The sequence below is a fragment of the Chryseobacterium balustinum genome (assembly GCF_900168205.1).
GTDB lineage: Bacteria > Bacteroidota > Bacteroidia > Flavobacteriales > Weeksellaceae > Chryseobacterium > Chryseobacterium balustinum.
Genome location: NZ_FUZE01000015.1, coordinates 57,672 through 104,622 on the forward strand (window position 1 = coordinate 57,672; position 46,951 = coordinate 104,622).

Below are 46,951 nucleotides of genomic sequence, written 5' to 3' on the forward strand. Positions count from 1 at the left end.
AACCCCGATTTTTAAATCAGGGTATCAATTTATAAATATTCAATAAGAAATCTATTGTAAATTTTCGAGATATTTTTTTCCTCTTTTAGACTCTACAAATGCACTGCGCATTTTTATGGTTCTATCTTCACGATTTGAGCCTGACCAACTTTTAAGATAACGCACGCTATTGATAAATTCGTCTGAAATTCCGAACTGTAGGCAAATAAGCATTGAACCCATTTCGGCAATTAATTCTTCAAAAGAATAACTTTCCTTATCATCATGCCCCTTCAGATTTCTGTCGAGTCTTCCCTCGTGCCCTGTCCAATGTAATATTTCATGAAACAACGTACTGTAATATTTAGAAGCCGAAATAAAATATTGCTTTTTAGGAAGCAATACAAAATCAGATCCAGGAGAATAGAAAGCAATTTCGTTGATAGAATAACGCAAATTTAGATTTCCGTTTTTTATAATATTATAAACAAATTTTTCAGAATTTTCTATTTCTAAAATGTCAGATTCTTTAGCGTTTTGTACTGATAAACTGACATTAATTTCATCTAAATTTTCAATCTGTTCTGAATTAAAAACAACATAATTTCTAACACATGGAATCTTAACAATTTTCTTTTTCTCTTCTTTACTCATTTTTGCTGCTACTTCATTTTTCACAGTTTTACCACTTTCTTTATCTTTAAAAATGTAAGTAAAAAATTCAATTAAACATCCTTTTGAACCTTTCTTTAATCTTCCTCCAGCTTTCGCAATACTGTTAAAAGTTGCATATCTTGCTGATGAAAATTTTTTCACCATCGTGTCTAGATATAGCGCCAAAACATTGTAGCCTTGGTAATGTGTTCCCGTAAATAAATTGGAAGGATACACCGTTCTCAAGTCGCTGTACATTTCCCAATCACCAGCATTAACTTTGTCTAAATCTTGCAAGATTCTTTCAATAAACTGATCTGATTTTTTTTCGTTTTTTTTACTTAAAACTGCCGTATTTTCTGTAATTGTTTGCATAACTATTTTGTATGATTTAATATGAAATTGAATATTGTGAAGTTTGATTTTTATAAATGACCTTCGTCTAGAAAAGAGTAATAATGCTCTGAAGTAAGAATGATATGATCGAGTACAGAAAAATCTAAAACCTTTGCAGCTTCTTTAATTTTATCCGTCATTTTGATGTCTTGAGTTGACGGTTTTAGATTTCCAGACGGATGATTGTGACAAACAACTATTGCGCTTGCATTACATAATAATGCTCCCTGCATCACAATTCTTACATCTACTAGTGTAGAATTGATTCCGCATTCTGATACTTTTTTAATTCCTAAAACTTTATTTTTTTGGTCTAAATAAAGTGCGTAAAAACTTTCTTTATAGTCAATTTGTTCAGTGTCAAAATGAGCCCTAAAAACTTCTGATACTTCGTAAGAATTAGAAACTATTCTTTCTGCGTTTCCTTTTCTTGAATAGCTTAATTTGATTTCGTTTACAATATTAAAATTCATCTTTTTTGCTCCGAGTACGGCGGAGGCTTGCTTTTCCCGTACTTAAAAATTTAAAACTTGTGATTTGCAGATTGAAGGAAATTTTGATTTTTCTATAAATCCTTATTCTTTTGAAGAATAGAAGACTAATGGAAGTTTTAAATTTCAATGAACTGCTTTTGCATTTTGTGAGGTTTCTGACTTTTCTATGCGGATTATACTATTGAGGAAAAGCACAAAAAAACTGAAATCAAATCCTTGAAATCAGCTGTAAGATGAATATTGATGAAGCCTGAAATATATTTGTGGTGGGTTTGGAAAATCTCATTTTTCGGATTCCCAAATAGATTTTTTGTGAAGTGGTTGACGCAATAAATTTGCTATAGAAAATCAGAGAAAACCCGACAAGATGAAGAAGTGTTGAAATATAAAATACCATACTTTATTCTCAAACTACGGTAATCCGTATATTATATCAATTACGTTCCTTTACTTTTACAAAATGAAGGAACTCCATATGTTAATTAATATTCTGGATAATTTACCTAATAATAATTTGAGAAGAAATTATTTAGAATCCATCAGAAAGGATCCTAATATCGGGAGACATGATCTATTAAGATTAGCTTGTAATGTTCTGCAGGAAAGTGATTTTATAGAATCGAAGTATAAAGTGAGTTTTGTAGACTCTTTAAAAGACATATTTAAAAAGCAATTTAAAACTACCCTCAGAGGTTCAGTAGAATGAGGTTTATTAGCCAGCAGAAGCTAAAGCCATAAATTTTCATATCTTTACGGTAAACCATGTAAACTTGTCGCCACTGATGCCCGCCAATAGAAGGTCCAGAAAAATTCGACACAAATTGATCTAAAAAACTAATGAAGCAACAAATTTTAAGAATTATAAACGGTTATAATTTCGAACAAAAAGAGGGAAGATTTATTGAAACTAAAATATGGAATGATATTTTTACCTACAATTCCTTAAAATCAAATTCAATTGCGAAAAATAAATCTGCGACGCAAGTACATGATTTAAACTTAAATGAAGAAATTCTTTTATTAATACAAAATGGGATAACTGAAAAAGATTCTGTCATAATTACAGAATCTTTTATTTCGTACGCTGAGAATAATTTGTTTTCTAAGAATTTACTGGTGAAGATTTTATGGTCCGAAATTATCACTATTCAATTTATAAATCATTCCTTGGTATTTTCTAAGAAGAATGGCGAAATAATAAATTTTGACATTGTTAAATTTTTTGCAAAAAATAAAGAAAAGGCAAGTTTACTTGTAGAATTGATACAAAGAATTTTACGCATAACTAGTGGAGAAAAGGAAACTATTGTAAAAATTAATAATACCCCGGTAGATTTACAAAAACATAAAAAGATAATTTTAGCTGTAGCTGGTATTTTAATTTTATCGATAGGTGGTATAAGCCTAAATTTCTACAGTAAATCAAAAGATCAAAGTAAAGATTTGTCCGCACAGCAGCCCCAAGAGATAACAGAAGCAAAACCTAAAATAGAATATGACACAATCTGGAGTGAGGTTGAGAAAAATGACTATGAAAAGTTAACTACCTTCAAATCTGTAAATGTTTTCAATGAGCCTTACGAAATTACAATGAAGGAACCTGAGGCTTGGGGACTTTTAAAAGGTGCTGACAGAATTATTATTCCAATTGAAATACCTTCTAATACAAAATATTGGATTTACAGAATAAATCTTACAAATGCACGGATAGAAAGTGGTGAAGCAAAACTGGTAAATGATGTTGATTCCCAACTAAAAACTTTCACAATTTTAGGAGCAGACACAAAAGAGGAAACTATTGTAGAATCTTCATTAACAAGAGAACTATTAAACTCTCTAACCGCACCCACTAAAGAGAAGCCCTTTACTAATGTATATTTTATAGATAATAAGAAAGATGCACAAAATTTTCAAGATTTAAAATCTTTCAATTATGACATAAATAATTCCATTAAAAATACTCACTCAAGAAATGGATTGATCAAATTTAATAAATCTCAATACGTCTACCTCGCTCTCGAAAATGATGGGTTTGAAGATGACATCTATGTAAACTTGGAGGTGGTGGCTTTGATTGAAAATACAAGATATTTTAAGCTTTCTGCGAAATGATATTCAAAGAGAAAGCACCGTTAAGGCTAAAATGTCAAAACTTATACTATATATTTAAACTATAAATATGAAATATTATTACTTAATCGACTCTCTAAGTGATGAACAGCAAACTGGAATTTATGGGCGTAGAATGCCTACAGAACAAGAAAAAAAAGATTTGACTGTTAAAGATTTTCTTTCAATTTTTGATTTCAGTGATAACAATGATTCAAAAAAATCTTGGCAAAAAGTATTACTGTATTCTAATGTATACACGGCTGGTGTTGATTTAATTAGGAGAGGATACAGTAATTATAAAAGCCTTTCAAATTACAAACCTTTATTTCTTGCTACTCCAACAGATAAAAAAGTTATAATAATACCTAATCAGCTACTAGAAGATAATTATAGAATTGGTGAAGATCAATCTATTATTCATGGAGCGTTTAGTCGATTTAACAATCAAGATGACGCATTTAAGACCTTAATGTCATCGAACATTAATTCCACACTAATTATTGCAGAAAAAAATTCTATTGATAAGAGACATTATGGGGGTGAAAAGGCAAGTTTTAGTAATGGTCTCTACTGTGAACATCCAAAAGACAAGAATATATTATTACCTCTCGAAAAATCAAAAGAAGTAATCGAAGATTTAATATTAGAAGAGATAATTAGTGCCTATGAAGCCCTAGGTGCAAAAAGAATCGAAATTAACGATGTTCTAGATTTTGAGTCTGAAGCAAACGCAGGTGGAATATTTAAAGGAATTAAGTTTAGCATTAATGGAAATCAAAAATATAAAAAGGAACATGTTAGGACTGAAGCTTATGGATCTGGAGTATTTGATCCAGAAAGAGCTTTAAGAAACAAAAAATTCATTTATGATTTATCAAATATAATGACCACTATTAATGCCAGAATTCATGGTAATCAAACGCAAAAAACATTTAAAGAAAAAATTGACTTATCCGGAGGTATTAATGCTGAAGTTTTAAAGATGTTCAACGCTAGTGCTAAAATAAATTATAGCCGTTTATGGCAGTTTGATGTTGAGTTTTATGACAAAAATGAGATGGAAAAATAATTAGCAATAGAATGCATACTTGCTCTGATTTATAAACTGAAAAATAAATCAATAATTCTTCATTCTCAATGAAAATAGCAACCTGGAACTTACAACGACTTGACAAAAGAACGAACAATCTTATACTTGAAAAATTAGTTGAAATTGATGCGGATATTTTGATTTTAACTGAAACAAACACTGCCATTCAGCTAGACAATTACAATTGTATTTCCACGGAGCTTTTGCCCACTGACTTTGATGGTATAAAATATAAAGGTGGAGAAATCAGGGTAAGTATTTTAACAAAGTATAATATTGCAGCTCGACACGATACGTTCGATAAATTCACTACCGTTTGTACAGACTTAGAAACACCATTTGGTTTGCTTACAATTTACGGATCAATAATTGGAGTATTCGGAAATCGCCAGCCCCGTTTTGACAGCGATTTGAATGGACAACTCTCTGACTTTGAAATTTTGTTTCCTAACAGACAAATTTGCTTTGCCGGTGATCTAAATACAACTTTTTCGGGACGACCGTGGCCCAGTAAAAAAGCTCGTGAAATACTTATTGATGCTTTTGACAGGTTTGAACTCATTAATACAACGGCTGACATTGTGGACACAGTTGATCATATTGTTCTGAGTGATGAACTTTTAATCAACAAAAAATTAGAAATAGAAATATGGAATACACAAAAAAAATTAAGTGACCATGTTGGGCATATGATAACGCTCACATAAATTCTACAAAAGAAAATAATATAAAAACTGTGGATGACCGTAATTGTGAACATTTTTAAGAATTCAATTTAGCTTTTGTAATATTACACGAAAAATAAGCTAAATTTTTGCATAAACGGAAATGCAAAGTGAGCACTTAGTGTGGTATAGAATGACGGAAAACCATCCAAAATGTTAGTTTATAATTGACGTGATTTTCTCATAATTGAAAACGGTGGCAACATAGAAACTATATTTATTATGATTATAAAAGAACTACAAGTTCGATTTCTTTCTTCCCAGCAAAAATGGTCCCTTTCCTCAAACCATTACCAGAAAAATCATCTTTAATGATTCTTTTTTGAAAAAAATACCCCTTTTGGAGTATTTCGGCTACTAACAAAATAATCTATTTTTAAGGTCTAAAATTTTAAGCTTAAATTGTAAGAAGCATCATAATCTCATCAGCTAACTTTAAAATCCAATCCTTTCTAAAATTAATGCAAAAAAACATTCTAAAAACAAGAATTCAAAGCATGAAGAAAAAACTTATTAAACATTTCAATATTTAAATCTAATGGACAAAATTTATAATTCCTTATACATTCAATTATTATTGCTTAACTCGAATAGCATGAGAAGATTTACAATAGTTTTATTACTGATTATCCTTTTTAGCACCAATTTATGTGCACAGGATCTTTCCGGCTATATCGAATCTCAGGTGACAAAGGTGGATACTATAACAACTGTAAATCCTGATAAAAAAGTAGGATATACAAAATGGTATGCTCTTAATAACAATGTTCTGAAGCCACTTATACCGTACCGATATGATTGGGCAGAACTATTTTCTCAAGGTCGAGCAACAGTTAAGAATAACGGTAAATACGGTGTTATAGACCACAGTGGAAATGCAGTTGTACCAGAAAAATATGACTTTATCTCTGATTATTCTGAAGGTTTTGCAGTTGTTTTAGACAAAGGTAAGTACGGGCTAATTGACAGCAATGGCAAATTAGTGGTCCCCATCGAATATGATTTTATCAACAGACTCATCAGTAAAAAGAACACGATGTCTGCAGTTAAAAATGGTAAGTGGGGTCTTATTACTATCCAGAATAAAGTCCTTGTCCCTTTTAATTTTTCTTACAGCAGGGTCGATGAAAACGGTTCATTCTTGGGAGTGGACGAAAACATTAAATTTCACAATTTCAGTCCGGTGGGTACACCACTCGTCCTTGAAGGGATGAAAACCTTTACAGAAATAGCTCCGGGAATTTATGAAGTAAAAAACTCAGAAGGACTGACCGGTATTCTGAATGAAAAAATGGAAATACTTCTTCCATTTGAAAAACAATCGCTTGAAAAACTCTCCGCTAAAAGCACGATGGTTGTCGTACGTCAAAAGAGGCTTTCCGGCCTTTATAATTATGCTCTTAAAAAGTTTATACTTCCTATACAAAGTCTTTCGATATATGATAATGACGATTCAACCATTTTTACGGCAACTGAAAAACGAAGTACTGACAACGAAAACGGCATTTATCGTTTTTACGATGCAAAAGGCAACCAGCTTTTTAACCGTACTTTTCAGGATGCCTCTACTTTCGACAGTGAGATTCTTGGTATTGCCAAGGTAAAATACGATGACCGATGGCAATTTATCGACACTAGCGGAAAACCATTACTTCCACAAGGAACCTATAATGAAAATGACATAACTGTTGAACACAGAGGAGAAGGTATCATATCTGCAAAAACTGAAAATGGTTATGGAGTGATCAATTCAAAAGGAAAAACACTGATTCCATTTGAGTATTACTCAAGTCTTAACGGAAATCCATTCGGATTTTGGCATAGCTCAACCTATTATATCATCAGAAAAGATGAGAAAGTTGCTTTAATTACAAAGGATGGAAAGATGGAAATTCCATTTGGAAAATACGAAGATATTAAACTTGAACACACTGAACCTATAAAGGGCGCTTACTTTCAATATGCATTTTTGAAAAAAAGTAATGGAAAATGGGGCGCAATAGATCTTGCCACAAAAGAGGAAGTGCTGCCGTTTGAATATGATCTCGGTTCAGCTCAATTGGATTCATCAAAATCCAATTCGGAATATGTATTGTATATAAGGGGAGTTAAAAAAGGAAATTCATTGGATGGTCTTTATATAGTCAAAGACAAAAAACTATTCCTATCTAAAGATTTTGATTATATACGCTATTATGCAGGGATAGAAGGTTTCCATATCGCAAAAAATTGTGGGATGATGTGCCCATCAAATGGAATAGCAGATAAAAATGGGAAAGCTGTTACTGATTTATCCTACAAGGAAGTATTGGATCAACCGGACTGTTTTTTTGTGCAGCGTGATAAAAAAGTTGGTTTTCTTGACGGTAACGGCAAAGAAGTTATTCCTGTAACATTTGACGTCCTCACAGACGCCAATGGAAGTGAACTACTTAGTTTTTACCATAATGGCTATTCCTCTTTAAAAAAAGGTAACAGAAATCATCTTGTCGCAAAGGGAGGTAAAATCATAAACACTGACAAACTAAAATTGCCGGCAGATGCTACTTTTGACATGGCCGAATTTGGTAAATTAAAGGTGCTTGCAGGTTATACAGAAGGTACATTAAAATTCATTGTCAATGAAATATTATATGAAGCAGGTGCTAACCTCACGATGATGGCGGAACGAATTTCATCTCCAAAAAAAATTGATTATGCGTCTTTCACTTTTCATGACGGATTGATCGCTGCCAAAAAAGATGGATTATACGGATATCTTGATTATGATGGAAAAGAAGTTATACCATTTATTTACGAGATGGCAAGTGAATTCACTTATTATGGTTATGCCTATGTAAAAAAGAGTGACGATGTTTTTTTAATTGACAGATATGGCAACCGTATGCCAATGCTGGATTTGCAGGCTGGTATTTTTAACGAAAATGAACGGAAGAAAAATAAATAAAAGCCATTGCATTACCCATTTTTCTATCATTAAACATGAAATCCCAAAATAATACTATGTTGAATAACACATTCAGCTCGCTTTTTTATAGGTATTGTTACTCCTAAAAAACATTCTAACTATTTATAAGAGACTTTGAGTAGTCTCTTTTTTTGATGGATTATTTGAAATATCCTCTGTTTATTAAAATTAGGGAAACATGCAATACCTAAAAAAAATTCAGCGACCATGTAGGACATATGGTTATTTGAGATAATTGAACGAAAAACAATAGTTTTCGAATGTTAAACTCCGACAAACTAGAAAATGAGATAATGTCTCCGTCCGAGATTAGAAAAAAATATTTTGCTAGGAATGAATAATTTTGGTAAATAGTAAAAAAAATTGAACAAATATAATAAACAGAATCAATAATTATTTGGCAGAATTTCGGTATTTTAGTAGTAGATATGGTATGAAATTTTCACCTTATGACATATATTAGTTAACTGCAATACTAAAAACTAAATCATGGACAGAAAAGGCTTTCTTAAAAACAGTTTGCTTGTTACGGGTGCAATAATGTTACCCAACGCAGTTTTGGCTTTTGAAGAAAATTCTATTATTAAGCAAAAGCATCTTAATAAATTTGTTTCGAAACCGAACTTAAAACGCTACAAGGTTTCAGAAATGGGAACTAAGTTTTTTGAAACAGAATTAAGCATTGTAAAATCTAACAAAAATTTTAATCTGCATAGAAAATTTTTTGTATCCGAAAACATTGCCGGTATTGCTACACCTACCCTATTAGATACAATAAGTAACGAGAATTTGGTATTTATACCAGAACTCTACAAAGACAAAAAACACAATGGTTACATCGTAAAAGTTTGTGAAAATGGTCTGTGCGAAGAAACCAAAATATTTACCCACGAAAACCAAGGTTATTATGCTTTTTGGGGCAAAAAATATTTAGGTAACCCTACTTTGTATCATTATAATGTGGAAACATTTCATCTAATGCGCGTGCATCAAGAGAACGGACAATGGATTAACCACAGAGTAATTCCTATTTACCCTGATGAAATGGCAACAATATACAATCATCAGTTACAACAGGTAAAGGAAGGTCAGCTTGCTCAACAGTTTGGTCATGAATTTGAAATACACAAGGACGGATTTTACCAATTCTTAGCTTTAAAAAATGATTGGGAACAGCGCATTATAACCAATGAAAAAGAGGAATATGAAAAAAAGAACCCAGCAAGAATAATTTTATCTACAGATAAATTTACAATAATCGCTGATAAAACATCCGAATTTAGTTATACCAATCCTTTTGTACCCATTTATTGCAAGGGCGATGATTTGAGCTACGCTATCACAAAACCCACTATAATCTATGAAGAAGTACCAGGAACAAAAATTGAAATAGAAAATATGCCGGCTTACAAAACACAGGATGATTTAGGAGACTGCAGAGCGTTTAGTTTAGCTGCTATTTTACAGCAATATGTAAATACGAAATGGAAGAGTGATATTCCTGACCCTAAAAATCCACCTTTTGATAGTGCTATTTCTTATTTTGGTTTATTGGCTTACACTAATCAAGTTCCAAATATTGATTACACGTTTGAACCAAATCAAGATAACGCAAGAAGTATGAGAGATATTATTGACAGTCTTTCAAAGAACGGTAATCGTTTAATTTTAGAAAATTGCAAGCATTTTGAAAATTTAGTGAAAAGTTTTAGTTCTACCGGACAAACAGGTTTGAATAAGAGAGATGAATTTTTCAACTATTCAAGAACTATCTTCGAACGATTTAGGAATAAGGATGAAAAAAACGTGCAAAATCTTTCTGAACAAATTGGAAAACTTAATGATTATGTAAAACTAGAATTTAATCAACCCACTTTAAAAAAAGCGCTCACAAAAAATAGTTTTAATGAATTTCTTTATACACTAATTTTTAGTGAATGCAAAAAAGAAAACTTTCCTTCAGGATTCAGAGCTGCTGCATTTCCCTTGGATTCAATGGATGTCACTACTAGTGAAATAAAAAATCAAATTTTAAAAGGGTTACATCTTAATAAACCCGTACTATTACCAGCTCTGTGTGTATCAGAGGACAAAAATGATGAATGTAAAATGCCACATTCAATTGTTATTTCTGGATATAAAAAAGTTAAAAGAGAAATAGCTACAATAGAAGTATTTAAAATACATAATTCTTGGGGGGCTGACTGGCAACAAAAAAATAATGACGGTTGGATGGATGCAGATGCAATTTGTAAGAATATTAGCAAAATAAAATCAAAAGATGGTAGCTATTATAGAATTGCTTCATCAAGTGTAATGTGGCTAGATTAACATTGGCACAAAGTAAATAAAAGCTGTAGAAAACTGGATATTGTCTCCGTATCATAATAAATAGCTAATATCATCATATTGAAATAAAAAGGATTTCGACATACTCATTATAAATAAAATGGTAATGACAAAAATTTTATTTTACGTTTTATAATACTTATAATCAGTGTATTGAATTAATATACAAAATATAATCTATTTATACAATATATTATTTTATATATTTTATAATTAAAGCTAAAAATTATTTGTTTGAAGGTAATATATATAATCACGGAGTGTCTAAGACGGAGACATTACCCTTTTTTTCAAAAACTGTGACTTTTAACATCCACGGAGACATTATCCTGTTTTCGTCAGAAAATTTAGATAAAAGTTTAAAATCTAAATAACTGACTATAAGCAACATAAATATTTAATTTCCCCTCTATTTTACTAACATTTATTATTTTTTTTATAAAATTAAATAATTGTAATAGATTTAGTATAATTAAGGGTTGCCAAATTTAAAAGCGTAATCCTTTTATTTAAAGCAGTTTGCAGCGTTTTAAATCGATAATTTACGGAGACATTATCCTTTATTACGGAGACATTATCCAAAAAGGCGGAGACATTATCTTGAATTACGGAGACAATATCCCGGCTTGAGGAAACATTATCCATTTATACGGAGACAATATCCTAAATCGTTTCTATCAGTGCAAAAACCGTTTTAATGTAAGCCTCTCCCTTCACTTCTACATCTATCTTACGTTTTAAATGTTTAGATAATTCCTGATATCCTCTCACTTCATATAATTTTCTCATGATACGTACCTGCTGATCATCAAGTGCACGTTGTCTTCTTAGATATTTTAATGCTCTATCTATCTGTAATTCGTCTAGTGTAGGGAATTTCTGGTCTATTCCTACTGAATTTTGAGTATCGTAAATAACAAAATGATAATGTCCTTCTTTGTAAGAATAATTAAAGCTGATATCATTAAAATTATCTAGATCTGCCTTTACACGAACAAGAAAATCCCTTTCAAATCGGTAGTTTCCTTCATATTTGGTTACCGGAAGAGAAAGCTCTTTCAAAAGTTGAGTATATTCCTTGATAACCCCACCATTCTTGTTAAACTTCACCAACCACATTAAAAACCTCAAAGTATTGCTGGTTGATGTGTTGAACGATAAATCTTTTTTGATGGAGTAATACTGGCTCATATTAAGCATGTGCTGCATTACAGCCTTATCCATCTTGAAGAATATTTGTTTCTTGTTCCAACTCGGTTCAAGGATGAATGGAACAGCCTTGTATCCGTTAATGGTTTCATCTTTCAGACGAAGCCAATTAATATTCGTCATATTTACCAACGCTTCCTGGATAGCAGAGTTTTTCATTTTTCGCTGTGGGTTGATGTCGGCAATAGAAACAGCAAAGTCTACAACGCCCTGGTGTGCCCAGCCTTCGAAATAATCATCAAAAGTCAATTGCTTATCTGTAGCAGTATTGAGAGAAAATTTTGGAGTAATAAACATCGCCTGATCGTCCTTCACTGCAGAAAGAATCATTGTGATGATGCGTTGCTCAATGATAGACGTTTCCTGAGAAATGAGTACTTCTCTGAAATCGTTAGAAATCAAAACCTTTTTACGCTGTTTTGAAGTTAATGTTTCTCGTTTTATTGGTGACTGACCATCTTTTTTACTCATTTGAAAGGCTTTTTTGTTGAATGAGATCTTCGTTGAAATCCTTATTGAAAGGCTGATGAATACGCACAAACTCGTCAAGCTTCCAAATCTTTAAAAGCAAACCTACGAAAAATTGAATGGAATCTTTCGTGTTGCCAATAATGAAGATAAATTTTGTGCTGTTTTGGGATAATGTCTCCGTGAAGTAAGTCATTTCCAAATCTTTATCCTTAAAATTTGTGGGGACTTCATCTAATCTACGGAAAAACTGTTTTAAAATATTAAAGTTTTTTTGTTCTACGGAGACAATATCCAAAATTATAGTCTCTGTTGTCTTTCTTACGTGCTGAATTTCCTTTATAAACGCTGCAACAATATTCAAGTTAAAATATACTCCAGAAACATCACTGTCATTGCCTAGAACAAGCCTAATAAAGGCATTGTTGGTAAAATACTTTTCAATATTCTGAGCTTTGCTAAAACTGAGTTCTCCATTCGATGAGCAATACTGTGTATTCTCTGGATTAAATATTTGAGCGTAACTCATCGCATCAAAAATACTTTCAAAAATGGATAATGTCTCCGTGATTGCGGGTTTTTCAGAAAATGTAAATCCAATGGAGTTTTTTGAATTAGTATCAAACCATTTTTTATTAAAATAATCTCCCTTCCCTGTAAACACCCTGTGGATGCCTACTACTTCGTTTTTAATGTCTTTCACGAAGTATGACAAACTGATAGTATTATCTTTTTTGTAGGTAAATAAAGTACTTTGAAAAACTCCGGAAAGAAAAATATTCTTGTGTAGCTTTCGATAGTGCTCCAGATACTCTAAATGCAGGTTGATTTTTGGGATAATGTCTCCGTTAATCTCATACTGAATAGGTTCGATATCTTCTGAAGCATGAGCAAAATATGTTTTTGAACTACTTATTTTACTCTCAATATCACCCATGCACAAAAATGAGCGTAATTCTTTGTTGATTTCAAGAGCCGAAGCGGAAGTATTATTGAGTATTCTCTTTTTAATAAACTGGATAATGTCTCCGCTATCTTGGTTCATGATTGAATAGTACATCTTCACTCCCGACTTTTCATGTCTGAAAAAACGGATAATGTCTCCGTGCTGATTATTACTTTCAAGAACATAAGCTTTTTTATATTTATCAAAACTGTACAGGCTACCCATTTTGAACAGAAAATACTGTTCAATATCCACTTCCCTCTTTATTCTGTCCCAGTCTAACGTGTAATTCATTTAGAATCTGATTTCGATTTTCTTCCTCTTAGTTTTTCGTCTTCTCTTATGTAATCAGGTCTTGATTGGATTTTGTCTCCGTACTTCTTTTTTAATTTTTGAATACTCTCTTCCAGAAGATCCCAGTCTTTGTAGTACAAATCGCCGCTTACAACCTTGTTGTAAGTAACGTCTTTTATAAAATCGAAATATTCTCCAGGAATATAAACAGTAGTTGTAGTTTCATAAACTTCATCAGAATTACGTTTTCTTCCTCCTTTCTTATTTTTCTCCTGTTCGCGGATCAATTCTGGTCTAGGAATAATATTTTTGTGTGAAGGAATAATTAAATCCATTGCTTCCACAAAAGCTTCAGATTGGTTATAAAAAATCAATCTTTCTTCTGTAGCCTTGTAGAACACCAAATCTTTCAAAAACTCCAGAGAATCAGCCTTTAAAAAGATTGTGAAAGATCTTTTAGTTTGATTAACAGTAATTTGTTTTGCGTAAGATGTTTTGCTAGCCTGAGAAGCTGCAAGTGCTGCTTTTGCTTCTAAAATTTCCTTTTTTACAGGTCTTTTCTTTTCAACTGGTTTCTTTGTTTCAGCTACAACTTCCTTTTCTGCAATTAAAGTTTTCTTTACCTCTTCTTTTACAATCTCCTTCGCCTCAACTATCTCAGGTTTATTTTCAATTTCTTCTTTCTTTTCTTCTGCAACAACGGAGACAATATCCTCTTTTTCATCTTCTACAGGCTTTAACTCCTCCTCTTTTTGCTTTAAAGTTTTAAAGTTTTTAAACAGATTCGCTTTCATACATCTTTATTTTAGATTTAATCTCTTTTACTAAATTCTTATAATCTTCCGCAGCTCTACTGCTAGAATTCACTTGAAAAATATTTTTCCCTTCCTGCTTTGCTTTCTCAATATTCATATCCTGTCGAATATATGTTTTAAAGAAATAGTCTTTCGCTTCCTCTTCTTGCTTAATCATTTCGCTGTACTTTCTAAAGTTTACCGTATTTGTAAGCACTTTGTTAAAGAAAAATCCTAAAAACTCAAGCTTAGGATTGTGCTTTTCCTTTATATTCATAAATGCCGGAAGCAAATTATCAATACCCGCAAAGGAATACTGCTCAGCTTCAATCGGAGACATTACGTAATCAGACGCACACAAAGCCATTTCACCTAATGTCAACTTTTTCATCAAAGGACGAGGTGGACAATCAATAAGAACATGGTCGAAAGGCATTTGCTCTAACAAGTTATTCAAATTTGTTTTCAGCGTATCTCTGCTGTAGTTTTCTTCTTCCTCCAGCAATGCATCTCCGGCAAGAATGTAAACATTAGAACTTCCATGATGCTTCAATCTAAATTCTCCTGTATTGTCTAGGAAATTTTTTACCGTATACGGATAGTCGTCCTCGATACCGTAACCCATCGAAAGGTTTTTTTGACTATCAAAGTCAATCAAAAGAACATTCACTCCTTTTTTCTTAGACAATGCAGCTCCTACGTGAATTGCGGTAGTAGTCTTCCCTACTCCTCCTTTTTGTGTAATAATTGAAATAATCGACATAAACAAATAGTATAGATATTTCAAATTTACACATTAATACAATCATACACAATAAATAAAACAACAAATTATATTAAATAATATATTGCATATATTCATATATTTATTTATATTGTATACTTTAATATTTGTTTACTTAAAATATTTTAACGCTTATTCTTTTACTACGATAACCGCTTGAAAATTATATATCTTAAAATATAAACAATAAATTAAATTTATAAAATATATTATTTCTTACATTTTTAATATTTGATTATTTTAAGTTTTAAATTTTCATGAATTATAAAATATACATAATTTATTCATTTTAAACAATATATTAATTTGTTTATTTATTATATTAAACTATTTTTTTATTTTTTATTGTCTCTTAAAAATAAATTATTATTTTTGCGCCATAGTTAACATCAACAATTGCTATTCTTGTAGCAACCCGTAACGCTGATTAAGTCTGAGTTTCTTCAAACTGCTATTCAAAAAAACTAAAAACCCGAAATGTTTCTTAAGGAACATTAAACTATTATTTAGTCTCACCAAACTAAAGAAATATTAGTATGATTATTGGCACCAACCAAGAGAGAGATATTGCAATTGATATCTTATGTAAATCTTTTTACAACATTTTAGTTCCGAATTCAATCAACTTTGTTGTTAATGAAAATGGAAACCGTTACAAAAAACTCAAAGCTCTGATGACTTACCAAGTTGATTTAAGTCTTCTGTATGGTAGCATTTTTTTTAGCGATGACAAAAAGGGAGTAGTCTTATATCTAGACAATCCACCACAAAGTTTGAAAAGATTCTATCTAGAACTAAAATTAATTTTCAAATGCATCGGTATAAAAAACATTTTCAAGGTTTTAAATCGTGAAAATCTTATTAAAAAAAATCATCCTCAACACACCTATATTCATCTTTGGCTGATGGGAGTTCTTCCTGAAATGCAAGGAAAAGGTATTGGATCGAAGCTAATCTCAGATTCGATGCAAGAGTTCAAAGATGATTTTGTCTTTGTAGAAACTACAACACCGGAAAATTTAGAGTTTTATCAGAAAAACGGATTTACTATTTTCCACGAAACACACCAACTCGACTATCCATTATATTTTTTGAAAAATGTTTAATACAGAAATTTACATCTCAACTTTCATTTACATCGTTCTGTTTGCTATTTTACTATTTATAGGCACCATAAATATCATTCAGAATTGGAAAAAAACAGACCGCACTTATTATTCGAAATACATAGGATTATGGGCTTCAGGATTAGTGTACAATTTAGTTGAAGGCTTACTTCCTGATCCTAATTTTTCAATCGGCATCATGCCTCAAAACATTATCGCATGGACAGTCGGAATATTGGTAGCCTATCACTTTCTTGTATTCTTAAAAACCGAATACAATGTAGAGCTGCATAGGAAAAACATTCCGCTCAACACTATAGGAATGGTTTCTCTGCTTTTATTCGTTTTACTCTTTATTTTACCATACACCATAACGAAGTCGATCGATCAGTCGAGGGTATTTTTCTTGTCCTTCTTTTTAACAGCTCTTTCTGTAGCAAATCTTTTCTTTGTCAATCAACTTTACAAAAGATTAAAAGAGCAGGAAAACATCTATTTAAAAGCTCATTCATTCCATGGAATCTTTGGGTTTTTAGGACTTTTCTCCTTGCCGTTTACAATCTTGATATTTGGAGACAACCAATTCGTCGAACAAAGTTTTTTCTCACTCGGGATTTTTGCAGTATCAATAGATTATTTTCTATATCCTAAAAGAAAAGAGGAATTCAAAAAGGTAATTTCTTTTGATAACCTCACCAACAGAGAAGCTGAAATTTTAAAAATGATGCTGGAAAATCCAGAATTGAAATACGCTCAAATCAGTGACCAGTTAAATATATCTGAAAAAACTCTTTCAACACATCTTTCCAATATTTACAAGAAAACTGATTTGAACAGTAAAAAAGATATTGAGGAATTAAGTGAATGTTTCCGAAAGTCGGTAGTTGCCTAAACTAACGGTGAAATTCACATTTGAAAATCAAATTCAATTACAAAATAAGCAAAACAAATATTGATTGATTTTCAACACATTGTAAAATCTAAGGGTTACCACTTAGCAATATAAGTCCCTATTTAAGTATCCAATTATGTTTGTTTTTCTCTTGACCGCAATATGTTTGCAGCAAAGAAAAACAAATGCAAATTACTGACTTTAGCTTACGAAACTGGATGATTATGATTACCTGTATTGGTATTCTATCATCTTTCGTTTACGTGATATTGAAGTTAAAATCTTATATTGTAATTGCATTTTCGGCTCTAATCTATTTATCATCTCTAGCTTTCATTTATTTAAAAATTGAAAGCTTGCAATTTATTTTCCTTTATCAATTCTCTCCAAGCTTTTTAATAGGTTTAACTATCTTCTTATTACTAAAGCCAGCTCAAAAAGACCCTATTTGGGATATTGAATTTAGAACCAATAAAGGCACAAAAATACTCCGAGGCGTCCAGAGAGGCATTGCAATTTTTGGAGCTGCAGGTTCAGGAAAAACGATTTCGGTTATCTACAATCTTATTCAACACTTTGCCAGAGAGAAATTCTCTGGAATCATCTATGATTTTAAGGATGGTGAACTAACCGAGTTAGCAATACCTGCTTTCGGAAATCAACTTAGAATTGTAGCAGTACATCAACCCGAAATAGGTTATCGAGTTAACCCTATAGATCCAAAATTTCTAAACGGGGAAAAGGATGTCAACGAAATCGTTACGGTCATCATGGATAATCTTATCAGCAGTGGTGTAGGGAAGGGTGATGACTTTTTCAAAGACAGTGCATCTTCTCTTTTATCGAGTGTAATTCTAAAATTTTCATTTACACATCCTGAATACTGTACATTACCTCACATCATTAGCTTTATTTTAGGAATTGATTTTAGTATTAAATCTGGAACAACAGCGTTAACTGGTGAAGAAACTGAAAATAAGTTCGGGAAACTGCATCATTTTTTAACAGATAACGAACGAGTTGCACTTCAAGGTTCGCCATTTATCATGGGGCTTTCATCGGAAAGACAGACGGCTTCAGTAATCTCAACTTTGGCCAATGCTCTTAGAAAAATATCTTTTCCAGAAGCTTTTTGGGCTTTGAGTGGTAATGAAATATCATTCGATATCAATTCAGAAGAAAATCACAGTGTCATATCGATCATTAATGAACCCAAATCAAGTCGTTTTTTAAGTCCTATCAATGCAACAATCATCCACGCTGTCACCAAGCAGATGATGGTAAGAGGTAGAAAACCGTCATTTCTATTGCTGGATGAAGCACCAACGATTAAACTTTTAAATATGGCTCAAATTCCAGCCACTATGCGGAGTTTTGGAGTTGCGGTGGTGTATTGCGCTCAAGATATTGTGCAGGGAACCGTGCAATACGGCAGAGATGGATTCAAAGAAATCATTGCCAACCTTTCTACGCAATTTTTTGGTAAGTCTAATGACCCGGACACATCAAAATTCTACGAATCTTTCTTTGAATTAATCAAACAGAAAACAAAATCTGTTTCTACTAAAGGTGCTATGAGCTTATTCAGCACAGGAGAAACAAGTACAACCATCGGAGAAAAAGAAGTTTCAAAATTCCGCGCGAGTAAATTCAATTCATTGAAAGTAGGAGAGTTCGCTTTTCTATCGGATGGAAATACTGACATCGTAAAAATAAAAACTCCGAAAATCGAAAAAGGTAAAATACCGATACGGAAGAAAATAACCCAGGAAATGCTTGAGAGAAATTTCAACCAAATCATTCAAGAAGCAAAATTATTAATTGATTAAATACAATGAAAAAACCATCACAACAATTTACAACGAAAGCTTTAGTTAGCTTACTATTACTTCAAAATCTTAGTGTAAATGCACAAAGCATTAATTTAAAAGGTCCTGCCCAAAATTTAGCGAATGAATTGAAAGGCGTATTCCCATACATTGCTGTCTGCATTTTTATTGTAGTCATTCTTTCTAATCTAGGGAATTTTGCAAGTCAAAATGGTGATTGGAAAAAAGGTCTTACCAATATTGTGATTTTCGCTGCAGTTCTGGGAGCAATTGTAGGTCTAGTTTCTTACGTAGGAAATCTTCAGGTGTAATGGAAGGAACAAGAAAAAATTTAAAAGGCTACAGACAAAAACCAAGTATCTACGGACTAAATACAGTAGGTTTCATTATTTCAGCTACCATCACAGTCTTATCATTACTTTCTTTTTTGAATGGAATTTCTGTTCAGAAAATCATTGTGATTGCAGCAATCATTGGCTGTACTTACCTCATTTCATTTCTTCTTTCCTCCAACGAATCTATTAACGAATGGCTTTTTGATGAAAAGCTACCCAAAGAATTCAGCGATGACAAATAAGTTATTTTTATATGCAAACGAAAACAAAGTTGTTGGAACCAACGGTGTATTTGCAATGGGTTTCGAACTGGAACTTATTGAAAAATATGCAATGGGTGAAGAAGATTACGAAGCTGTAGATCAACTTTGGAATCGTGCGCTAAAAGATATGCCTCAAGGTTCAATCTTTCTAAAGCAGGATGTTTTTACTGAACAAAACTTGAATACAGGCTCCTACAAAGAAGAAAATTATCTACAGAAAGCTACAAAAGAATATTTTAATGACAAACCATTTCTCAGCCATCAATGCTTTGTGTTTTTCGTTCTTCCACCAGGAAATATTTTAAACACAAATATCACGAATCCTTTTAAACGATTGAATAGAAAGGTGTTTGAAAGTTTTGATGACAGAATTAATCAGTTTGTTACGACTGTGGAACAAATTGTAAATTTCTTAAATACAGGTAAAATTAATGCTGGAAAAGCTTTTAAACTGATTTCCTTCTCTGAAAATGAAATGCTTCAGCATTACGATTTCTATTTTAATAATTTTCAGGCTGAATATACTTCAGACCGCATTCTGAAAGACGATTACTTACAAATTGGAAACAAAAAACTATCCGTTTTGAGTACGAAAGATGAAGAGAAAATGCCGGAATCTTTTAAAGATTTATATGTAGACAAGAACTTTTCAACACCCAAGTTTAAGTTTTTTCAAAACATAGGTGATCTCTTTGGTTTTGAACTAAATTTTGATCACGTCTACAATCAAATTATTTGTTTTGAAGATAATCAGAAAGAACTTTCTAAACTTAGAAATCGCTTAGACTTACTGAAAAAATCTTCTTCTTTTGATCCCAATAATAAAGCTAATGCTAAAAAGTTAACTATTCTCACTGATCAAATTGCAGATGATATAGATTCTGAGAGAATCATCAAAGGGCATTTTAATATTATTTTTTCTGCGGAAAATGAAGTGGACTTGAAAGCCAGACGAAATTTAATTATTGAAAAGTTTAAAAGTGTTGATATTAAGCCTAGACAGCCTATCGGGAATTTTCTAAACTCAATTTTCACAAATTCTTTTTACCTGTTTGCACACTGTCTGTCTGAAAAACAATTGTTTTATGGAAATCTAAGCACTGCAACTTTATTCCTCAACAATTGTTCTCATTACAAAAATGATGAGAAGGGAATTCTTTTCAATTCTAGAATAGGAAATGTTCCTGTGTTAGTAGATCAATGGGATGAAGAAAAAAGATATATGAATGCAAGAAATTTTATGATTTTCGCTCCTACAGGTGGCGGAAAATCATTTACAGCAAATCATATTCTTCGTCATGCTTTTGAAGAAAACGCCAGAATTGTCATTATTGATTTGGGTGAATCTTATCGCAAATTTTCCGCTTTGTACCCTAAAGAAAGTGTTTTTGTGAGATACAAAGAAGGTGAATCTATCGGTATAAATCCATTCGATTTACAAGGCGACACTCTCAGCTCTCAAAAAACATTCGAGCTTGCAGAAATCGTCTTAACCCATTACAAAAGAGATTCTACGGCATCTGAAAATGAAAAAACAGCTTTGCGAAAAATTATTGAGGCTTATTACAGATCTGGGATTGAAAATGCAAGTCTTTTAAATTTCGTAGCTGCGGTGAGAGATACCAAAAATCATATTTTAAATGATCTCAACATTCAAACAGATTTTTTTAACATCGAAGAGTTTCTATTTGCCATGAGCGAGTTTGAAAAAGGAGGTATTTACGACTTTCTCTATAAAACTGAAGACAATTCTGACTTACAGAGAATCAAAGATAAAAAACTCATTGTTTTTGAGCTGGATGAAGTTAAAGACAATCAACTCCTGCTTTCAATTATGCTTCAATTGGTCTCATCCGTAATTCAGGAAACTATTTGGAAAGATAAAAGTACGAAAGGCTACATCTTATTTGATGAAGTTGCAAAGCAATTTAAATTTAAAGGAGTCTTTGAAAAAATTGAATATTTCTACCAAGCCGGACGAAAACAGAATGCTTCAATCGGTATTATCCTTCAATCTATTTCACAACTTCCTGATGAAGGAGAAAAAGGACAGATTGCCAAAACTATTATCGAAAACACGCAAGTTGTTTATGTCCTAAACGCTAAAGATTACAGAGCATTGCAAACCAGATTTGGGATGAGCGAGCACGCTTATCATCAAATGAGTTCTCTGAGTTCAAAATTTGAAGGCAACGAAAAATACTCTGAAGTTTTCATCATGCGCGGAAACCATCACCAGGTTTACCGATTGGAAGTTCCTGAAAAAGTTTTCTGGGCTTATCAAACCGAAGGTGCAAAAAATGAAGAGCTGATGAAGATCTATTCAGCAACTCAGAATATGGAAACTGCAATTAATCAATACATACAATCACAAAATTAAAATTATGAAGAAATTACTTTGCGTATTTGCACTTACTACAAGTCTTTTCGCTTACAGTCAGCTCGCCGTTACCGACGCAACAGCGAATTATACCATGTCTCAGCAATTGGCAAGCTCTGCTAAACAGTTGAAAGAACTACAAGGAACTTACAAGGTCATGAAATCTGGTTATGAAAAATACCAAAAATTGAACGGTTATGTTCAGCAAATGGGACATCTACAGAATATTATCGCCAAACAAAATGAAGCCATCAAAAACGCTAAAAAGATTGTTGAAATAGCTAAAATCAAGAATTTTGATGTAAATGGAGTTACCAGAAGTTTGCAACAAATTTCAGGCTCTGTCAAAACCGTTCAGGCTCTTTTGAAGGAAGGCGTTTTTAAAATGGATGACAGCCAAAGAATCAATTTGCTAGAAAAAGAAACCGAAAAAGTTTCTTCAGCAAATACCGCAATCAAAATCAAACTAGTAAAAATGAGTTACTGATGGATTATTCTTGGTTAACAGATTTAAACAATCTTATTTCATCCAACAGTTTATTTTCTTACACCATCATCGGGGCAAAATCTTTAGCAATGGTTCTTTTGCTATTTAAGATATTTGGAAACTTTCTACAAACCGCAGAAAACCCCGAAATGCCCAAAATAGGAGGGATTATCAGCATTATTGGATACGGATTACTAATCGTTGGAAGTGACTGGGTAGTCAATGTTATCGAAACTATTTTCGCAAATATTGACATTAGCGTTGCAGAACAAAAACCACTGTATGACGACAGTGTAAAAAGATATTTGTTGCAGCTCGATCAGTTGGCGGATGATATGGGACCAATGGATAAAATGTCCTATTACACATCATTAATGCCTTTGTATTTAACTACAGGTTTAATGACTTTCACACAGGAAATATTAGCAGTTTTGGACATAGGTGTAGTCGGAATGTATCTAATACAGAGAGTCTTTCTGTTGCAACTTTTCAAATTTATTTTTCCGTTTGCGATTGCTTTGTCCACAACAAAAGGTTTTGAAGAAATGTTTTCTCGTTGGATAAAAATCTATATCGGTCTATTTGTTTTAGGGATTGCCTACATGGCTATAATCAAATTTACATCAATTATTTACGGATTTATTCAGGATAAAATAGGATTAGATTTTCATACGATAAACTACGACACAGATTTACGTCGTCTGTTTGCTTACACCATTGGAGCTTCACTTATTGCATTTATGGTAAAGCTGGGTCTTTTTGCCCTGGTTACAAAAGAAGTAAGAGGATATTTTAATTAAAAATTTATGACAGAAAAAAATATTGCAGTGGGAAAAAACATCTACACTGACCTCAATAAAAATCGAAGGGCTGTATGGGGAATCCTCATCATAGCAGTTGTTTCAATAATTTCCTTCACCTACTTTTCTCTCGTTGTGTACAGTGACAGTACCAGTAAAATTTATACCATCAATAACCGTGGAGATTTAATACCACTATCGCTAGTTGACGAGCAGAGAGATAAAATAAAAGTGGTTCAGTCTAATGCTGAATATTTTGCCAAACAACTTTACGAACTGGATCAATACAATCTGAAAGATAAAAAAGAAAAACTGCTGTGGCTTATCGACAAACAGCCAACTGCAATCATAAAAGACAAAGAAAGGAAAAATTACTATTCAAATTTTTTAAGTATTAATGGTCTTATTCAAAAAGTTGAAATCGTCCCGGACTCATGGGAGATTACTCAGGTTGAAGATAATCCCTTGGTGAATTTCTCAGTGATTATTAAGAGAATAAATGGCAACAACGAAGAGTTTTTTAAAGCTGATATTAAATTGAGAATGACAAAAGTTCATATCAATTATCCATATAATCCTTTCGGTTATTTGATTATGAATTTCGAAGAATCATTAAGCAGAATAGAAAAACCTTCCGATGAAGAACAGCAAAGCCTCGACAGTCTAAAAATTAATCAACCAAAACCTTCCGTACAGTAATGGAAAAATTAAAACAAATCTGGAAAAGTCAGTCCGAAGATCAACGAAGGAAAATTATTGCGTACACTATTGTTGGATTTTTAGGCTTGGGAATGTTCTCAGCAGTTTACCTGATGAAAAGCGATGATACTGTTCAAAAAGTAGATGAACTTTCAAATCCTGACGCAAAAGCCGGTAAAAACTACAACAGCAGACTAGAAGCCAATCAAATGGACCGCAAGGATTCTAGCAATATCAATATGGCAATCGATGAAATTTTTGGGACAACAAAACCAGAACCAGTGACTGAAGAAAAAGATGAGATCAATTCCGAACTTTATTATGAACCAGACTATTCGTCACCTCAAAGTTCTCAAAGTAATTATTCAGGATCTGGAAGTGGAGGAGGAGCTTCAACACGCAGAAGTTATTATTCAGAATATGAGAAAAACAATGATTCTGAATTTTATGAAGAACCCAAAAATACTTTAAATATTTCTAAGGCAGAAAAACGAGAAACAAACAAAATTTTCAGCGCAAAAAATAATACTGGAGTAGAAGAATTAAGTGAAAACATTTACAAAGAAGAAGAGGTCTCTAACATTCAACAAGAGAGAAAAACCGGACAGATAAAAGCAAGATTGCTGTCTCAAGGCTTCATTAATACAGGAAAATCTATTTCTTTTGTTTTACTTGAAAAAGCAGAAATTAATAAAATAACTGCAAAAAAAGGTCAGATTATCACTGGCGTTGCTCAGGAACAAAATAACCGGTTGTTGGTGAAATTTTCCACCATAAAAATAGAAGGCAAAATTATTCCTGTAGACATGCAGCTTTACGGCTCAGATGGAATGGAAGGTCTTCCCATTTCAGGAATAGAGCAACAATCAACAAGCAGAACATCTTCCATCATCAGCAGTACAATTGGAAGCATTCCTGTAGTCGGTGGTATTGCAAACGATGCTATTCAAAATAACAGCAGCAACCGAAAATCAAACATCAAGTTATCTCCAAACATTTCATGCATCATTTTATATAAAATTTAATATGAAGAAAATCTTAATTATTGCTTTCCTATCAACGATAAGCAAAGCGTATTCACAAACAGAAGCCATTTCAGATTCCCTAGCAGTAGAAACTGTAAGCGCTTCATCAACTGAAAAACATATTGCTATTTCAGAAAAAATTTTGAAGAAAAAAGGCTGGATCAATAACCGAAATTCATTCTACACCAGAGGAATTCTTGGTTTTATTAAAGGAATTTATTCTGGTGACAAAAAAATTTTTGTTTTAACGGAATTTAGAAATAATACAAACATTAATTATGATATAGAAAGTATCTCATTTCTGTCTAATCCTTTGAAAAACAGTGTAAAAAAAATTGAAGCAGACGAAAAAATCTATGTCCCCATTTATCAAACAGAAGCTGAAGTCATCAATAAAAAATCGACTACGAGAATTGTATTTGCTTTTGAAAAATTTACGATTTCAGATGACAAGAACATCATTTTAATAATGAATGAATTAGAAGGCGAAAGAACAATTTCACTTGAAATAAAGCCACAATACATTTCAAAAGCTGAATTTATAAACTAACAAAATGAAAAAAATATTCACAACAACATTATTAGTTTTTGGGATTTTAGCCTTTTCTCAAGGCAGAAGAGCTAATCAGAATTCTTTACAGGCTTCTTACGGAATAATGCCTGATGTTGATAATACGGAGCAAAACTCATTTATGTTTAAAGCCGGTTACTCAAAAGTGATTGGTAAACAAAATTTCTTAGGAAAGACTGAAATATTTTATCAAAAATATGGAGTAGGATATATTGATTCGCAAACCTTGCCCTACCAAAAAATAGGAATATCAGCTCAGGCAGGATGGTCACTAGAAAACTTGTCCCCATTTTTCGTGAATTTTTATCTAGGTGGTTTCGGCGCTCACGAAACAATTAACGGAGGGGAAAACAAGGAAACGCTTTACCAGTCTGAAATCCCTGAGAAGACAAAAGGAATAACCTACGGAATCGCCGGAGGTTTGGAAGCAGAAATAATTGTATACAAAAACATAAGCCTAACGGTCGATTACAATCAATACTATGACTTAAAATCTAAATTTTCAGAAACGAGCTATGGACTATTTGGAGGTTTAAAAATCTATTTAAATTAAAGATGATGAGAGAAAATGAAAAAAAATATGTCAGTTTCATTTGGGTCTCATGTCTCGGATTACTTTCTTCAATTCTGTGGGCAGTTCTGGGGTTCCTCGCTTACGTTTTGTTTACATCAACCATCCTTACCGAAAAAAAAGAAGTTTTGGATTTCTTGCAAAATAGAAGCGTCACCAATACTTTTCTAGGATTAGGATTACTTTTTATCCTTTCTCTAGGCGCAACCTCATTGTTTATTAAAAAAATCAAAAATATTGAAATATGAAAAAAATAGTTCTAATTTTCTGTACGCTGTTCTTCTTAATTAATTGTCAAAATGATCGTGAAATGGAAGAAGCAAACTCTTCTCAGTTTGGATTCACCATTGATCGTGATGAAAATTTTATTGAAAAATCAGTTGGGGAAGTCAATCAACTGAAGTTTAATGTCAATCCAAAATATGATTTTAATGCTTTAGAAACATCATTCAAATTCACCACAAACTTGGAAGGAATACTGAAACTTAATGGGGAAACATTGACTGCCAATCAGAAATACACTTTTAGCTCAAAAGATAATATTTTTGAATACGTGGGTAATGTGTCGGGAAATCATCAACTCAAATTTACAATTGAAAATACCAAAGGTTATACTCAGGAAGAAAATTTTGAACTGAAATATTCCATTTCTGAATTTGCGCTATCATACACAGGTGGAACAGCAAATATCTACCAAGGAGATGAAACAGTTTATACTCACAAAATAGTGCCTACTAACGGAAGTTCACCAGGTTATCAGGTTAGATTCGATTCTTATGATGGAGATATTTTTTATAACGGAGTTGCAGCACAACTTGACCAGTTTTATCCTATTAATAATATCAATAATTTCTCAATTGCTTTAAAAACAAGTACACCGGGGCAAGGAAAATTGTCTTATACCATCAAAAATGCTACAGTTTCAAAACCCTATGAAATTCAGCAGACAGTCACCGCTAGAGAAATTGTAATTGAATCTATGAATTTAAATGCAACCAGCGTATTACAAAATGCAAACCTAAATTTGATTGGTGTCATTAAAAAAACACCGGTAACAAATAATACAACGGTAAAATATAAGACATGGGTAAGTTCGTCCTCCAACAACAATTCATCGGGATTACAAAACACTCAAAATGCATACATCCCTTATTCTTTAGGCGCAAACGGACTTTTCAACTATAATTTTAATGCTTTAGAAGAAGGTAGCTACACTTATAATATTCAGGCACAAGATGAATACGGAAATGAAAGTGCAGTGAAATCCTTCAACATTACTGTCGCACCCAATATAAAATTCATTGGAGCTGTGAATATGGTTCTCGATGCAAGATATAAAATTCAATTTTTGAGTGATGTAAAAACGTATATCAAAGATTTCAAAAGATCTTTTCATGTACAAACAGGAGGAAATTTAACGGTCACAAAAGTTGAGTATGCTTTAAGCTTTACTCATATTGGACAAAACTTCTATTATAATTTTTCAGAAAACGTAACGAATGGAACAAATTCATATGAAGTAACCGACGAAAACTTCGGAATTAGCTTAATCAATATGGGATTTTACAGCAGCAGTATGGTTACAAATCCTTTCTTAACAAACGTAAACTGCATTGTAAAAGCTACGGCATCAGATGGTAGTACGGTAGAAAAAACAATCAGTCCAACCTTCACGGTAGCAATTGGGCTTACTTAAAATAACTATTTGTGATTAGTTTGGTAACGAAGGCTTGGAATTTTTTCTAAGCCTTTGTTTTGTGATAAGATTTATTATGCGGCCGCTTGATATTTGCTCTAAACACCCAAGGTGCAATAGCTTTACTATCTTGCCATAATCCTCTCTTTTGATCGCATGCGGATTTTTGAGCTTCACCAAGACTATTATCATTAGAATACTGAAAATACCACCATCCTAAACCTGCTTTAATAATTTCTCTAGAAAGATACTTTCCCTTAATATAAACTTTTGCAATAGTCCTTCCATATCTGTCGATATCAGTTTCTACAAAAAATATTTCTTTATTAAAAACTAAATCTGCTGTAAACTGCTTAGCATTTTTACCAAATGGCTGCCCTTTCTCGGGACAGTCAACTTCAGCCAGTCTTATGGTTTTTATAATATTTCCAGCTAATAAAACAACAATGGTATCACCATCTTTTATTCCAACCACTCTAGCTTTAGTTTGTGCAATTAGTGAAATGCAAGAAAAAAATAATATAATTAATACAATCTTCTTCATAAAATCCTCTTACATACTGACGCTTTACTTCTAAAGTATTTAAATTACCTTTTTACTTTTTAAAATCGCTCCAAGCTGAAATTGTGTTTTTGCGCCGTATTGTTTTCGTATGGCTGTTAATCTTTTTTCGATCGTACTTATACTGACGTTTATTGCTTTTTCTTTTTGCAGATAAAGTGCTATTTCATTTATTTGCAAGCCTTTATCCAAACATTTCAAAATTTCTAAATCACGATTTTCCACAATTTTATTTTATTGAATAAAAGTATGAATTAAATATTAATGAATTTTACGGTAACCCGCAGTATTTATAATTACATAGTTATTATATTTGATGAAATTAATTCCATGAAAAAAACATTATTAGTTACAGCTGTACTTTTCAGCATTTTTTTTCTTGCCCAAAATTCAAAATTCGTGGGCAACTATTCCACAAAATCTTTAACGGAAATCCAGAAAACGGTTCCTCAGAACGAAAAACATGAATTCTACAAGCAGTATTTCAAAGCAAAAGTGTTTGAAGAAATGAAAGATACTTTTAATTATAAGAGTTATTCTGACCTTGTATTAAGAAAGTTTACAGATTCAATTTTTGCCTTTTATGATGGTGAAACAGTGATTAATAATGACAATGTAATTTATGCACCGAGTATAACTTTGGAGAAACATTTAGAATCTCACAAAAAATACATGGCAAAAGATCCTGAAGAAATGGATAAGTTTCTAGATAGTTTAGGTATTACAAATTTCAAGGATAAAAAAATGAAAGAGCTTTATGAATCTCAAAAGTTACAGATGAAATCTCTTTTACCTAAAGTTGAAAAATCACCCGAGGAATTGAAAAAAGAATACGAAGAAATGATAGCTTTAGAAAAAGAACAGTTTGAAAATGATCCGTCTACAAGTATCGGCTTCAGAAAGATGATTGAAAAACTAGATCAATACTTTGGCCATCAAGATAATGATGATTTTGGATTTTTATTACAGAAAAATCTAAGTCCAAGTTTTGGTTACAATTTATATTTTCCTTATCCTTCGAATGAAGCAAGAGAGGGGTCAGCTTTTGAAAGTGTACCTGGAGAAATACTTACTTATGCAACCGAAACGGGTACCGCAGGTGGTAGAAGTTTTAATAGTTTTATAATTAAGGGGAATAATATTGATCCCATTAGTCCATACCCTACAGACACAAAATTTGACAAGAAATTATCGAAATACGTAGAATCAGGCTGGAGATTTGAGCCGAGATCTGGGTATGGTATAGAAAAGAATGAACTTGGAGAGTATATCATTTCTACAAGTATTTACACTAATGAGGATTATAACACTGCTCCTTCAATGAGCATCGAATATAAAACTAAAGATTTTAAAAGTTTTACGCCTTTAAGAATCGCTAAGAATGATAGTGAGAATCTTGTTTGGAAGGAGATAAGATAAAAAAATGCATAATTTTTAATTTACAAACCCCTGCCGTAAATCGGCAGGGTTGTATTTTACATTTGTAGCACAAAATAGAAATTAACTTAAAATCTCAAATTATGTCAAAATTTTTTTGCAAATGGTGCGGAGCCAAATATTCAAGCGTTTCTTCTTTAACCTCTCTATCTTGCTCAAAAAATCCTGAAGGAAAGAAACACGCACTTTACGAGGGTTCTGAAAAAGCTCAATATACTTGTAAATGCTGTGGAAGCAAATACTCAAGTTTATCGAGTTTAACATCTCTTTCTTGTTCCAAAAGTCCTACAAAGAAACATCAGCCTGCATTATAGATGATGAATTTCACAGCAATAGATTTCGAAACCGCGCAAGGATACCGCCACACGATTTGTCAGGTTGGGCTCGTGCGAGTAGAAGATGGAGTAGTCACCAATGAAGTTAACCTTCTCGTTCAGCCTCCGGATAATTACTATTGGCCTAGGTTTAGTGAGATTCATGGAATCACACCGTTGATGACAAGAAATTCTGCGACTTTCAATCAAATCTGGCATCAGATTGAACCGTTTATTAAAGGACAAACCGTTGTGGCTCACAATGGTTTGTCTTTCGATTTCCCTGTACTGCAGAAGACACTGGAGTATTACGGGATGAATGCTCCAGCGTACGATAAACATTGTACCTATAGAATCTTTAAACAAAATCTGGCTTCACTGTGCGGTCAGTATAATATTTCACTAAATCATCACGATGCTCTGAGCGATGCAAAAGCTTGTGCGGAGTTGTTTTTAATATATTTGAATAACCTAAAATAAAACTTGTGAGTAATCATATATCAATCAAAAGCATAAAAGAGCTTTCAGAGTATAATTTCTTCATCCCCTCCTACCAGCGAGGTTACAGATGGACGGAACGTCAAACAACTGATTTATTAGAAGATATTCTGGAATTTATCAATGAAAAAGATAAAGCTCTTGATGGCTGGTACTGCTTACAGCCTGTTGTGGTAAAAAAGAATCTTAAAACCGATGATAAAAATTTACTAGAAGACTTAAAAAAAGTTCTTCATTTTGAAACTGATGAACAGGCTTACTCTGAAACAAAAAAAATTCTTGATGAGTATGACCACTATAAGTATTGGGAAGTAATTGATGGACAACAGAGGCTTACAACATTATTCCTAATTTTAAATTACTTGAAGGACGATAATGAAAACCATTATTCTATAAATTACGAAACTAGGGATGATAGTCGTAAATTTCTTGAAGGAATAAGGGGCAAAACTTTTGAAGAATCTGAGGAAAATATTGACTATTATCACATATTTAATTCCTATTCAACGGTTAAGAATTGGTTCAAGGAAAAGAGTGATATCAAAAATATCTTTTTAGATACTCTACTAAAAAAAGTAAAAGTCATATGGTTCGAAGCTTCCGGCGATTCAATAGATATTTTTACAAGAATCAACAGTGGTAAAATTCCTTTAACAAATGCAGAACTTATAAAAGCTCTTTTTTTAAACAGCTCAAATTTCAAAACTGTAGAGGGACAAGTTGATGCCGTCAAATTAAGGTTAAAACAGCTCGAAATTGCTTCAGAATGGGACAGAATTGAGTATGCATTACAAAATGATTCTTTTTGGCTTTTTGTCAACAAAGCAGAAAACAAATTGGCAACAAGAATTGAGTTTATATTTGATTTAATTTTTACAATAGCGCATGAGAAAGACAATGAAGCTCTAGAAAGAAAAAGATTGAATATTAGATCTGAAGATCAGATAAGAGAAAGAAAGACGAATGGGTATTTGACAATTTCTGAAAAATTTGGAAATGATGATTATTCAACCTTTCGCTTTTTTGCAGAAAAATTTAAGACAGCGGAACAAAACACAATTGAAGAAAACTGGAAACAAGTCAAGAATTACTTCCAAATCTTGGAGGAATGGTATAATGATAGAGAATTATATCATAAGGTTGGATATTTAGTTACTATTGGTGTTTCGCTAAGAACACTTTTAAATATAAAAGAAAGTGAAAGTAAGTCTAAATTTCTTAACCTCCTTAACAATAAAATTTCTGAAAAACTTGAGAAGATTGACTTTGAAAAATTAGAATACAACGGATATTTCATTCGGGAAATACTTTTACTCCACAACATTCAAACAATGCTCAACAATACAGATGAATCTTCTCGTTTTCCTTTCGATCGATTTAAAAAAGAATTTTGGGATGTTGAACATATCCATGCTATAGCTACTGAAGTTAAAGTAAAAAAAGAAGATCAGGTTAGTTGGCTACAAAATAATTTTAGAAAAGGTCACGACGAGGAACAAAATGAAAGTTTAGCAAAATTTTCAGAATCTGTTGATGATTATTCATTTCAAAAAATAATTGATTACATTTTGGGTGAAGAAGATAATTCAATCTCAAATCTATGTTTACTCGACAGAGGAACAAATCGCTCTTATAAAAATGATGGTTTCAAAGAAAAAAGAAGAAAATTAATTGAACGAGAAATACAAGGAACTTTTATTCCTATCTGTACAAAAAATACATTTATGAAATACTATTCTTCAAACGTAAGTGATTTAGAACTTTGGAATGAAAATGATAAAATGGCTTACTCCGAAAAAATTAAAGAAGTGATAAAACAATATTCAACCAAATTAGAAAAAGTAGGAAATGAGCAATAATTCAAAACAGTTAACTTTCAATGACCTCTTGAATCACTATACTGTTGAGATTCCAATTATACAAAGAGATTATGCGCAAGGAAGAGATGGAAAAGAAGAATTGAGAAAAAGCTTTCTAAGTTCATTATATTTGGCAACCACAAAAAATGAAAAATTAGAATTAGATTTTGTTTACGGAGATCTGCGAGATGGTATTTTAAAACCTTTAGACGGGCAGCAAAGATTAACAACATTATTTCTTTTGTATTGGTATGCTTTTACAAAAAATCCATCATCATCCAACATAGAAAAAACATTTTTTAAATTTACCTACGAAACCAGAACCAGCTCTAGAGAATTTTGTAAAGAATTGGTAGACAAAGGTATTGTTTATGATGAGTCCAAGTCCATATCAGAGGTAATTGTTGATAGTTCTTGGTTTTTTCGTTCTTGGAAAAAAGATCCAACAATTCAATCGATGCTAACAATGCTAGATGCAATTCATGAAAAATTCAAAAATGAAGATGGAAATCTATGGAATAAACTTAACAATATTACTTTTCACTTTATAGAACTTCAGGATTTTGGACTTTCAGACGATCTATATATTAAGATGAACGCGAGAGGAAAACCTCTGACCGATTTTGAAAATTTTAAAGCAAAGTTCGAGCAATATATTAATAAGATAATCTATAAAAATGATGATCAAGGAAACATTATTTTTGAAAATGGGGAAGAAATTTTAGAAAAGGATAATTGGGAAAAGAACATCGCACAGTTTGAAACTTTTGCTTTTAAACTAGATACTATTTGGACTGATTTATTTTGGAATTACCGTACGAATAAAGAACAGATATTTGATGAACAATTTTTAAATTTCTTCAAAACATTTGCTCTTTTAAATTATACGCTTAAAGCCAATAGAAAAGATGAAAATTTTAGAGCAAATGTTGATTTGTTAAGAGGTAATGACAATATTTCATTTAACATGTTTTTGGAACTTGATTGTATTAATGTCGAATATTTTGCAACAGTTAAAGCTGTTTTAAACCAAATTGCTTGTAAAAATGGATTGGTTACTTATCTTGATACTATCAATTACATAGACGAAAATAATATATTTAAAGGCATTATTAAACTTTCAGAAACCAAGGAAAATCAAAATTTAATATTAAATGAATTATCTTATCCTGATTTAGTAATTGCATTTGGATATTACAAATATCTGGCTATTGAAAAAATTGTTGTACTTGAAAATCTAAATAATTGGATGCGTGTAGTTCGTAATCTTGTTGAAGGAACTAGACCATATTTATTCAACAACGCAAATGAATTTGCAAATGCCCTTAGATCAATTGATAACTTGCTTGAACACAGAAATTCAATTCTTGAATATCTTGAGACATCCGAAAATGACTCTCTTTCTGGTTTTACTAAAGAACAAGTAGTAGAGGAAAAACTTAAAGCGCAATTAATCTTAAAAAATACTGATTGGAAAGGTGCAATTTTAAAAATCGAAAGTCATCCCTATTTTAATGGACAAATAGGTTTTTTATTACATTGGTGTAAAGATTTAAATGGCATACATGATCTTGAGAAGTTTGAAGCATACACAGAAAAGTGCAAAATAATTTTTAGTTACAGTGGCTTAATCGAATTTAACAATTTTCTTTTTGAAAGAGCATTGCTAACGTTTGGTGATTATTTACTTAGCAAAGGTCAGAATTATAGCTTTTTAATTAATTATGATCGTGACATTAGCTGGAAAAGATTGCTTAGAGATAATACTGATAAGCGAGAATTTTTAAAGAATTTGATTGACAATATTAATCCAAATACTATAGAACAAGATTTAATAAACTTGATAAATAAATTCTCTGACAATAACGATTGGCGATATTATTTTATTAAGGATCCAGACATTATTTTACAATGTGGAAATCAAAAATTAATTAGATGGTTCTCAGAAAATAATATTTTACTTTTAAGTTCAACGACAACTAGTGGCTATCACAAAGAATATTATTCCTACTCACTATTTCTTGAAATCAAAAAAGATAATGAAGATTTAGAAATTATATATCAACCACAAAAATCGGTAGAATATTGGAAGTTTTTTAGAGTTAAAAACTTGTGTATAGCATTTAATCAGGAAAAAAAACAATATGTGAGCATCGATGAAATGGAGAAAGTAGTTTTACAATATTTTGATAATAGAAAAATGATTGAAGAGCTAATCTACAATTAAGTGTACCTCGCCACCGTTTGTCCAACTCCCTATCTACCTTTGTCAAAAAAAAGATGGAGATAAAAACACAAAAACAAATTCTTCAGACCATTGGGGAAGTATATGAGCAGGCAAAAAACTGTCAGTTGGAACAGTCCTTCCTTTCAACAGTAAAGGACGAGCTTGTTATACTTTCCCAATATTTTAGGACGACAGAAGAGCAATCATTTTTTATTGCGGTAGTATTTACTTTAAATTATAAAGGTGAATTAGCAGACCTGAATAATCTAAGTGAATACTTTAATTGTAACCCATTGCGAATGCTTGAATTTCATCAAGATCTGGAATTTCTTTGCAGCAACGGTTTCTTTTTAAAAGAAAAATCAAAACGGGCACTGAAAATTGCAGGAGCAGGAGAAAGATATACGGTTGAGGAGAAAATTTCAGAAGCCATTTTACTGCAGCTTCCCATCCCGAAAATCAAGAAAAAAGAAGTGAAAAATATTATTGATCTGCTTGAACAACTCCATATTTTGGGAACAAAAAGAGATGAAGATCTAATTTCAACAATGACTTTGTTCAGAGAAACAGAATTTCATTTGGAAAAAAACATCCATCTTCCACTTATAAAAAAGGTGAAGCAATTAGGATTTAAAACAGAAGAAAACTATCTCTTTCTTTATTTGGTGTGGAAGACAATTTCAGGGTCTTCGACGAGTGATATCGGCACTGTATTAGATGGAATTTACGACCAAAAACAGAAACGAATTCAAGAAATGCAAAAAATGATGAACGATGAACATACGCTCATTAAACATAATTTTATTGAAATTGTTCCTGCAGATTTTTTTAATGATACTGAAATGAAACTGACCGATGTTTCACTTCAGTTTTTAAATGATTGCGATATTAAATTATTCATCAAAAAAAAGAAAAGAAACAATGTCATTGAGCCGTCAGATATTATTCAGAGAGAACTCATTTTTGACCTAGAAGAAATGAAACAGCTGGAAACGCTTAACAACCTGTTGCAGGAAGAGAAGTTTATTGAAACTCAGAAAAGACTTAAAGAAAAAGGCTTACCCGAAGGAATCACGGTTTTGCTGCATGGACAACCTGGAACAGGAAAAACAGAAGTTGTCAATCAGTTAGCAAAAGCAACCAATCGACAGATTATGAAGGTCGATATAAGTCAGACTAAATCGAAATGGTTTGGTGAAAGTGAAAAGATTATCAAACGAATTTTCACAGATTATCAGGCATTTTCAAAAGATTGTGATCAAACGCCAATTCTACTGTTTAACGAAGCGGATGCTATCATTTCAAAAAGAAAAGAACTGAATTCTTCCAACGTTGCCCAGACAGAAAATACATTGCAGAATATCATCCTTGAAGAACTTGAAAATTTTCAAGGTATTTTAATGGCGACGACCAATCTGGCAGAAAACCTGGATTCTGCTTTTGATAGAAGATTTCTTTTTAAAATAGTCTTTCAGAAACCAAGTACTGAAGTGAGAGCAAAGATTTGGAAATCCAAAATTGCTACACTGAGAAGTTGGCAATATAATAATCTTGCAGAAAAATTTGATTTTTCAGGCGGGCAAATTGATAATATTATCCGTAAAATTGAGATACAGCAGATCATTAATAATGCACCAATGAACCTCGAAAATATTGAGTCTTTCTGTAATGAAGAAATGATAATTCCACAAAGCTGTGCAATAGGATTTAATAATTCTAAAAACTAGAAGATGGCAACGATAACAAGTATGGGAATTAAACTGATAAGAATTCCCAGAACAAATCCTTCTATTATAGAAATTTCAGACGATGCAGGAATTTCTTGGACTGGCAGATATTCCGGATCGAAAGAAGTAGGAGAGTTTTATGCGCTAACAAGGAGAGGAGAAACTATTTTTGCGCTTACTTCAACCGGTACATTTCGCTCGTTGGATGCTGGAGCATATTGGATGAAGACATCATGAATTTTACCATTTTAATTAAAAAAACAAACCATGGCAAAACAGGAACAAATGCTTCGGCTTCAATATATTCAGGACTTTTTACGAGCCAGAAAACAACGTGGGGCTACCTATTTGGAAATTGACCAGTATCTTGAAAAGAAGTTTCAGGAAAAGGATCATGCAGATTTAAGTTTCTCCAAACGTACTTTTAAACGTGACAGAGAAGTGATGGAGAATGTTTTGGGAATCAAAATTATTTTTGACTTTAGTAAGAAAATTTATTTCATTGAAAATGAAGAGCTTACCAATGCCGAAGAATCTGTTTTTGATAATCTTCTTTTGGTAGAAGCGTACAGGGAAGCAAAAGCCAATTCTGAAATCATGTTTTTCGAACCGAGAAAATCCAGAGGTTTAAATTTACTTCACGGAATCATCCATGCCATTCTCCATCAAAATGTTTTAAGTTTTACGTACACTAAATTCTGGACAGACGAAACTTCTCAACGTGCTGTAGAACCTTATGCTTTAAAAGAATTTCAGCATCGCTGGTATCTTTTGGCCAATGAATATAAAGCTGATAAACTCTTTGTCAAAACATTCGCGTTAGACAGGATTATGGGTTTAGAAATTAAAAGCACCAAGTTTAAAAAACAACAATACAACGTAAAAGAAGCTTTCAAAAACAGTTTCGGAATCATCTCCGCTGATGGAGAACCACAGGAAATAATCCTTTCGTTCGACTGGGAACAGGGAAACTATATCAAATCTTTGCCGCTGCATCATTCCCAAAATATCTTAAAAGAAGAAAACGGAAGGACTTTCTTTAGATATTTATTATCTCCAACTTATGATTTCAAAAAAGAAATTTTGTCATTTGGGAATAGGGTAATGGTGGTTGCACCGAAGGATTTTCGGGAGAAAATTTTAGGTGAGATTGGGGAGATATTTAAAAATTATAATATTTAGATCAAAAACAAACAGTTATATTACATAAATGGAAGAATCTAAAAATATCTATAAAACTATTCTAAGTAAAATACTTGAAATAAATTCCGAAATAAGTTTACCAGAAAATGTAAACAAAGACATTGCAGAAAATCTACATAATTCTTCTAATCAAATAAAAGAGATATTAAAAAATTTAGAATCTGAAATTAATAATTTAGAAAACCTTTCAGAATGGGAGCATTATACCATTTCTTTTATAGGCGAGACAAATGCTGGTAAGAGTACAATCATTGAGGCCTTGAGAATTCAATATGAAGAAGAGGAAAAGAAAAACGCATATACAAAAAATCAAGAATTATTATTTGAGGAAAAGAACTTATTACAAAGATTACAAGATGAAGAAGAGCTTTTTAATATTGACAAAATTTCAATTGATAAAAATAAAACTTGTGAATTAAATATTACTTTACAAAAAGCAGATGAAGCTAAAAAAAGTCTTTGGTTTAAGGTAAGAAATTTTTTACAAAAAGATTACCAGCCCAATAAAGACAAAATTTTAAATTTAAAGCGAGATATTGAATATAATTTCGGTCGAAATTTTAATGACTTACCTTGGGTGACTAAAGATAGAAACCGCTTAAAAACAATCAAACATCAAATTATATATGATGGTGAAATTATAGGAACAGGTAAGCTAGACTACACTCAAATAAGCAAAACATTTTTTATAAAAATTAAAGACGAACTAGTTAAAATCATTGATGTACCTGGAATAGAGGGTGACGAATCCAAATATGAAGAAGAAATAAAGAATGCTGTTAGTAAATCTCATTGTGTATTTTACATTACAACTTCTACTAAAAAATTAGAATCTGGGACATTATCAAAAGTAAAAAAATACATTAAAGATCAAGCTGATGTCTTTGCTGTTGTTAATATGAGATTGAATTCTTTTAAAGAAGAATATTTCAATTTAAGTTTTGAAGAAATTTATAAAAATAAATTAGAAGCTGTCGAAAGCATTTGGCAGCAACTAAAAGAAGAATTAAATGATAATTTCATTAAAGTAGTTCCAATTAACGGACATTGGGGATTTCTGAGTTTATCAAAATATCTAGAGAAAGAAGGTGAAAAGCAAAAACTATCTAGTGATAAGCTCAAACTAATGAAAGTATTTCAAGATGAAAACACTATTTATGCAAAATCCAATTTTAAAAGTTTCGAGAAAATGATTTTTGAAACGGTAAACCAAAAAGAAGAAAAAATACGAAAAATTAACATTCAAAAAGTAAATACTCTTCTTGGAAACATAATAAATAATTTACAGTTTAATTTAGACACTTTTTTACGCCCTGATTATTTAGACAACATAAAAGAACAGGCTGACAATTCTAAAAGAGAAGTTCACTCTACTTACAATGATTATTTAAGAGAGTTGGAAAATATTAGAAAAAGAATATTAAATGATTTTAAAAGAGATTCTTTTAAAGCAATCGATTCTTTTATTCAACAAAATGATATCAATGAAAATATTTATAATATTGGTATAAAAAGAATTTTAACCGAGCAATGCAATTTATTGCAAGAGAATATTGAATCTGGCTTTAAAGAGTCTGTTGAGAAAGTTAATAAGCAAATACATAAAAGTTTAAGTATTTTTCTAGATAGGCTAGACACTTTGAATAATATGAATAATGCTTCATTTTATGATCTTAATATTAATGTGGAATTTAGTTTTTTGAAGAATGACTTTTTAAAACTGACAGAATCTTTATTTTCTATTGGAGGACTTGCGTGGACTGGTGCTGAGTTAGGAGCCTTGATTGGAACAGTATCATTTCCTGGTGTCGGTACTGTTTCTGGAGCCATTATTGGGGCTGTTGTTGGAGGAATAATTGGTGCGTTAAGTGCCGTCTTTAAATTTTTCCAATCAACAGAAAAAAAGAAATCTAAAATCTTAATGAATATTAATGAACAGCTAGAGGAGCAATCAAAAGACATTGATAAACAATTAAAAACAGAATTTGATGGTGTTTCGAAACTGATTAAAAAAGATTTTATTGATAGCAGTTTAAATTTAATAAACAATTTATTTGAAATGTATCAAATAAGGAGAGATAAAATATCGAAAACGATCACAGAATTAGAAACTACAAAAATTAAAGATTAAAATTATGAATGTAATCAACAATTACGAAAAAGTCAGAGAGGTAATTCTTTCAAAAATAAATAAGACCATAGACTGGTTACATTCAGGAGAAAAATTTGGAATTTCTTTTGAAGAAGAAAGAAATAAACTAATAAATTTAAAAGAAAATTTAGGTGATAGTAAATTAAAAATTGCATTGGTTGGTGCTTTTTCAGAAGGGAAGACCACTATGGCTGCCTCTTGGCTGGGGAAAGTAGAAAGTGATATGAAAATCCATCATGAAGAAAGTTCTGATGCAATTTCTATATATCAACCAATAGGATTGGAAGATAAATGTGTTGTTATTGATACACCCGGCCTTTTTGGAAACAAAGAGATTGAAGCTGAAAATGGTTTTGTTAAATATAAGGAAATTACAGAAAAATTTGTTTCTGAAGCCCACTTGATTTTATATGTAATCAATCCAATTAACCTAATGAAAGATAGTCATCAGGAAACTTGTAAATGGTTATTTCGAGATTTAGGTAAATTGGAAAACACGGTATTTGTTATTAATAAGTTTGATGATATTGCTGATTTAGAAGATGAAAATGAATATTTCAATTTGTTTCAAATTAAGAAAGATAGTTTTGTCAGTACATTAGACCGCTTTATTAATTTGACAGAGCAAGAAACAGAAAATCTAAAAATTATTGCTATTTCGGCTAATCCATACACCGAAGGTCTGGAATATTGGTTTGATAATTTAGAGGAATTTGAAAATATTTCGAGAATCAACAAATTGAGAACTGTTACAAACGATATTATAGCCAATTCATCTTCTTCTGTTTATACAAATCAAATTAAGAGTGTAGTATCTGATCTTGTGTTAAGAAAGAAAAATGAAGTAATACAAATTATTGAATTGCAGAGTAAGAATATCGAATTATCAGATAAAAATCTTAAAAATATCGAAAACGATTTGGATGATGTTTCAAAAGAAATAAAATCAAATTTTTTTAACTTAAAGAACGAAATAATCAGATACTTAGTAGATTTAAAAATAAAGGTTCGCGGAGCAGATTCTGAAACCCTCGGGAATATTTTTGACCGAGAAATCGGGGAAAACGGAAGAATGTTAGATTTAAATCTAGAAGAAATTTTGTATCGATATCTGTTAGGAAATATTTCAGAGCTAAAAAAAATAGGATCAAAAATTGAAGATGAGATTAATTTCTCAGAAAAAATATCAGATAATTATGTAAAATCATTAATTACTAGTGGATTATCAAGTGTCAAAGCAGTACCATTATCTAATATGAGAAATATGGTTTTGGCATCAAGAAATACTTTAGTAAAAACAGTAAACTCGTTAGGAGGTGATATTGCTATCAAGTTTAAGCCTTGGGGAGCAGTTAAATTCGCTAAAGGATTGGGAGCAGCCGCAGGTGGTATTACAGTTTTAATAGAAATCTATGGGATGTGGAAATCTTATCGTGAAAAGAAAAAGTTTGAAGATGCAAAAACAAAATTATTAGATTTCATCGAAGATATAATTGAACATTACGAAAAAATGTTTAAAAATGAAGATGAGTTTACAAAAGAATATTTTCCTCAATTGAAAGAGTATTCAATAATCCATGAAAATTTAAAAGCAGAGAATAAAGAAATGAGATCTTTAAAACAAAAGCTCGAAAACTGGTTTAAATTTTCTGCAGAAATTCAAGATGCTGAATTTGAAAATGTACTATAAGCCACGCAATAATTTTGTTTTTTAAAGGTATTTCTGCCATTTGTCGATTTATGAGTTTTTAATAAATGTATATTTTTTGTTGTTTTGGAGTGTCGCAATAAGGTTGCCGATAACTTCCAAATTTACGCATTGCGTCAATCCAAACTATATGATATTCGCAAAGCCATTTATGCTACTAATATAAAATATTATTTTTGATGAATTGGTTATTAGTTTCACACAGTCTAATTTCGGTCAAATCCATCGTTTTTTGAGATTCTTTTTTAATTTTATTCTCTGTGGCTAAGTTGTTTCTAGGAACTCCTGAACTATTGACAATTTCTGGTACGGTTAATATCCCAGAGATCTCCAGAGAAAATTCTTCAAAATTGATCATTTGAATACGTATCCAGCTTACCAATTACTTTAATATCACAATACCCTCGTTGTGTGCAGATTTTATGGTTTATAAGATCCGTCAGATTTTCTTGTATAATGTTTTGGATAATAATTTCCATCCGCTTTTCTCTCCCAGTCCTTCGGATAGTAATTTCCATCAGCCTTTCTTTCAAATTCCTTTGGATAATATTTTCCATCTGCTTTTCTTTCCCAATCTTTTGGATAATAATTTCCATCAGCCTTTCTTTCAAATTCCTTTGGATAATATTTTCCATCCGCTTTTCTTTCCCAATTTTTTGGATAGGAATTTCCGTCCGCTTTTCTTTCTTTTGCTTCAGAATTATATTTATTTATTTATTTGCGTTTTTACTATTGTAAATTTTGAATATAAATATTTTATTTGCTCATTCATAAATTGTCGATCCTTTTTTGAGATTTGATAACTTTAAAAAGATATAAAATCAAAAGCCTCCTTTAGGAAGCCTTCGAAACACCAAATCACAAAATATTAATATGATAAAAATTCATTTATAAAGCTGTTGCAGTATAAGTTACTGTTTGAGTATAAGTTCCGGCCGGTTTACCTAAGATATCAGAAGATGATGATTTTGCCGCTGGAATCGTGTAGTCCAGATTCAGTGTTAAGGCGCTTCCAAGCGGAGCATTCGCCACTAAAGTCTGATCCGCTGCAGATAAAACAACAGCGCTTTTTGTTCCCCCCATCGTTCCGGCAGCTGCCGAAGTTTTGATGGTCAAAACATTTACCGGGATTTCGTTGGTTCCGTTCATGAAGCTCGCACCACCTGCTTTTACCTTCACATTAAAACTCTTTGTTGAAGTAACTTTCAAAGCGTTCGCCTGGGCCACTGTCTTTTCCGAATTATAATCCGCTGCAGTAGCATAGTTAAAGGCAACAGCACCACTGATTGCAGAACTTCCGGCATCGATGGAGATTACATCGTTAAGGGTAATGTTTACCGTTGTGGTTGCAGTAGTATTCTGAGCCTGAACAGTGTTGGTTCCTGATATGATGGCTCCGATAGTTAAGGCTGCGATTGCGATTTGATTTCTCATGACAGTAGTATTTGATTTTATTTTTATTCTTGTTTAATTGTCCTCTTTTGAACACTACAAATCTACAGCGGCAATAAAAGTTTCTTTGTAGTGGAAAATGGAAGTTCATGTAGTAAAATAACTACACGTATTAGTTAATAAAAAAGCCCTCAACACTTTCTTAAGTGCTGAGGGCTTATTTATTGTATAAAAGTTGGTTTATTATTGATTTTCTATCATTGAAGTAAGCATCATTTTGGGAGTTTTTTTGAAGTTGCGTAAGTTTTGAAGATACCCCAAACATTCAGCAAACTAATTGCTAGAATTGCAAGCAAGTATTAATTGTTTTTTGTGATTATTTTTTGTAGGCAGTAGGTGTCATTATTTTAAAATAACTTGACCTTCATAAATTGCTGCAGCGAAATTTAAATAATAATATTCCCTTTTATTATTAATATACTTAAATTTTTTTTTTGCTCTACTATTCCATTTGATATCATACTGATAGAAGTCTAGCCTAGATTCATATTGATCTACTGATTTATGTTTTACAAAAAAAGTCATGTTTTGAACAACGCCTCTTTCTTTGTATTTCAAATAACCTAAATTTTGTAAACTGTCGAGATAGTTTGGCTTTTCTAAATTGGTCCAAAATAATTTTTTTAATGGAAAACTTCTAGAATTTTGTCCAAATGTGTTTACAACAAATATTATTGTAAACATAAAACATATATTCCGATTCATTATTGATCGCATCGTTTTGTTAGATTATATTAGTTATATAATTTATGTTTTATCATTGTAATAGTAAACACCCCAAACATTCAGTAATTAATCAATTTTGTAAAAAGTTTAATTGAATATCTGCCGTTGAACTGTACAGTTTCTCCCCATTATTGCAAAACTCTTGTGATCTGCAGTACTTTTATCCATCCAAATTATCCCAATCATCTCCTGTTACCCATCTTAATGCAGATAATTTTCCATTTATCATACCCCATTCAAAATTATCAAAATATAATTCATCTTCACTAAATTTATCTTCCACTTTTTTAGCAGATTTAAGTGCTTCTTCCCAAATATCATCAACAATTGTAGTTTGAGAATTTTTTATATCAAACTCTTCACGCTTGATAATTTTTATTTTTCCCGTTTCGATTTGATGTTCACTAAATTTATGTCTATTATACCAAATTTTTAAACGAAGTTCTTCCTCGGCTTCCAATATTTCAGACCATTCTCTAAATTCAAATTCCCAGTTATTTGTAAAATCAAACTCTTCAACCAAAATAGGATTTATTGAATTTAATGCTTCAGGTAAATTGATATAATATTGACATTTTTTGGAATCAAAAATTGTAGCAAAATCTTCGTGAGAGTCTTTTTTATTACCTGTTTTAACACTAAAATCATTAGTATTATGAGTAATAAAAATTATTGCAAATTCTTGAACACTATTTTTGATTTTATAGTCGTTCAAGGTTTCTATAATAATTGAATCTCCAATACTGTTTTTTGAATTGTGAAAGGGAGCCAATTTTTCAATAGCTCTTTGTGTTGCACTTAATTTTATATCATTAGTTACTTCAAGTATTTCTGATTCATTTAATAGTTTTTCAATTCGTGATATCGAAGAAGAAACACTTTCACCCAGAATAGGAATTTTCTTGTCAATATTATTCAGTTGCGTTAAGATTGTTTCTTTGAAATCTTTATCAGAGTGCTCTTCTACAAGATTTTTTACAGTTTTAAAATGGCTAGACATACTTTTACCAGCATCAATTATAATTCTTTCTTTATTCCTAGAGAATTCATCTATAACTATTTCTGGAACAATTAATTCTATTTCTCCGTTTTGTAAAAACTCTTCAAGTAGGCTTATCAGTTTTTCATTTTTAACTGATTTAGCTAAATCTAACCAAACACAAGTATCAATCAATAATTTGTCTTTCATTTCTTGTTATGTATTTGCTCTGATAATTAATATTTAGTTTTTTTATTTTGTCTCCATTCCCAAGGGGATAAAGCATTTAGATCTGACCAAAGCCCATAGCTAATTGGGCAAACTTTCCAATGATGACATTACCTTTGGTTGTTTATTTGTTTAGAATCCTTTGAAAAAAATTTCTATTCTTTAGTTCATTCCTATCACTCATTAAAGCATTTAGTAAGTGATGAACATCTTTACTTTCATATTCCGTAATTTCTATCACATGTCCCACATTCATTTCTCCAAGATAAATATATGAATAGATTTTCCCATTCACTAAATAGAATTTATCTCTAAGTTCATGAAATTTTTTAGAATGCTTTTGCTTTGCTTTTGAACTAATATTCATTATTTCATAGCTGTCATTTTCAGAATTTAAAGCAGCATATTCATTAGAAAGTTTAGGATCAATATTTTGAACGTAATGCCAAAAATCTTTCTCATAGATATTAAAGAGAAAGTGTCCATAGAGTTCACTATCAACTTTATAATTCTTTAAATCATTTATTCCATTAAAAACTTTCTCTATTTCATCAATTTCATATTGTCCTATAATTTTCATACGTTTTCGTTTTTTAGGATTAATTTATTACTTGACTATAAAATCCTATAAATTCTAAAAGTATCAACCTTCATTGTTATCTTGTAGTTGGCGATTAACTACTCTGTATATAGAATAATTTGTTTGATCCTGAAGATGTAACAAAGCAACTTCAAAATAAGAATTTAGCAATTTTCCATTTATGTTTTTATATTGAAATATTAAAGAAAGTAATGGAAAATCTGCTCCTGATTTAAATTCTTGAAGATAATTGTGAATTTCAAAAGCTTTCATAAGCAATGATGGTACACGAAGTTCAGTTTTTTCACCTTTATCAACAACACCCATCCCTATCGTTTCAGATTCAAAAATTAAAAAAGTACTTTTCAATGTTGCATGACGCAAATTTACATTTATGAATTTCCTGCCATCGGGTCGTACAAGAATATCACTAGCTGTAATTTTTAATTCTGAATTGTCAAATTCTAATAACTGTTTTAATTGAGTAAGATCAACTTTAAATGTCACCTGAAGTTCAGTTGCAAGCCCTAATCCCTTATTTTCGACTTGAAGAAAAAAAACTTTAGTAATATACTCATAAGGAGTAGCGTGGTTTATCGGTGGACTGTAAGTATAAAAGTTCTGACCTATTTTAAAAGAAAACCTACTTACATCAGCAGAAAAAAAATCTAAACTATTTATTATGAAAAATGGTTTGATAGGATTATGTACAGATTCATCATGATTTCTTTTTTCTAAGCCTCTAATATTTACAGCAATGATGACTGTTATTATTAATGTCAAGAATGAAATAATAGGGTTTAAAATACCTCCCAAATAATCGCCAAAAACTCCCCAATCTGCAGGGTCTGTTGAGGGATCGTTCTCATGAAAATTTATAACATAGAATATTACAGGCATTACTATTGCAATCAGTGCAATTAGACTTCCAAATCCAATAATCCATAATATGTGGGAAGATTTCATTGTACTAAGATTTAATTATTTTATAAAATGTTGTTTTACTACCAATATTAAAAGCTTTCATAATTTGTTCGATAGGAATGTTTTTACTTTCATAGGAAGTTTTTACTAAAGGTGCAATTTTTTTATATTTTTCAGACATTCCTTTTGGTCTACCTCCATTTTTTCCTCGAGCTCTTGCGGACTTTAATCCGGCATTCGTTCTTTCGATCAAAACATTTCTTTCGTGTTCAGCTAAAACGCAAAATATTTGGAAAATCAGTTTCCCACTTGCCGAACTTGTATCTATATTTTCTGAAATAGATTTGAAATAGACTTGAAATTGATCGTTTTTTGAGATTATTTAAGCATTAAATGAGCAAGTTGAAACATCGTTTTAGCTTTATATTCTTTTTTTAATTTATAGACATATTTCTCAAC

45 protein-coding genes are annotated in these 46,951 nt (G+C 31.5%); 30 read left to right on the forward strand and 15 right to left on the reverse strand.

Annotated features, from left to right (window positions below):
• Window positions 1–51: 51 nt before the first annotated feature.
• Both B5X64_RS15440 and B5X64_RS15445 read right to left on the reverse strand, forming a co-directional pair.
• The gene (locus B5X64_RS15440) at window positions 52–1,008 is read right to left on the reverse strand and encodes a zincin-like metallopeptidase domain-containing protein (protein ID WP_079466084.1); all 957 of its coding nucleotides are present in this window, start codon (window positions 1,006–1,008) and stop codon (window positions 52–54) included.
• A gap of 50 nt (window positions 1,009–1,058) precedes the next feature.
• Window positions 1,059–1,502 carry a JAB domain-containing protein gene (locus tag B5X64_RS15445; protein WP_079466085.1) on the reverse strand — a complete coding sequence of 148 codons (444 nt, stop codon included), beginning with the start codon at window positions 1,500–1,502 and terminating at the stop codon, window positions 1,059–1,061.
• 481 nt (window positions 1,503–1,983) lie between these two features.
• Between B5X64_RS15445 and B5X64_RS15450 the strand changes: the two genes are divergently transcribed.
• The 6 genes from B5X64_RS15450 to B5X64_RS15475 all read left to right on the forward strand — a co-directional run bounded on the left by B5X64_RS15450 (window position 1,984) and on the right by B5X64_RS15475 (window position 10,749).
• The gene (locus B5X64_RS15450; RefSeq protein WP_079466086.1) at window positions 1,984–2,229 is read left to right on the forward strand and encodes a hypothetical protein; all 246 of its coding nucleotides are present in this window, start codon (window positions 1,984–1,986) and stop codon (window positions 2,227–2,229) included.
• 131 nt (window positions 2,230–2,360) lie between these two features.
• The gene (locus tag B5X64_RS15455; protein ID WP_079466087.1) at window positions 2,361–3,635 is read left to right on the forward strand and encodes a hypothetical protein; all 1,275 of its coding nucleotides are present in this window, start codon (window positions 2,361–2,363) and stop codon (window positions 3,633–3,635) included.
• Between the two features lie 67 nt (window positions 3,636–3,702).
• Window positions 3,703–4,704 (forward strand): hypothetical protein, encoded by a 1,002-nt coding sequence (locus B5X64_RS15460; RefSeq protein ID WP_079466088.1) that lies wholly within the window; start codon window positions 3,703–3,705, stop codon window positions 4,702–4,704.
• Window positions 4,705–4,772: 68 nt separating this feature from the next.
• Complete coding sequence (locus B5X64_RS15465; RefSeq protein ID WP_079466089.1) at window positions 4,773–5,432, forward strand: endonuclease/exonuclease/phosphatase family protein; 660 nt, start codon at window positions 4,773–4,775, stop codon at window positions 5,430–5,432.
• A 613-nt stretch (window positions 5,433–6,045) separates the two neighbouring features.
• On the forward strand, window positions 6,046–8,397 hold the full coding sequence (locus tag B5X64_RS15470; RefSeq protein ID WP_164463483.1) for a WG repeat-containing protein: 2,352 nt from the start codon (window positions 6,046–6,048) through the stop codon (window positions 8,395–8,397).
• Window positions 8,398–8,907: 510 nt separating this feature from the next.
• Window positions 8,908–10,749: a hypothetical protein gene (locus B5X64_RS15475; protein WP_079466091.1), complete on the forward strand. Its 1,842-nt coding sequence runs from the start codon at window positions 8,908–8,910 to the stop codon at window positions 10,747–10,749.
• 681 nt (window positions 10,750–11,430) lie between these two features.
• On the opposite strand, the gene B5X64_RS15480 is transcribed toward B5X64_RS15475, so the two are convergent.
• From B5X64_RS15480 to B5X64_RS15495, 4 genes are read right to left on the reverse strand one after another with little or no spacing between them, the layout of a single operon-like run.
• Entirely contained in the window at window positions 11,431–12,447 is a 1,017-nt protein-coding gene (locus B5X64_RS15480; RefSeq protein WP_079466092.1) for a replication initiation protein, read from the reverse strand.
• Window positions 12,440–13,684, reverse strand: a complete 1,245-nt coding sequence (locus B5X64_RS15485) for a toprim domain-containing protein (protein WP_079466093.1) — start codon at window positions 13,682–13,684, stop codon at window positions 12,440–12,442. Before B5X64_RS15485 ends, B5X64_RS15480 begins: the two co-directional genes overlap by 8 nt.
• Complete coding sequence (locus B5X64_RS15490; RefSeq protein WP_079466094.1) at window positions 13,681–14,478, reverse strand: hypothetical protein; 798 nt, start codon at window positions 14,476–14,478, stop codon at window positions 13,681–13,683. Before B5X64_RS15490 ends, B5X64_RS15485 begins: the two co-directional genes overlap by 4 nt.
• Window positions 14,459–15,241: a ParA family protein gene (locus tag B5X64_RS15495; RefSeq protein ID WP_079466095.1), complete on the reverse strand. Its 783-nt coding sequence runs from the start codon at window positions 15,239–15,241 to the stop codon at window positions 14,459–14,461. Before B5X64_RS15495 ends, B5X64_RS15490 begins: the two co-directional genes overlap by 20 nt.
• 557 nt (window positions 15,242–15,798) lie before the next feature.
• Here B5X64_RS15495 and B5X64_RS15500 point away from each other — a divergent pair.
• From B5X64_RS15500 to B5X64_RS15565, 14 genes are all read left to right on the forward strand, one after another.
• Window positions 15,799–16,368, forward strand: a complete 570-nt coding sequence (locus B5X64_RS15500; protein WP_079466096.1) for a GNAT family N-acetyltransferase — start codon at window positions 15,799–15,801, stop codon at window positions 16,366–16,368.
• Window positions 16,361–17,260 (forward strand): helix-turn-helix domain-containing protein, encoded by a 900-nt coding sequence (locus B5X64_RS15505; RefSeq protein ID WP_079466097.1) that lies wholly within the window; start codon window positions 16,361–16,363, stop codon window positions 17,258–17,260. Before B5X64_RS15500 ends, B5X64_RS15505 begins: the two co-directional genes overlap by 8 nt.
• Window positions 17,261–17,616: 356 nt before the next feature.
• A complete protein-coding gene (locus B5X64_RS15510) occupies window positions 17,617–19,089 on the forward strand; it encodes a type IV secretory system conjugative DNA transfer family protein (protein WP_164463482.1) in 1,473 nt (490 codons plus the stop codon).
• A 5-nt stretch (window positions 19,090–19,094) separates the two neighbouring features.
• Window positions 19,095–19,400: a hypothetical protein gene (locus tag B5X64_RS15515; RefSeq protein WP_079466099.1), complete on the forward strand. Its 306-nt coding sequence runs from the start codon at window positions 19,095–19,097 to the stop codon at window positions 19,398–19,400.
• On the forward strand, window positions 19,400–19,666 hold the full coding sequence (locus B5X64_RS15520) for a hypothetical protein (protein ID WP_079466100.1): 267 nt from the start codon (window positions 19,400–19,402) through the stop codon (window positions 19,664–19,666). Before B5X64_RS15515 ends, B5X64_RS15520 begins: the two co-directional genes overlap by 1 nt.
• Window positions 19,656–22,067 (forward strand): TraG/VirB4 family ATPase, encoded by a 2,412-nt coding sequence (locus B5X64_RS15525; RefSeq protein WP_167370498.1) that lies wholly within the window; start codon window positions 19,656–19,658, stop codon window positions 22,065–22,067. The genes B5X64_RS15520 and B5X64_RS15525 overlap by 11 nt, the downstream gene beginning before the upstream one ends.
• A gap of 4 nt (window positions 22,068–22,071) precedes the next feature.
• The gene (locus B5X64_RS15530; RefSeq protein WP_079466102.1) at window positions 22,072–22,554 is read left to right on the forward strand and encodes a hypothetical protein; all 483 of its coding nucleotides are present in this window, start codon (window positions 22,072–22,074) and stop codon (window positions 22,552–22,554) included.
• Window positions 22,554–23,354 carry a hypothetical protein gene (locus B5X64_RS15535; protein WP_079466103.1) on the forward strand — a complete coding sequence of 267 codons (801 nt, stop codon included), beginning with the start codon at window positions 22,554–22,556 and terminating at the stop codon, window positions 23,352–23,354. Before B5X64_RS15530 ends, B5X64_RS15535 begins: the two co-directional genes overlap by 1 nt.
• Before the next feature lie 6 nt (window positions 23,355–23,360).
• Window positions 23,361–24,053, forward strand: a complete 693-nt coding sequence (locus tag B5X64_RS15540) for a hypothetical protein (RefSeq protein ID WP_079466104.1) — start codon at window positions 23,361–23,363, stop codon at window positions 24,051–24,053.
• Window positions 24,053–25,078, forward strand: a complete 1,026-nt coding sequence (gene traM / locus B5X64_RS15545) for a conjugative transposon protein TraM (RefSeq protein WP_079466105.1) — start codon at window positions 24,053–24,055, stop codon at window positions 25,076–25,078. Before B5X64_RS15540 ends, traM begins: the two co-directional genes overlap by 1 nt.
• A 1-nt stretch (window position 25,079) precedes the next feature.
• On the forward strand, window positions 25,080–25,628 hold the full coding sequence (locus B5X64_RS15550; protein ID WP_164463481.1) for a DUF4138 domain-containing protein: 549 nt from the start codon (window positions 25,080–25,082) through the stop codon (window positions 25,626–25,628).
• Between the two features lie 4 nt (window positions 25,629–25,632).
• Window positions 25,633–26,202: a hypothetical protein gene (locus B5X64_RS15555; protein ID WP_079466107.1), complete on the forward strand. Its 570-nt coding sequence runs from the start codon at window positions 25,633–25,635 to the stop codon at window positions 26,200–26,202.
• A gap of 5 nt (window positions 26,203–26,207) precedes the next feature.
• Window positions 26,208–26,468, forward strand: coding sequence for a hypothetical protein (locus tag B5X64_RS15560; RefSeq protein ID WP_123921078.1), 261 nt, complete (start codon window positions 26,208–26,210; stop codon window positions 26,466–26,468).
• Window positions 26,465–27,916 carry an Ig-like domain-containing protein gene (locus B5X64_RS15565; RefSeq protein ID WP_079466109.1) on the forward strand — a complete coding sequence of 484 codons (1,452 nt, stop codon included), beginning with the start codon at window positions 26,465–26,467 and terminating at the stop codon, window positions 27,914–27,916. The genes B5X64_RS15560 and B5X64_RS15565 overlap by 4 nt, the downstream gene beginning before the upstream one ends.
• A gap of 46 nt (window positions 27,917–27,962) precedes the next feature.
• Here the strand turns inward: B5X64_RS15565 and B5X64_RS15570 are convergent, their stop codons facing one another.
• Both B5X64_RS15570 and B5X64_RS15575 read right to left on the reverse strand, forming a co-directional pair.
• Complete coding sequence (locus B5X64_RS15570) at window positions 27,963–28,460, reverse strand: thermonuclease family protein (protein WP_079466110.1); 498 nt, start codon at window positions 28,458–28,460, stop codon at window positions 27,963–27,965.
• 39 nt (window positions 28,461–28,499) lie between these two features.
• The gene (locus B5X64_RS15575; RefSeq protein ID WP_079466111.1) at window positions 28,500–28,703 is read right to left on the reverse strand and encodes a helix-turn-helix transcriptional regulator; all 204 of its coding nucleotides are present in this window, start codon (window positions 28,701–28,703) and stop codon (window positions 28,500–28,502) included.
• Window positions 28,704–28,808: 105 nt separating this feature from the next.
• Between B5X64_RS15575 and B5X64_RS15580 the strand changes: the two genes are divergently transcribed.
• From B5X64_RS15580 to B5X64_RS15625, 10 genes are all read left to right on the forward strand, one after another.
• A complete protein-coding gene (locus B5X64_RS15580; protein WP_079466112.1) occupies window positions 28,809–29,897 on the forward strand; it encodes a hypothetical protein in 1,089 nt (362 codons plus the stop codon).
• A gap of 101 nt (window positions 29,898–29,998) precedes the next feature.
• A complete protein-coding gene (locus B5X64_RS15585) occupies window positions 29,999–30,229 on the forward strand; it encodes a hypothetical protein (protein ID WP_079466113.1) in 231 nt (76 codons plus the stop codon).
• Window positions 30,230–30,709 carry a 3'-5' exonuclease gene (locus B5X64_RS15590; protein ID WP_079466114.1) on the forward strand — a complete coding sequence of 160 codons (480 nt, stop codon included), beginning with the start codon at window positions 30,230–30,232 and terminating at the stop codon, window positions 30,707–30,709.
• Window positions 30,710–30,714: 5 nt separating this feature from the next.
• Window positions 30,715–32,586 (forward strand): DUF262 domain-containing protein, encoded by a 1,872-nt coding sequence (locus tag B5X64_RS15595; RefSeq protein ID WP_164463480.1) that lies wholly within the window; start codon window positions 30,715–30,717, stop codon window positions 32,584–32,586.
• Window positions 32,576–34,813 carry a DUF262 domain-containing protein gene (locus B5X64_RS15600; RefSeq protein ID WP_079466116.1) on the forward strand — a complete coding sequence of 746 codons (2,238 nt, stop codon included), beginning with the start codon at window positions 32,576–32,578 and terminating at the stop codon, window positions 34,811–34,813. The genes B5X64_RS15595 and B5X64_RS15600 overlap by 11 nt, the downstream gene beginning before the upstream one ends.
• Before the next feature lie 53 nt (window positions 34,814–34,866).
• Window positions 34,867–36,540, forward strand: coding sequence for an ATP-binding protein (locus tag B5X64_RS15605; protein WP_079466117.1), 1,674 nt, complete (start codon window positions 34,867–34,869; stop codon window positions 36,538–36,540).
• A 3-nt stretch (window positions 36,541–36,543) separates the two neighbouring features.
• Window positions 36,544–36,777, forward strand: coding sequence for a hypothetical protein (locus B5X64_RS15610; protein ID WP_079466118.1), 234 nt, complete (start codon window positions 36,544–36,546; stop codon window positions 36,775–36,777).
• 30 nt (window positions 36,778–36,807) lie between these two features.
• Window positions 36,808–37,722, forward strand: a complete 915-nt coding sequence (locus B5X64_RS15615) for a helix-turn-helix transcriptional regulator (RefSeq protein ID WP_079466119.1) — start codon at window positions 36,808–36,810, stop codon at window positions 37,720–37,722.
• Between the two features lie 28 nt (window positions 37,723–37,750).
• Complete coding sequence (locus B5X64_RS15620; protein ID WP_079466120.1) at window positions 37,751–39,874, forward strand: GTPase; 2,124 nt, start codon at window positions 37,751–37,753, stop codon at window positions 39,872–39,874.
• A gap of 4 nt (window positions 39,875–39,878) precedes the next feature.
• On the forward strand, window positions 39,879–41,585 hold the full coding sequence (locus B5X64_RS15625) for a LeoA/HP0731 family dynamin-like GTPase (protein ID WP_079466121.1): 1,707 nt from the start codon (window positions 39,879–39,881) through the stop codon (window positions 41,583–41,585).
• Between the two features lie 362 nt (window positions 41,586–41,947).
• Here the strand turns inward: B5X64_RS15625 and B5X64_RS15635 are convergent, their stop codons facing one another.
• The 7 genes from B5X64_RS15635 to B5X64_RS23445 form a co-directional block, all read right to left on the reverse strand.
• A complete protein-coding gene (locus B5X64_RS15635; protein WP_123921074.1) occupies window positions 41,948–42,238 on the reverse strand; it encodes a hypothetical protein in 291 nt (96 codons plus the stop codon).
• A 253-nt stretch (window positions 42,239–42,491) separates the two neighbouring features.
• Window positions 42,492–43,037 (reverse strand): peptidoglycan-binding protein LysM, encoded by a 546-nt coding sequence (locus B5X64_RS15640; RefSeq protein ID WP_079466124.1) that lies wholly within the window; start codon window positions 43,035–43,037, stop codon window positions 42,492–42,494.
• Window positions 43,038–43,397: 360 nt separating this feature from the next.
• Window positions 43,398–43,739, reverse strand: a complete 342-nt coding sequence (locus B5X64_RS15645; protein ID WP_079466125.1) for a hypothetical protein — start codon at window positions 43,737–43,739, stop codon at window positions 43,398–43,400.
• A gap of 202 nt (window positions 43,740–43,941) precedes the next feature.
• A complete protein-coding gene (locus B5X64_RS15650) occupies window positions 43,942–44,970 on the reverse strand; it encodes a PIN domain-containing protein (RefSeq protein ID WP_079466126.1) in 1,029 nt (342 codons plus the stop codon).
• 142 nt (window positions 44,971–45,112) lie between these two features.
• Window positions 45,113–45,568, reverse strand: a complete 456-nt coding sequence (locus B5X64_RS15655) for a hypothetical protein (protein WP_079466127.1) — start codon at window positions 45,566–45,568, stop codon at window positions 45,113–45,115.
• A gap of 63 nt (window positions 45,569–45,631) precedes the next feature.
• On the reverse strand, window positions 45,632–46,534 hold the full coding sequence (locus B5X64_RS15660) for a hypothetical protein (RefSeq protein WP_079466128.1): 903 nt from the start codon (window positions 46,532–46,534) through the stop codon (window positions 45,632–45,634).
• 4 nt (window positions 46,535–46,538) lie between these two features.
• Window positions 46,539–46,874 carry a recombinase family protein gene (locus tag B5X64_RS23445; RefSeq protein ID WP_079466129.1) on the reverse strand — a complete coding sequence of 112 codons (336 nt, stop codon included), beginning with the start codon at window positions 46,872–46,874 and terminating at the stop codon, window positions 46,539–46,541.
• Window positions 46,875–46,951 lie beyond the last annotated feature (77 nt).

Coding starts and splice junctions, on each gene's coding strand:
- B5X64_RS15440 (WP_079466084.1), bottom strand. CDS start 1,008: ATGCAAACAATTACAGAAAATACGGCAGTTTTAAGTAAAAAAAACGAA.
- B5X64_RS15445 (WP_079466085.1), bottom strand. CDS start 1,502: ATGAATTTTAATATTGTAAACGAAATCAAATTAAGCTATTCAAGAAAA.
- B5X64_RS15450 (WP_079466086.1), top strand. CDS start 1,984: ATGAAGGAACTCCATATGTTAATTAATATTCTGGATAATTTACCTAAT.
- B5X64_RS15455 (WP_079466087.1), top strand. CDS start 2,361: ATGAAGCAACAAATTTTAAGAATTATAAACGGTTATAATTTCGAACAA.
- B5X64_RS15460 (WP_079466088.1), top strand. CDS start 3,703: ATGAAATATTATTACTTAATCGACTCTCTAAGTGATGAACAGCAAACT.
- B5X64_RS15465 (WP_079466089.1), top strand. CDS start 4,773: ATGAAAATAGCAACCTGGAACTTACAACGACTTGACAAAAGAACGAAC.
- B5X64_RS15470 (WP_164463483.1), top strand. CDS start 6,046: ATGAGAAGATTTACAATAGTTTTATTACTGATTATCCTTTTTAGCACC.
- B5X64_RS15475 (WP_079466091.1), top strand. CDS start 8,908: ATGGACAGAAAAGGCTTTCTTAAAAACAGTTTGCTTGTTACGGGTGCA.
- B5X64_RS15480 (WP_079466092.1), bottom strand. CDS start 12,447: ATGAGTAAAAAAGATGGTCAGTCACCAATAAAACGAGAAACATTAACT.
- B5X64_RS15485 (WP_079466093.1), bottom strand. CDS start 13,684: ATGAATTACACGTTAGACTGGGACAGAATAAAGAGGGAAGTGGATATT.
- B5X64_RS15490 (WP_079466094.1), bottom strand. CDS start 14,478: ATGAAAGCGAATCTGTTTAAAAACTTTAAAACTTTAAAGCAAAAAGAG.
- B5X64_RS15495 (WP_079466095.1), bottom strand. CDS start 15,241: ATGTCGATTATTTCAATTATTACACAAAAAGGAGGAGTAGGGAAGACT.
- B5X64_RS15500 (WP_079466096.1), top strand. CDS start 15,799: ATGATTATTGGCACCAACCAAGAGAGAGATATTGCAATTGATATCTTA.
- B5X64_RS15505 (WP_079466097.1), top strand. CDS start 16,361: ATGTTTAATACAGAAATTTACATCTCAACTTTCATTTACATCGTTCTG.
- B5X64_RS15515 (WP_079466099.1), top strand. CDS start 19,095: ATGAAAAAACCATCACAACAATTTACAACGAAAGCTTTAGTTAGCTTA.
- B5X64_RS15520 (WP_079466100.1), top strand. CDS start 19,400: ATGGAAGGAACAAGAAAAAATTTAAAAGGCTACAGACAAAAACCAAGT.
- B5X64_RS15525 (WP_167370498.1), top strand. CDS start 19,656: ATGACAAATAAGTTATTTTTATATGCAAACGAAAACAAAGTTGTTGGA.
- B5X64_RS15530 (WP_079466102.1), top strand. CDS start 22,072: ATGAAGAAATTACTTTGCGTATTTGCACTTACTACAAGTCTTTTCGCT.
- B5X64_RS15535 (WP_079466103.1), top strand. CDS start 22,554: ATGGATTATTCTTGGTTAACAGATTTAAACAATCTTATTTCATCCAAC.
- B5X64_RS15540 (WP_079466104.1), top strand. CDS start 23,361: ATGACAGAAAAAAATATTGCAGTGGGAAAAAACATCTACACTGACCTC.
- traM (WP_079466105.1), top strand. CDS start 24,053: ATGGAAAAATTAAAACAAATCTGGAAAAGTCAGTCCGAAGATCAACGA.
- B5X64_RS15550 (WP_164463481.1), top strand. CDS start 25,080: ATGAAGAAAATCTTAATTATTGCTTTCCTATCAACGATAAGCAAAGCG.
- B5X64_RS15555 (WP_079466107.1), top strand. CDS start 25,633: ATGAAAAAAATATTCACAACAACATTATTAGTTTTTGGGATTTTAGCC.
- B5X64_RS15560 (WP_123921078.1), top strand. CDS start 26,208: ATGAGAGAAAATGAAAAAAAATATGTCAGTTTCATTTGGGTCTCATGT.
- B5X64_RS15565 (WP_079466109.1), top strand. CDS start 26,465: ATGAAAAAAATAGTTCTAATTTTCTGTACGCTGTTCTTCTTAATTAAT.
- B5X64_RS15570 (WP_079466110.1), bottom strand. CDS start 28,460: ATGAAGAAGATTGTATTAATTATATTATTTTTTTCTTGCATTTCACTA.
- B5X64_RS15580 (WP_079466112.1), top strand. CDS start 28,809: ATGAAAAAAACATTATTAGTTACAGCTGTACTTTTCAGCATTTTTTTT.
- B5X64_RS15585 (WP_079466113.1), top strand. CDS start 29,999: ATGTCAAAATTTTTTTGCAAATGGTGCGGAGCCAAATATTCAAGCGTT.
- B5X64_RS15590 (WP_079466114.1), top strand. CDS start 30,230: ATGATGAATTTCACAGCAATAGATTTCGAAACCGCGCAAGGATACCGC.
- B5X64_RS15600 (WP_079466116.1), top strand. CDS start 32,576: ATGAGCAATAATTCAAAACAGTTAACTTTCAATGACCTCTTGAATCAC.
- B5X64_RS15605 (WP_079466117.1), top strand. CDS start 34,867: ATGGAGATAAAAACACAAAAACAAATTCTTCAGACCATTGGGGAAGTA.
- B5X64_RS15610 (WP_079466118.1), top strand. CDS start 36,544: ATGGCAACGATAACAAGTATGGGAATTAAACTGATAAGAATTCCCAGA.
- B5X64_RS15615 (WP_079466119.1), top strand. CDS start 36,808: ATGGCAAAACAGGAACAAATGCTTCGGCTTCAATATATTCAGGACTTT.
- B5X64_RS15620 (WP_079466120.1), top strand. CDS start 37,751: ATGGAAGAATCTAAAAATATCTATAAAACTATTCTAAGTAAAATACTT.
- B5X64_RS15625 (WP_079466121.1), top strand. CDS start 39,879: ATGAATGTAATCAACAATTACGAAAAAGTCAGAGAGGTAATTCTTTCA.
- B5X64_RS15635 (WP_123921074.1), bottom strand. CDS start 42,238: ATGGAAAATATTATCCAAAGGAATTTGAAAGAAAGGCTGATGGAAATT.
- B5X64_RS15640 (WP_079466124.1), bottom strand. CDS start 43,037: ATGAGAAATCAAATCGCAATCGCAGCCTTAACTATCGGAGCCATCATA.
- B5X64_RS15645 (WP_079466125.1), bottom strand. CDS start 43,739: ATGTTTACAATAATATTTGTTGTAAACACATTTGGACAAAATTCTAGA.
- B5X64_RS15650 (WP_079466126.1), bottom strand. CDS start 44,970: ATGAAAGACAAATTATTGATTGATACTTGTGTTTGGTTAGATTTAGCT.
- B5X64_RS15655 (WP_079466127.1), bottom strand. CDS start 45,568: ATGAAAATTATAGGACAATATGAAATTGATGAAATAGAGAAAGTTTTT.
- B5X64_RS15660 (WP_079466128.1), bottom strand. CDS start 46,534: ATGAAATCTTCCCACATATTATGGATTATTGGATTTGGAAGTCTAATT.